The 52,994-nt window shown below is 73.7% G+C and carries 67 protein-coding genes (1 of these 67 running past the window's edge); 36 read left to right on the top strand and 31 right to left on the bottom strand.

All coding sequences use genetic code 11. The annotated features are described in order from the left end of the window. The 7 genes from ABD363_RS17520 to ABD363_RS17490 form a co-directional block, all read right to left on the bottom strand. Positions 1-129, bottom strand: partial view of an urease accessory protein UreD gene (locus ABD363_RS17520; RefSeq protein ID WP_344604502.1) — the start only. It extends 651 nt beyond the left edge of the window; 129 of the gene's 780 nt are visible here — the first part of the coding sequence; it begins with the start codon at positions 127-129; its stop codon lies beyond the left edge, outside the window. Continuing rightward, positions 126-803, bottom strand: coding sequence for an urease accessory protein UreG (gene ureG / locus ABD363_RS17515; RefSeq protein ID WP_344604500.1), 678 nt, complete (start codon positions 801-803; stop codon positions 126-128). Before ureG ends, ABD363_RS17520 begins: the two co-directional genes overlap by 4 nt. Before the next feature lie 193 nt (positions 804-996). Then, a complete protein-coding gene (locus tag ABD363_RS17510; RefSeq protein WP_344604498.1) occupies positions 997-1,671 on the bottom strand; it encodes an urease accessory protein UreF in 675 nt (224 codons plus the stop codon). An 11-nt stretch (positions 1,672-1,682) separates the two neighbouring features. Further along, positions 1,683-3,404: an urease subunit alpha gene (locus tag ABD363_RS17505; protein ID WP_344604496.1), complete on the bottom strand. Its 1,722-nt coding sequence runs from the start codon at positions 3,402-3,404 to the stop codon at positions 1,683-1,685. Beyond that, positions 3,397-3,708 (bottom strand): urease subunit beta, encoded by a 312-nt coding sequence (locus tag ABD363_RS17500; RefSeq protein WP_344604494.1) that lies wholly within the window; start codon positions 3,706-3,708, stop codon positions 3,397-3,399. The genes ABD363_RS17505 and ABD363_RS17500 overlap by 8 nt, the downstream gene beginning before the upstream one ends. A 9-nt stretch (positions 3,709-3,717) precedes the next feature. Next, positions 3,718-4,020, bottom strand: a complete 303-nt coding sequence (locus ABD363_RS17495) for an urease subunit gamma (protein WP_344604492.1) — start codon at positions 4,018-4,020, stop codon at positions 3,718-3,720. A 300-nt stretch (positions 4,021-4,320) separates the two neighbouring features. Next, positions 4,321-4,599: a type II toxin-antitoxin system Phd/YefM family antitoxin gene (locus ABD363_RS17490; protein WP_344604490.1), complete on the bottom strand. Its 279-nt coding sequence runs from the start codon at positions 4,597-4,599 to the stop codon at positions 4,321-4,323. 115 nt (positions 4,600-4,714) lie between these two features. Between ABD363_RS17490 and ABD363_RS17485 the strand changes: the two genes are divergently transcribed. The 4 genes from ABD363_RS17485 to ABD363_RS17470 all read left to right on the top strand — a co-directional run bounded on the left by ABD363_RS17485 (position 4,715) and on the right by ABD363_RS17470 (position 7,363). Next, on the top strand, positions 4,715-5,350 hold the full coding sequence (locus ABD363_RS17485) for an ATP-dependent Clp protease proteolytic subunit (RefSeq protein ID WP_344604488.1): 636 nt from the start codon (positions 4,715-4,717) through the stop codon (positions 5,348-5,350). A 7-nt stretch (positions 5,351-5,357) separates the two neighbouring features. Continuing rightward, the gene (locus ABD363_RS17480) at positions 5,358-5,666 is read left to right on the top strand and encodes a hypothetical protein (protein WP_344604486.1); all 309 of its coding nucleotides are present in this window, start codon (positions 5,358-5,360) and stop codon (positions 5,664-5,666) included. A gap of 564 nt (positions 5,667-6,230) precedes the next feature. Then, entirely contained in the window at positions 6,231-6,704 is a 474-nt protein-coding gene (locus ABD363_RS17475; protein WP_344604485.1) for a C40 family peptidase, read from the top strand. 83 nt (positions 6,705-6,787) lie between these two features. Further along, positions 6,788-7,363 (top strand): DUF6328 family protein, encoded by a 576-nt coding sequence (locus tag ABD363_RS17470; protein ID WP_344604484.1) that lies wholly within the window; start codon positions 6,788-6,790, stop codon positions 7,361-7,363. Between the two features lie 129 nt (positions 7,364-7,492). Here ABD363_RS17470 and ABD363_RS17465 read toward each other — a convergent pair whose 3' ends face one another. After that, a complete protein-coding gene (locus ABD363_RS17465) occupies positions 7,493-7,951 on the bottom strand; it encodes an ATP-binding protein (RefSeq protein ID WP_344604482.1) in 459 nt (152 codons plus the stop codon). A gap of 213 nt (positions 7,952-8,164) precedes the next feature. Here ABD363_RS17465 and ABD363_RS17460 point away from each other — a divergent pair, with 213 nt between their 5' ends. Together ABD363_RS17460 and ABD363_RS17455 are read left to right on the top strand one after the other, a co-directional pair. Then, on the top strand, positions 8,165-9,025 hold the full coding sequence (locus tag ABD363_RS17460; protein WP_344604480.1) for a helix-turn-helix domain-containing protein: 861 nt from the start codon (positions 8,165-8,167) through the stop codon (positions 9,023-9,025). Positions 9,026-9,034: 9 nt separating this feature from the next. Further along, positions 9,035-9,265 carry a DUF397 domain-containing protein gene (locus ABD363_RS17455; protein WP_344604478.1) on the top strand — a complete coding sequence of 77 codons (231 nt, stop codon included), beginning with the start codon at positions 9,035-9,037 and terminating at the stop codon, positions 9,263-9,265. Between the two features lie 93 nt (positions 9,266-9,358). Here ABD363_RS17455 and ABD363_RS17450 read toward each other — a convergent pair whose 3' ends face one another. Then, the gene (locus ABD363_RS17450; protein ID WP_344604476.1) at positions 9,359-10,486 is read right to left on the bottom strand and encodes an 8-amino-7-oxononanoate synthase; all 1,128 of its coding nucleotides are present in this window, start codon (positions 10,484-10,486) and stop codon (positions 9,359-9,361) included. Positions 10,487-10,630: 144 nt separating this feature from the next. Here ABD363_RS17450 and bioB point away from each other — a divergent pair, with 144 nt between their 5' ends. The 3 genes from bioB to bioD are packed head-to-tail and all read left to right on the top strand — an operon-like array spanning position 10,631 to position 13,749. Continuing rightward, positions 10,631-11,758, top strand: a complete 1,128-nt coding sequence (gene bioB / locus ABD363_RS17445; protein ID WP_344604474.1) for a biotin synthase BioB — start codon at positions 10,631-10,633, stop codon at positions 11,756-11,758. Beyond that, positions 11,751-13,031 carry an adenosylmethionine--8-amino-7-oxononanoate transaminase gene (locus tag ABD363_RS17440; RefSeq protein WP_344604472.1) on the top strand — a complete coding sequence of 427 codons (1,281 nt, stop codon included), beginning with the start codon at positions 11,751-11,753 and terminating at the stop codon, positions 13,029-13,031. Before bioB ends, ABD363_RS17440 begins: the two co-directional genes overlap by 8 nt. Before the next feature lies 1 nt (position 13,032). Further along, positions 13,033-13,749 (top strand): dethiobiotin synthase, encoded by a 717-nt coding sequence (bioD, locus tag ABD363_RS17435; protein WP_344604470.1) that lies wholly within the window; start codon positions 13,033-13,035, stop codon positions 13,747-13,749. Positions 13,750-14,056: 307 nt separating this feature from the next. Here bioD and ABD363_RS17430 read toward each other — a convergent pair whose 3' ends face one another. Further along, positions 14,057-14,431 (bottom strand): fic family toxin-antitoxin system, toxin component, encoded by a 375-nt coding sequence (locus ABD363_RS17430; RefSeq protein ID WP_344604468.1) that lies wholly within the window; start codon positions 14,429-14,431, stop codon positions 14,057-14,059. Positions 14,432-14,435: 4 nt separating this feature from the next. Further along, a complete protein-coding gene (locus tag ABD363_RS17425; RefSeq protein ID WP_344604466.1) occupies positions 14,436-14,654 on the bottom strand; it encodes a toxin-antitoxin system HicB family antitoxin in 219 nt (72 codons plus the stop codon). Positions 14,655-14,857: 203 nt separating this feature from the next. Here ABD363_RS17425 and ABD363_RS17420 point away from each other — a divergent pair, with 203 nt between their 5' ends. The 7 genes from ABD363_RS17420 (at position 14,858) to ABD363_RS17390 (ending at position 23,102) form a co-directional block, all read left to right on the top strand. Then, entirely contained in the window at positions 14,858-15,676 is an 819-nt protein-coding gene (locus ABD363_RS17420) for an ABC transporter ATP-binding protein (RefSeq protein WP_344604464.1), read from the top strand. 4 nt (positions 15,677-15,680) lie between these two features. After that, entirely contained in the window at positions 15,681-18,248 is a 2,568-nt protein-coding gene (locus ABD363_RS17415; protein ID WP_344604462.1) for an ABC transporter permease, read from the top strand. A gap of 46 nt (positions 18,249-18,294) precedes the next feature. Continuing rightward, complete coding sequence (locus ABD363_RS17410) at positions 18,295-19,185, top strand: LLM class F420-dependent oxidoreductase (protein ID WP_344604460.1); 891 nt, start codon at positions 18,295-18,297, stop codon at positions 19,183-19,185. A gap of 56 nt (positions 19,186-19,241) precedes the next feature. After that, positions 19,242-19,676, top strand: a complete 435-nt coding sequence (locus ABD363_RS17405) for a GNAT family N-acetyltransferase (RefSeq protein WP_344604458.1) — start codon at positions 19,242-19,244, stop codon at positions 19,674-19,676. 167 nt (positions 19,677-19,843) lie between these two features. Continuing rightward, on the top strand, positions 19,844-21,184 hold the full coding sequence (locus ABD363_RS17400) for a hemolysin family protein (protein ID WP_344604456.1): 1,341 nt from the start codon (positions 19,844-19,846) through the stop codon (positions 21,182-21,184). Then, positions 21,181-22,194 (top strand): hemolysin family protein, encoded by a 1,014-nt coding sequence (locus ABD363_RS17395; protein ID WP_344604454.1) that lies wholly within the window; start codon positions 21,181-21,183, stop codon positions 22,192-22,194. Before ABD363_RS17400 ends, ABD363_RS17395 begins: the two co-directional genes overlap by 4 nt. A gap of 125 nt (positions 22,195-22,319) precedes the next feature. Beyond that, entirely contained in the window at positions 22,320-23,102 is a 783-nt protein-coding gene (locus tag ABD363_RS17390; RefSeq protein ID WP_344604452.1) for an SGNH/GDSL hydrolase family protein, read from the top strand. A 160-nt stretch (positions 23,103-23,262) separates the two neighbouring features. Here the strand turns inward: ABD363_RS17390 and ABD363_RS17385 are convergent, their stop codons facing one another. Further along, positions 23,263-24,450 (bottom strand): tyrosine-type recombinase/integrase, encoded by a 1,188-nt coding sequence (locus ABD363_RS17385; protein ID WP_344604450.1) that lies wholly within the window; start codon positions 24,448-24,450, stop codon positions 23,263-23,265. Then, positions 24,443-24,979, bottom strand: coding sequence for a helix-turn-helix domain-containing protein (locus tag ABD363_RS17380; RefSeq protein ID WP_344604448.1), 537 nt, complete (start codon positions 24,977-24,979; stop codon positions 24,443-24,445). The genes ABD363_RS17385 and ABD363_RS17380 overlap by 8 nt, the downstream gene beginning before the upstream one ends. 130 nt (positions 24,980-25,109) lie before the next feature. Here ABD363_RS17380 and ABD363_RS17375 point away from each other — a divergent pair, with 130 nt between their 5' ends. The 11 genes from ABD363_RS17375 (at position 25,110) to ABD363_RS17325 (ending at position 30,929) form a co-directional block, all read left to right on the top strand. Beyond that, positions 25,110-25,319, top strand: a complete 210-nt coding sequence (locus ABD363_RS17375; RefSeq protein WP_344604446.1) for a DNA-binding protein — start codon at positions 25,110-25,112, stop codon at positions 25,317-25,319. After that, the gene (locus ABD363_RS17370) at positions 25,316-25,540 is read left to right on the top strand and encodes a helix-turn-helix transcriptional regulator (protein WP_344604444.1); all 225 of its coding nucleotides are present in this window, start codon (positions 25,316-25,318) and stop codon (positions 25,538-25,540) included. Before ABD363_RS17375 ends, ABD363_RS17370 begins: the two co-directional genes overlap by 4 nt. Continuing rightward, positions 25,537-26,079, top strand: a complete 543-nt coding sequence (locus ABD363_RS17365; RefSeq protein WP_344604442.1) for a hypothetical protein — start codon at positions 25,537-25,539, stop codon at positions 26,077-26,079. Before ABD363_RS17370 ends, ABD363_RS17365 begins: the two co-directional genes overlap by 4 nt. After that, positions 26,076-27,677, top strand: a complete 1,602-nt coding sequence (locus ABD363_RS17360; RefSeq protein ID WP_344604440.1) for a DNA primase family protein — start codon at positions 26,076-26,078, stop codon at positions 27,675-27,677. Before ABD363_RS17365 ends, ABD363_RS17360 begins: the two co-directional genes overlap by 4 nt. Continuing rightward, positions 27,674-27,829: a hypothetical protein gene (locus ABD363_RS17355; RefSeq protein WP_344604438.1), complete on the top strand. Its 156-nt coding sequence runs from the start codon at positions 27,674-27,676 to the stop codon at positions 27,827-27,829. Before ABD363_RS17360 ends, ABD363_RS17355 begins: the two co-directional genes overlap by 4 nt. Before the next feature lie 94 nt (positions 27,830-27,923). Beyond that, entirely contained in the window at positions 27,924-28,301 is a 378-nt protein-coding gene (locus ABD363_RS17350) for a hypothetical protein (protein WP_344604436.1), read from the top strand. A gap of 66 nt (positions 28,302-28,367) precedes the next feature. Continuing rightward, positions 28,368-28,541, top strand: a complete 174-nt coding sequence (locus ABD363_RS17345) for a hypothetical protein (RefSeq protein WP_344604434.1) — start codon at positions 28,368-28,370, stop codon at positions 28,539-28,541. 45 nt (positions 28,542-28,586) lie between these two features. Continuing rightward, positions 28,587-28,934 carry an HNH endonuclease gene (locus tag ABD363_RS17340; RefSeq protein ID WP_344604432.1) on the top strand — a complete coding sequence of 116 codons (348 nt, stop codon included), beginning with the start codon at positions 28,587-28,589 and terminating at the stop codon, positions 28,932-28,934. Between the two features lie 97 nt (positions 28,935-29,031). Continuing rightward, positions 29,032-29,169 carry a hypothetical protein gene (locus tag ABD363_RS17335; RefSeq protein WP_344604429.1) on the top strand — a complete coding sequence of 46 codons (138 nt, stop codon included), beginning with the start codon at positions 29,032-29,034 and terminating at the stop codon, positions 29,167-29,169. Continuing rightward, positions 29,166-29,432, top strand: coding sequence for a hypothetical protein (locus ABD363_RS17330; RefSeq protein ID WP_344604427.1), 267 nt, complete (start codon positions 29,166-29,168; stop codon positions 29,430-29,432). Before ABD363_RS17335 ends, ABD363_RS17330 begins: the two co-directional genes overlap by 4 nt. A gap of 261 nt (positions 29,433-29,693) precedes the next feature. Then, a complete protein-coding gene (locus ABD363_RS17325; protein ID WP_344604425.1) occupies positions 29,694-30,929 on the top strand; it encodes a phage major capsid protein in 1,236 nt (411 codons plus the stop codon). 56 nt (positions 30,930-30,985) lie between these two features. On the opposite strand, the gene ABD363_RS17320 is transcribed toward ABD363_RS17325, so the two are convergent. Both ABD363_RS17320 and ABD363_RS17315 read right to left on the bottom strand, forming a co-directional pair. Beyond that, complete coding sequence (locus tag ABD363_RS17320; protein WP_344604423.1) at positions 30,986-31,183, bottom strand: hypothetical protein; 198 nt, start codon at positions 31,181-31,183, stop codon at positions 30,986-30,988. Beyond that, positions 31,180-31,368, bottom strand: coding sequence for a hypothetical protein (locus ABD363_RS17315; RefSeq protein WP_344604421.1), 189 nt, complete (start codon positions 31,366-31,368; stop codon positions 31,180-31,182). Before ABD363_RS17315 ends, ABD363_RS17320 begins: the two co-directional genes overlap by 4 nt. Positions 31,369-31,522: 154 nt before the next feature. Between ABD363_RS17315 and ABD363_RS17310 the strand changes: the two genes are divergently transcribed. Then, positions 31,523-31,765 carry a GntR family transcriptional regulator gene (locus tag ABD363_RS17310; protein WP_344604419.1) on the top strand — a complete coding sequence of 81 codons (243 nt, stop codon included), beginning with the start codon at positions 31,523-31,525 and terminating at the stop codon, positions 31,763-31,765. A 47-nt stretch (positions 31,766-31,812) separates the two neighbouring features. On the opposite strand, the gene ABD363_RS17305 is transcribed toward ABD363_RS17310, so the two are convergent. The 11 genes from ABD363_RS17305 to ABD363_RS17255 form a co-directional block, all read right to left on the bottom strand. Further along, the gene (locus ABD363_RS17305) at positions 31,813-32,040 is read right to left on the bottom strand and encodes a hypothetical protein (RefSeq protein ID WP_344604417.1); all 228 of its coding nucleotides are present in this window, start codon (positions 32,038-32,040) and stop codon (positions 31,813-31,815) included. 149 nt (positions 32,041-32,189) lie between these two features. Then, complete coding sequence (locus ABD363_RS17300) at positions 32,190-34,280, bottom strand: cell division protein FtsK (protein WP_344604415.1); 2,091 nt, start codon at positions 34,278-34,280, stop codon at positions 32,190-32,192. 88 nt (positions 34,281-34,368) lie between these two features. Next, complete coding sequence (locus tag ABD363_RS17295; protein WP_344604413.1) at positions 34,369-34,545, bottom strand: DUF6257 family protein; 177 nt, start codon at positions 34,543-34,545, stop codon at positions 34,369-34,371. After that, positions 34,538-34,744, bottom strand: coding sequence for a hypothetical protein (locus ABD363_RS17290; protein ID WP_344604411.1), 207 nt, complete (start codon positions 34,742-34,744; stop codon positions 34,538-34,540). The genes ABD363_RS17295 and ABD363_RS17290 overlap by 8 nt, the downstream gene beginning before the upstream one ends. An 83-nt stretch (positions 34,745-34,827) precedes the next feature. Beyond that, entirely contained in the window at positions 34,828-35,133 is a 306-nt protein-coding gene (locus ABD363_RS17285) for a hypothetical protein (RefSeq protein WP_344604409.1), read from the bottom strand. After that, positions 35,130-35,291 carry a hypothetical protein gene (locus ABD363_RS17280; protein ID WP_344604407.1) on the bottom strand — a complete coding sequence of 54 codons (162 nt, stop codon included), beginning with the start codon at positions 35,289-35,291 and terminating at the stop codon, positions 35,130-35,132. Before ABD363_RS17280 ends, ABD363_RS17285 begins: the two co-directional genes overlap by 4 nt. Further along, positions 35,288-36,574 carry a hypothetical protein gene (locus ABD363_RS17275; RefSeq protein WP_344604406.1) on the bottom strand — a complete coding sequence of 429 codons (1,287 nt, stop codon included), beginning with the start codon at positions 36,572-36,574 and terminating at the stop codon, positions 35,288-35,290. The genes ABD363_RS17280 and ABD363_RS17275 overlap by 4 nt, the downstream gene beginning before the upstream one ends. Beyond that, positions 36,571-36,891 (bottom strand): hypothetical protein, encoded by a 321-nt coding sequence (locus tag ABD363_RS17270; RefSeq protein ID WP_344604404.1) that lies wholly within the window; start codon positions 36,889-36,891, stop codon positions 36,571-36,573. The genes ABD363_RS17275 and ABD363_RS17270 overlap by 4 nt, the downstream gene beginning before the upstream one ends. Positions 36,892-37,081: 190 nt before the next feature. After that, positions 37,082-37,213 carry a hypothetical protein gene (locus tag ABD363_RS17265; RefSeq protein ID WP_344604402.1) on the bottom strand — a complete coding sequence of 44 codons (132 nt, stop codon included), beginning with the start codon at positions 37,211-37,213 and terminating at the stop codon, positions 37,082-37,084. Positions 37,214-37,215: 2 nt separating this feature from the next. Continuing rightward, on the bottom strand, positions 37,216-37,368 hold the full coding sequence (locus ABD363_RS17260; RefSeq protein WP_344604400.1) for a hypothetical protein: 153 nt from the start codon (positions 37,366-37,368) through the stop codon (positions 37,216-37,218). Then, positions 37,368-37,790, bottom strand: coding sequence for a hypothetical protein (locus tag ABD363_RS17255; RefSeq protein WP_344604398.1), 423 nt, complete (start codon positions 37,788-37,790; stop codon positions 37,368-37,370). The genes ABD363_RS17260 and ABD363_RS17255 overlap by 1 nt, the downstream gene beginning before the upstream one ends. 313 nt (positions 37,791-38,103) lie before the next feature. Here ABD363_RS17255 and purB point away from each other — a divergent pair, with 313 nt between their 5' ends. The 3 genes from purB to ABD363_RS17240 all read left to right on the top strand — a co-directional run bounded on the left by purB (position 38,104) and on the right by ABD363_RS17240 (position 41,549). Continuing rightward, positions 38,104-39,546, top strand: a complete 1,443-nt coding sequence (gene purB / locus ABD363_RS17250; protein ID WP_344604396.1) for an adenylosuccinate lyase — start codon at positions 38,104-38,106, stop codon at positions 39,544-39,546. A 13-nt stretch (positions 39,547-39,559) separates the two neighbouring features. Next, positions 39,560-40,114 (top strand): G/U mismatch-specific DNA glycosylase, encoded by a 555-nt coding sequence (mug, locus tag ABD363_RS17245; RefSeq protein ID WP_344604394.1) that lies wholly within the window; start codon positions 39,560-39,562, stop codon positions 40,112-40,114. A gap of 265 nt (positions 40,115-40,379) precedes the next feature. Beyond that, complete coding sequence (locus tag ABD363_RS17240; RefSeq protein WP_344604392.1) at positions 40,380-41,549, top strand: ROK family transcriptional regulator; 1,170 nt, start codon at positions 40,380-40,382, stop codon at positions 41,547-41,549. A gap of 33 nt (positions 41,550-41,582) precedes the next feature. On the opposite strand, the gene ABD363_RS17235 is transcribed toward ABD363_RS17240, so the two are convergent. Both ABD363_RS17235 and ABD363_RS17230 read right to left on the bottom strand, forming a co-directional pair. Continuing rightward, positions 41,583-42,344 (bottom strand): GntR family transcriptional regulator, encoded by a 762-nt coding sequence (locus ABD363_RS17235; protein WP_344604390.1) that lies wholly within the window; start codon positions 42,342-42,344, stop codon positions 41,583-41,585. 265 nt (positions 42,345-42,609) lie between these two features. Further along, positions 42,610-43,494: an RNA polymerase sigma-70 factor gene (locus tag ABD363_RS17230; protein ID WP_344604388.1), complete on the bottom strand. Its 885-nt coding sequence runs from the start codon at positions 43,492-43,494 to the stop codon at positions 42,610-42,612. A gap of 278 nt (positions 43,495-43,772) precedes the next feature. Here ABD363_RS17230 and ABD363_RS17225 point away from each other — a divergent pair, with 278 nt between their 5' ends. From ABD363_RS17225 to ABD363_RS17215, 3 genes are all read left to right on the top strand, one after another. Next, positions 43,773-45,359, top strand: coding sequence for an alkaline phosphatase D family protein (locus ABD363_RS17225; RefSeq protein WP_344604386.1), 1,587 nt, complete (start codon positions 43,773-43,775; stop codon positions 45,357-45,359). Positions 45,360-45,430: 71 nt separating this feature from the next. Continuing rightward, on the top strand, positions 45,431-45,976 hold the full coding sequence (locus ABD363_RS17220) for an aldo-keto reductase family protein (RefSeq protein ID WP_344604384.1): 546 nt from the start codon (positions 45,431-45,433) through the stop codon (positions 45,974-45,976). Between the two features lie 438 nt (positions 45,977-46,414). Beyond that, positions 46,415-47,851, top strand: a complete 1,437-nt coding sequence (locus ABD363_RS17215; protein WP_344604382.1) for a GNAT family N-acetyltransferase — start codon at positions 46,415-46,417, stop codon at positions 47,849-47,851. A 75-nt stretch (positions 47,852-47,926) separates the two neighbouring features. Here ABD363_RS17215 and ABD363_RS17210 read toward each other — a convergent pair whose 3' ends face one another. Beyond that, on the bottom strand, positions 47,927-49,114 hold the full coding sequence (locus ABD363_RS17210) for a trans-sulfuration enzyme family protein (protein ID WP_344604380.1): 1,188 nt from the start codon (positions 49,112-49,114) through the stop codon (positions 47,927-47,929). A gap of 61 nt (positions 49,115-49,175) precedes the next feature. On the opposite strand from ABD363_RS17210, the gene ABD363_RS17205 reads away from it, so the two are divergent. Together ABD363_RS17205 and ABD363_RS17200 are read left to right on the top strand one after the other, a co-directional pair. Continuing rightward, entirely contained in the window at positions 49,176-49,667 is a 492-nt protein-coding gene (locus ABD363_RS17205; RefSeq protein WP_344604378.1) for an Lrp/AsnC family transcriptional regulator, read from the top strand. Between the two features lie 32 nt (positions 49,668-49,699). Continuing rightward, positions 49,700-51,388, top strand: coding sequence for a DUF885 domain-containing protein (locus tag ABD363_RS17200; protein WP_344604376.1), 1,689 nt, complete (start codon positions 49,700-49,702; stop codon positions 51,386-51,388). On the opposite strand, the gene ABD363_RS17195 is transcribed toward ABD363_RS17200, so the two are convergent. Both ABD363_RS17195 and ABD363_RS17190 read right to left on the bottom strand, forming a co-directional pair. After that, on the bottom strand, positions 51,389-52,234 hold the full coding sequence (locus ABD363_RS17195) for an SDR family oxidoreductase (RefSeq protein WP_344604374.1): 846 nt from the start codon (positions 52,232-52,234) through the stop codon (positions 51,389-51,391). It abuts the gene before it with no gap. A 75-nt stretch (positions 52,235-52,309) separates the two neighbouring features. Continuing rightward, a partial coding sequence (locus tag ABD363_RS17190; protein WP_344604372.1) for an SbcC/MukB-like Walker B domain-containing protein occupies positions 52,310-52,994 on the bottom strand: 685 nt, incomplete at its 5' end.

Genomic DNA, 52,994 nt, shown 5'->3' with positions numbered 1-52,994 from the left:
GGCGCCGCTGCCCCGGGTCCGCCGCAGCGCCAGCGGCCCGTCGCTCTCCAGCACGGGCAGGGCGGTGCCGCCCCGGCCGTCGGGCACCGCGCGGATCCGCGCGGTGGCCCGTACCCGGGTCCCGGTCATGCGGCCCACGCGGCAAGCCGCGCCCGCACCCAGTCGGCGACGTCCCGCACACCGGTTTCGCCCCTGAGCGACTGGAACACGACCGGCAGCCCGCCCCGCTGCGCCTTGGCGTCGGCGGCCATCCGCCCTAGGTCGGAGCCGACGTGCGGCGCGAGGTCGGTCTTGTTGACGACGAGCAGGTCGGCCGTGGTGACACCGGGTCCGCCCTTGCGCGGGATGTCGTCGCCGCCGGCGACGTCGATCACGAAGATCTGCGCGTCGACGAGCCCCTTGGAGAAGGTGGCGGTGAGGTTGTCCCCGCCGGACTCGACGAGGATCAGGTCCAGCGGTCCGGTCTCGTCCTCCAGGTCCTCCACCGCCTCCAGGTTGGCGGAGATGTCGTCCCGGATCGCGGTGTGCGGGCAGGCCCCCGTCTCCACGGCGGTGATCCGCTCGGGCGGCAGCACGGCCTCGCGCAGCAGGAACTCGGCGTCCTCGCGCGTGTAGATGTCGTTGGTGACGACGGCGAGCGACAACTCGTCGCGCAGCGCCCGGCAGAGCGCGGCGACGGTGGCGGTCTTCCCGGATCCGACGGGCCCGCCGAGCCCGATCCGCAGCGCCCGGCGGCCGCCGTCGGGGCGGCGGGCGTCGGCGCTGACGGCGGCGGGGCCGTCGGGGGAGTGGTCGAGGTGCATGAGGAGGCTCCTTCACAGCCAGCCCACGGGCCCTTCCGGCCCGTCCGGCGTTCGCGGTCACGGCCGTTCGGTCCGTGAGGGGAACAGGGGGCGAAGCCCCCGGCGGGATGCGGGGCGAGACCCCGCACGGGGATGCGGGGGCGGGGCCCCGGGGCGGGTGGGGGCGGGGGCGGGAACGGCGGGGCGGGGCCCGCTACGACGCGAACAGCCGCACCGGCCATCCCGCGTGCGCCTCCGCCCCGATCTCCAGCAGCGGCGCGGATCCCGCGGGCAGCGCGTCGGTCCCCTCGCCGGCCACCCGCCGCGCCGCCGCCACCGCCCGGTCGGCCACGCGGTCCGTCTCCGGCGCCAGCCGGGCCAGCACCGCGGTGGCGTCGAAGGGGTCCAGGCTCAGCAACCGCACCGTCGCCGCCGCCGGCCCGCTCACGCTCTCGTACGCCGCGCAGTGCGCCGCGTCCACGGCCTCCAGCCCGGCCGCCCGGGCCGCGAGCCCGAGCACCACCGGCTGGTGCGCCCCCTTGGGGAACGCCCGCGCCAGGGCGTCCAGTTCCGGTGACGGCCAGGTCGCGCGAGCGGCCCGCGTCAGCTGCCGCCCCAGTCGGCGCGCGGCGACGCGCAACGCGGGCGACGGTGTCCGCGCGTCCGCGGCGGCGTCCAGCTCCGCCGGGTCGGCCCCCAGCGCGGCCGCCGCGGCCAGCCCGGCCGCGACCAGCCCGGCCGTGTGCAACCGGCCCCGGCAGAAGTCCTCCAGACTCGCCGCCCCGGTGACGCGCCCGGCCCGGACGGCGGCCTCGGCCCCGCCGGAGTGCGCGTGGCCCCCGGCCGGGAAGCGGCCGTCGGCCAGGACCAGAAGTGCCGTGCGTGTCATCCGGCCGCTCCTCAGAAGAGGAAGTACCGCTGGGCCATGGGCAGTTCGGCGGCCGGGACCGCCTCGACGAGCTCCCCGTCGATGTGCACGGCGAAGCTGTCGGGGTCGATCCGCACGTCGGGCCGCGCGTCGTTCTCCCGCATGTCGGCCTTCGTCACGCCCCGGGTCGACTCGATGGCCACGAACCGCTTGCCCAGGCCCAGCCGCTCCGGCAGCCCGTCCTCGACGGCGAGCGGCGCCACGAAGTTGACCGAGTTCGCGGCCGGCGCCCGGCCGACCGCCCCGTACATCGGCCGGGGCAGGACCGGCTGCGGCGTCGGGATGGACGCGTTGGCATCGCCCATCTGCGCGTACGCGATCTGCCCGCCCTTGAGGACGAGGTGCGGCTTGACGCCGAAGAACGCCGGCTCCCACAGCACCAGGTCGGCGAGTTTGCCGGTCTCGACGGAGCCGATCTCCCGGGCGAGGCCCTGCGCGAGGGCGGGGTTGATCGTGTACTTGGCGACGTAGCGCCGCACCCGGCGGTTGTCCGCCCGCCCGTCGCCCGGCAGCGCTCCCCGGCGCCGCTTCATCGCGTGGGCCGTCTGCCAGGTCCGCAGCACGACCTCGCCCACCCGGCCCATGGCCTGGGAGTCGGACGAGATGATGGAGATGGCGCCCAGGTCGTGGAGGACGTCCTCCGCGCCGATCGTCGAGGGCCGGATCCGGGACTCCGCGAACGCCAGGTCCTCGGGCACGGCCGGGTTGAGGTGGTGGCACACCATCAGCATGTCGAGGTGCTCCTCGGCGGTGTTGACGGTGAACGGCCGGGTCGGGTTGGTGGAGCTGGGCAGCACGTGCGGCTCGGAGACCACGGTCATGATGTCCGGCGCGTGCCCGCCGCCCGCGCCCTCGGTGTGGTACGCGTGGATGCCCCGCCCGGCGATCGCGGCCAGCGTGTCACCGACGAACCCGGCCTCGTTCAGCGTGTCCGTGTGGATCGCGACCTGGATGCCGGTCTGTTCGGCGACGGTCAGCGAGGCGTCGATGACGGCCGGGGTGGAGCCCCAGTCCTCGTGCAGTTTCAGGCCGAGCGCGCCGCCCCGGATCTGCGACAGCATCGCCTCGTGGGAGACGGTGTTGCCCTTGCCGAGGAAGCCGACGTTGAGCGGGTAGGCCTCCATCGCCGCCAGCATCCGGGCCAGGTGCCAGGGGCCGGGCGTCACGGTGGTCGCCTTGGAACCCTCGGCCGGTCCGGTGCCGCCGCCGACCAGGGTGGTGATGCCGGCGGCGAGTGCCTCGTCGGCGATCTGCGGGCAGATGAAGTGGACGTGCGCGTCGATGGCGCCGGCCGTCAGGATCCGCCCGTTGCCCGCGATGATCTCCGTCTCCGGTCCGATGACCAGGTCCGGATGGACCCCGTCCATGGTGTCGGGGTTGCCCGCCTTGCCGATGCCGGTGATCCGGCCGTCGCGGATGCCGATGTCGGCCTTGACGACGCCCCAGTGGTCGACGATCACCGCACCGGTGACCACCGTGTCCGGGGTGCCGTCCGCGCGCGTCGCCCGGGACTGGCCCATGGACTCGCGGATCACCTTGCCGCCGCCGAACACGGCCTCGTCCCCGGCGCGCCCGGGCCCGCCGGAACGATCCTCCTCGATCTCGATCAGCAGGTCGGTGTCGGCGAGCCGGATGCGGTCGCCGGTGGTCGGGCCGAACAGGTCGGCGTAGACGGCACGCGGGATCTCAGGCATCGAGGGCACCTCCGGTCTCCCCGCGCAGCCCCGGCACCACGCGGGCGCCGGCGAGCGGGACGAGTTCGACGTCGACGGGGATCCCGGGCTCGAAGCGCACGGCGGTGCCGGCGGCCACGTTCAGCCGCTTGCCGCGCGCGGCGGCGCGGTCGAACTCCAGACCGGGGTTGGCCTCGGCGAAGTGGTAGTGGGAGCCGACCTGGACGGGCCGGTCGGCCGCGTTCAGGACGGTCAGCCGGGTGACCTCGCGGCCCTCGTTGCAGGCGATCGGCCCGTCGGCGAACAGGATCTCTCCGGGGATCACCGCGCCCCCTCAGACGATCGGCTCGTGGACGGTGACGAGCTTGGTGCCGTCCGGGAAGGTCGCCTCGACCTGCACGTCGTGGATCATCTCCGGGACGCCCTCCAGCACGTCGTCCCGGGTGAGCAGCGTGCGCCCGGAGGCCATGAGCTCGGCGACGGTGCGGCCGTCCCGCGCGCCTTCGAGGAGGTGCGACGTGATGAGCGCGACCGCCTCCGGGTGATTCAGTCTCAGACCGCGGGCCCGGCGCTTCTCGGCCACGTCGGCAGCCACATGGATGAGCAGCCGCTCCTGCTCGTGCGGGGTCAGTCGCACGTCCCACCTCACCGTCTCGCTCCGGACCGTGCGGGGTCCGGTCGCCGCAGCCCCGGGGCAAAGTCCCTGGTGGCGTGAGGGGGCAGGCTAGTCGGGGCGGGTTTCGGGCACGTTAACCGCGCGGTGGCCCGCCCGTTCCCCGGTCCGGTGCGGACTCCCCCGCCGGCGCCCGCGGGCCGTCCCGCGGCACGCCGACCGGGCGGGGCCGAGGACGGGCCGCCGGGCCGCGGGGTCCGGCGGGACGACGGCGCCCCCGCCGCGGCGGACGGGGCGCGCGGTCCTCTCCCGCCGGGCGGCCCGCTACGAGGCCGTGGGCCCCCGGTGTTCCGCCGCGACGCCGAACCGCCGGCGTTCGCGGGGGGCGGACGCGACCTCGCGGACGGTGGAGACCGCGCCGACCGCCTCCTCCTCGGTGAGCTCCCGGAGCTGTTCGAGCCGCTCCAGGTCGGCGGCGGAGACCAGGGCGACGAGGGGCTTGCCGTGCCGGGTCACGACGACGCGCTCGCCGCCGTAGACCACGCGGTTGATCAGATCGGCGAGCTCAGCCCTGGCTTGCGTCACCGGAATCTCGTAGGCCATGCCCCATCATAACGCTACGTACGTCCTGTACATTTTTTACAGACAGCCCCGGCGGAGACGTCTCCGCCGGGGACACCTGTGCCGGAGACGGCTCCGCCACGAGGAGGGATCGGCCATGATCCGACCGTCCGCCCGTCACGTCCTGCCCGAGTCCACCGAGCGCACCGGCTTCGGGACCAGGACGCTGGACCCGTACGCGAAGCTGCTGGAGGAACGGATCGTCTTCCTGGGGACGCGGATCGACGACACCGCGGCCAACGACGCGACAGCCCGGTTCATGCTCCTGGAGCACCAGGCCCCGGACCGGGACATCTCCCTCTGTCTGAACTCCCCCGGCGGCTCGTTCGGCGCAACGTCGGCCCTCTACGACACGATGCGGTACGTCGGCTGCGACGTGGCGACGGTCCGCCCGGGGCAGGCCGGCCCCGTCGCGGCGGTGCTGCCGGCCGCCGGCACGCCGGGCAAGCGGTCCGTCCTGCCGGGCGCGCGGCTGGTGCTCCGCCGACCCGCGCTGCCGGAGCCGGCCGAGGGACGGGTGAGCGACCTGGCCGTCCGGGCCGAGGAATTGGCGCGCGTCCGGGCCCGCCCGGAGGAGATGCTCGCCGCCCATACCGGACGCACCCCGGAGCAGGTCGGCGCCGACATCGAGCGGGACATGGCCCTGGACGCGCAAGGCACCCTGGAGTACGGGCCGGTGGACCGTGTCGTCCCCGGCCGCAGGGCCGCGCACGCCGCGCCCGGCGGGAGGTGAGGCGCCGATGCTGCCGCCGGAACCGCCACCGCTGCCCGCGCTCACCGGCGCCGAGGCCGAGTTGATCGACCGTTACCTCGACGTGGTCGATCTGCTCGGCCGGATCAACCCGGCGCGCCACGGCGACACCTACCGCGGACTGCGCGCCGCCCAGGCGCTGGTCGGCAAGGCCACCGCACTGCGTGACGCGCTCGCGCTGATGCACCACCGCGGCGAGCACGAACTGCACGCCCGCACGCTGGCGCGGGCGCTTCGGGTGCTGGACGGCGAGCGCCGCACGGCGCGCGTCACCCTGCCGCCGCGCTCCGACAGTTGAGGCACGCCGCGCCCGGTCCGGGCCGCCCGCCCGGCGGCGGAGCGTCCCGGACCGCCGTGGAAACCGGCTGAACGGCTTACCTCCTATCGGCGTACGCAGCCCTGCTGTTTCGGGGCCTTCGAGGTTGCGCAACAGCCGCGTCCCGAGGGTGGAATGGGGGGTTTCTTCGCTGGTCCGAGGGGGTGCGGGCGGTCTTGACAGAGACTCGGACGCACACCTGTCCACCCGAACGGGCGAGTGGTGAGTAACAACACAAATCCCCGGTTCCATTGGGATTTTCGGACATCCATGCGCCAAGATCCCTGTCTGACGACAAGCCCCCGCCACCGCGGCGGGGCGGTCCGGGCGGACGCCGAGTCCTGCCGCCGTCCGGACGACCGGTCGACAGGAGTGGATCGGCAGGAGTGGAGGACCCAAGCACGACGGGTCGCCGGAACGGCCGTCCCCGCACGGGAGACGCCGGGCCGAGCAGCCCTTGGGGTGAAGCCGCGTCAGCGGCCGGGCAACTTCGCCAGCCCGAATCCGACAGGTCATCCTTCACAGGCGGCTGACGAAGGGTTGCGCATGACTGCGCTCAATCGTGTCCCGTCGCTCATGGCCCGGGCCGGTACGGCCTCGGCCCTGACCATCGCCGCCGTGGGCGGCTCGATCGCGGTCCCGGGGGTCGCCTCCGAAGCGGCGGCGGCGAGTCCGGCGACGAAGGCGCTCCAGGTGGCGGCTTCCAAGAAGGGCTCCCCGTACAAGTGGGGCGCCACCGGGCCGTCCCGGTTCGACTGCTCCGGGCTGACGCTGTACTCGTTCAAGAAGGCCGGCAAGAAGCTGCCGCGCACGGCGGCCCAGCAGTACAACAAGACCCGCCACATCTCCGCCAAGAGCCGCAAGGCCGGGGACCTGGTGTTCTTCCACTCGGGCTCGAACGTCTACCACGTCGGCATCTACGCCGGCAGCGGCAAGATCTGGCACGCCCCGAAGACCGGGGACGTGGTGCGCCTGCAGAAGATCTGGACCAAGAGCGTCTGGTACGGCCGGGTGAGCTGACCCTTCCGGCGGGGCGGCGGCGCGTCGGGGCGCCGCCGCCCCCTCGGGGCGTGACGCGGGTCCACGTGGTTACCCGTGGCGCCATGGCCGACCACCGTCCCTGCACCGCACGCAACGAGACGCCGCTGGAACGCGCGGACCGCAACTTCGGTGAACTGCTCCAGGAGCTGCGTGTCACCCAGACCGGCGTGCAGATCCTGTTCGCCTTCCTGCTGTCGCTGGCCTTCACCGAGCGCTTCGAGGACCTCGACTCCGTCCAGCGTGCCGTGTACGTCGCCACGCTGCTGCTCGCGGTCCTCTCGGCCGCGCTCTTCACGGCACCAGCCGCCCTGCACCGCTCGCTCTTCCAGAAGGGCGCCAAGCCCCGTGTCGTGCAGGTGTCCGCACGGCTCGCCACGGTCGGCCTGGGCGTGCTGGTGTTCGCGTTCACCGGGTCGGTGACGCTCGTGGTGGACGTGACGACGAGCCGGACCGGCGGGCTGGCCGCCGGTGCGGCGACCCTCCTGGTGTGCCTCGGCCTGTGGGGGCTGCTGCCCCTGCTGGTCCGGCGCGGGGGCCCGGACGGGCGCCGGGGGCCTGCCGACACCCGGCCGGCTCCCCGGGACCGTGCAGCGGTGCCGCCCCGGGTGCCGCCGGCGCGGCACCCGGGGCGGTCCTGACCACGATCCGCCGTTCGCCGTCGGGGCGCCGGACCGGGTGCGGGAGCTGGTCCCGGTGACCGCCCCGGCGCCCCGGCCGGCGGCGCCTGCCGGTCCCCTGGCGGAGTGCGCCGGGCGGTCGCGTGACCGCTACGGCTCCTGCCGGCCCGCGGTCGGGAGGGGCTCGGCCGGAACCTGCCACGGCAGTTCGACGGAGACCGTCTTGCCGCCCTCGCGGGTCGGCCGGACGGTCAGCCGGCCGCCGTGCTCCGCCGTCAGCCAGCGGACGATCACCATTCCGCGGCCGTTGTCCTGCTGGACGGCGGCGGGCAGTCGTTTCGGGAAGCGCGGGTGAGCGTCGGTGACCTCGATGCGCAGCCGGCCGTCCGGATCGAGGGCGAGGGCCACGGTGAAGGTGGGCGACCGGCCGAGGGTGTGCTGAACGGCGTTGGTGGCGAGTTCGGAGACGATGAGGCGGACGGTGTCGGCCATGTCCGCGTCCGCCGGCAGACCCCACTCCAGGAGCGTGCCGGCCACATGGGCGCGGGCCGCGGAGACCGAGGCGGGCTCGCTCGGCAGAGTGACGGATGCTTCCAGATGGTCTGCCATGGCGGCGTCGTCCCTTTCCCCCGGGACCGCGGTCCGACACGACAGCGGATGGTTCGAGTACGGTCCCGGACTGGTGCCTCGCCGTCAGAGTGCCATCACCGGGCCGGTGAGGACGGCGATCCATCGAGATATGCATATATCTGTCGCCCGATACGGTGAAGTCTGCGGCGCGGGACCGGACGGGGGCGGCGCGGAGGGGGTAAGGAGGAGCCCATGCAGCACGGTCCCGCGGTGCGCCGCCGGAAACTGGGTGCCGAATTGCGTGCGCTGCGCGCCGCGGCGGGGCTCACCAGTGGTGAGGCGGCTCGCCTGGTGGGGTGGCACCAGTCGAAGGTGAGCCGGATCGAGACCGGCACGAGCGGGGTGAAGCCGGCCGATGTGCGCCTGCTCCTGGACGCCTACGCAGTGCGGGACGCCCAGTTGCGGGACCTGCTGCTGGTCCTGGCCGGCTCCGACGCCGGGGGCGGCCGGCACCACTGGTGGCACGCGTACCGGGGGGTGCTGCCGCCGACCTACCGGGACTTCATCAGCCTGGAGTCCCAGGCCACGGCGATGCGCACGCTGGAGACCACCGTCGTGCCCGGATTGCTGCAGACGTCGGAGTACGCCCGGGCGGTGACGCGGGCCGCGGTGGACGGGCTGTCGGAGGACCGGCTCGACACGCTGGTGGAGGTGCGGCTGGCCCGGCAGGACGTGCTGCGCGCGGATCCGCCGCTCAGGCTCAGCGCCGTCCTCGACGAGGCGGTGCTGCGCCGGGAGGTCGGCGGGCCCGGCGTGATGACCCGTCAGCTGACCCGGCTGGTGGAGGCGGCGCGCCTGCCCCAAGTGCGGTTGCAGGTGCTGCCGTTCGGGGCCGGGGCGCACATCGGCGTCACCGGCTCTTTCGTTATCTTCTCATTTTCGAGCACTTCTGATCTGGACGTGGTTGTTCTTGACCATTTGACGAGTAGTCTCTATCTCGAGCGGAAAGAAGACCTGGAGGCCTACACCGAGGCCTTCGACGCCCTTCGGATCCACGCCCTTTCCCCCGAGGACTCGTTGGATTACATCGCCGGGATAGCTGCCGGCGCGTAAGGAGGCACCATGTCCGCACTGCCTCGCACCATCACCCTCCCCTCCGAACTGCACGGCGTGCGGTGGCTGCGCAGCAGCTACAGCACGGGAGCGAACAACTGCGTCGAGACGGCCCGGCCCGGGGCCGGCCCGCTCGCCGGACTGCTCGCCGTGCGCGACTCCAAGAACCCGGCCGGGCCCGCACTGCTCTTCTCCCCCGACAGCTGGGCGGACTTCACGGCCGGAGTACATCGCATCTGATCAACGACGGAAGTTGATCGATTGAGACCGATCAATCTCGGTCAAAATCAATCACATTCCGCATCGTGCGAGACACGACCGTGTCACGCCGACTCATGGTCGCGTTTCGCCGATCACCTGCACAGCGCGTTCGATCTGCTCCCCGGAGAGGTCCGCGCGGGCGGTCAGCCTGAGCCGTGAGACGCCGTCGGGCACGGAAGGAGGACGGAAGCAGCCCACGGACAGGCCCGCCGCACGGCAGTCGGCCGCCCACCGCACGGCCCCCTCCGGGGAAGGCGCGCGCACGGAGACCACCGCGGCGTCCGGACGCACCGCTGCCAGACCCGCCGCGGTCAGGCGAGCGTGCAGCGCGCTCGCCACCGCGCGCACCCGCGCCGCGCGCTCCGGCTCGCGGCGCAGGATCCGAAGGGCGGCCAGCGCCGCGCCCGCCGCCGCGGGGGCGAGGCCCGTGTCGAAGATGAACGTCCGGGCCGCGTTGACCATGTGGTCGATCACCCGGGCGGGGCCGAGCACGGCCCCGCCCTGGCTGCCGAGCGACTTGGACAACGTGACCGTGACGACGACGTCGTCGGCGCCCGCGGGCCCCGCCGCGTGCGGGGCGCCGCGGCCGCCGTCGCCGAGGACGCCCAGGCCGTGGGCGTCGTCCACGACCAGTCCCGCGCCGTGCCGGCGGCACGCCCCGGCGAGCGCGGCGAGCGGGGCCGCGTCGCCGTCCACCGAGAACACCGTGTCGGACACGGCGATCGCGGGCCCGTCGTGCGCGCCGAGGGCCTTGCGCACCGCGTCCGGATCGGCGTGCGCGACGACCTGTGTGGTGCCGCGGGCCAGCCGGCAGCCGTCGATCAGCGAGGCGTGGTTGCCCGCGTCGGAGACGATCAGCGAGCCGTGCGGCGCGAGCGCGGTGACCGCCGCGAGGTTGGCCGCGTATCCCGAGGAGAAGACGAGGGCCGCCTCGAAGCCGCAGAATCCGGCCAGTTCGCGCTCCAGCTCCTGGTGCAGTTCGGTGCTGCCGGTGACCAGCCGGGAGCCGGTGGCGCCGCCGCCCCAGGTCCGCGCGGCCCGGGCCGCGGCCTCGGCGACCTCGGGATGGCGGGCGAGGCCCAGGTAGTCGTTGCCGGCCAGATCGAGCAGCGGCGAGTCGGCGGGACGGGGACGCAGGGTCCGCACGAGCCCGGCGCGGCGGCGCAGTTCCGCCTGTTCGTCGATCCAGCCGAACGCCATCGGTCCTCCGTCTTTGTAGGCAGTGCACAGACACTAGCGGCAGCGCCCGCGGCCCAGAATGTGGCAACGCCCACACGTCGAAGGGACAGCGTTGTGCAAAGTCTCCTTGGCCCGGGGCCGCTCCTTACGACAGGATCGGCTCCCATGGACCTGCTGAACACGCTGGTGGACAAGGGGCTTCGGCGCGAGACGCCGACCCGCGAGGAGGCGCTGGCCGTCCTCGCCACGTCCGACGACGACCTGCTCGACGTGGTGGCCGCGGCCGGAAAGGTACGCCGGCACTGGTTCGGCCGGCGGGTGAAACTCAACTATCTCGTCAACCTGAAGTCCGGGCTGTGTCCCGAGGACTGTTCCTACTGCTCCCAGCGGCTCGGTTCCGAGGCCGGCATCCTCAAGTACACCTGGCTCAGGCCCGAGGAGGCCTCCGAGGCCGCCGCCGCGGGCGTGGCCGGGGGCGCCAAGCGGGTCTGCCTGGTGGCCAGCGGACGCGGCCCCACCGACCGCGACGTGGACCGGGTCTCACAGACCATCAGGACCATCAAGGAGCGGAACGAGGACGTCGAGGTGTGCGCCTGCCTCGGGCTGCTCTCCGACGGCCAGGCCGAGCGGCTGCGCGCGGCGGGCGCCGACGCCTACAACCACAACCTCAACACCTCCGAGGCGACGTACGCCGGCATCACCACCACCCACACCTACGCCGACCGCGTGGACACCGTGCGCAAGGCGCACGCGGCGGGCCTGTCCGCCTGCTCCGGGCTGATCGCGGGCATGGGCGAGAGCGACGAGGACCTGGTCGACGTGGTCTTCGCGCTGCGCGAGCTGGACCCGGACTCGGTTCCGGTGAACTTCCTGATCCCGTTCGAGGGCACCCCGCTGGCGAAGGAGTGGAACCTCACCCCGCAGCGCTGCCTGCGCATCCTGGCGATGGTCCGGTTCGTCTGCCCGGACGTGGAGGTGCGCATCGCGGGCGGCCGCGAGGTCCATCTGCGGACGATGCAGCCGCTCGCCCTGCACCTGGCCAACTCGATCTTCCTCGGCGACTACCTCACCAGTGAGGGCCAGGCGGGCAAGGCCGACCTGGAGATGATCGCGGACGCCGGGTTCGAGGTGGAGGGCGCCGACCAGGTGACACTGCCGGAGCACCGGACGGGCGGCTGCTCCCCGCGGGGCGGCGGTCCGTGCGGCTCCGCGCCCCGGGCCGGCGAACCCCGTACGGATCTGGTCGCCGTGCGCCGCCGGGGCGCCGGGACGGACCTCGCGCCCAATGCCTGAGCCGTCCGTGACCGAGCTGCTGGAGCTCGACCGGCGGCATGTCTGGCACCCGTACGGCCCCATGCCCGGCCGGCAGGAACCGCTCGTCGTGGAGTCGGCGAGCGGGGTGCGGCTGCGGCTGGCGGACGGCTCGGGCGAGCTGGTGGACGGCATGTCGTCCTGGTGGTCGGCCATCCACGGCTACAACCACCCGGTGCTGAACGAGGCCGCCCGCGAGCAGCTGGGGCGGATGAGCCACGTGATGTTCGGCGGGCTCACCCACGAACCCGCCGTCCGCCTCGCGAAGCTCCTGGTCGACCTGTCGCCCGACGGCCTGGAGCACGTGTTCCTCGCCGACTCCGGCTCGGTGGCGGTCGAGGTCGCCGTCAAGATGTGCCTGCAGTACTGGCGTTCGCTGGGCCGGCCCGCCAAGCGGCGGCTGCTGACCTGGCGCGGCGGCTACCACGGCGACACCTGGCAGCCGATGTCGGTGTGCGACCCCGAGGGCGGGATGCACCGGCTGTGGAGCGGCGTCCTGCCCCGCCAGGTGTTCGCCGACCCCCCGCCGGCGCGGTACGAGGAGGCGTACGCCGGCCGTCTGCGCGAGCTGGTCGAGCGGCACGCCGGGGAACTGGCCGCGGTGATCGTCGAGCCGGTGGTGCAGGGCGCGGGCGGGATGCGGTTCCACTCCCCCGCCTATCTGCGGGTGCTGCGGGAGGCGTGCGACACGTACGACGTGCTGCTGGTGTTCGACGAGATCGCGACCGGTTTCGGGCGCACGGGCGCGCTGTTCGCGGCGGAGCACGCGGCGGTGGCACCGGACGTGATGTGCGTGGGCAAGGCGCTCACCGGCGGCTATCTGACGATGGCGGCGACGCTGTGCACCGCGCGGGTGGCCGACGGCATCTCCCGGGGCGAGGTGCCGGTGCTCGCGCACGGCCCGACCTTCATGGGCAATCCGCTGGCGGCGGCCGTCGCCTGCGCCTCGATCGGGCTGCTGCTCGGCCAGGACTGGGCGGCGGAGGTCAAGCGCATCGAGGCGGGCCTGCGGGACGGGCTGGCCCCCGCCGGTGAGCTGCCCGGTGTGGCGGACGTGCGGGTGCTCGGCGCCATCGGGGTGGTGCAGCTCGACCACCCCGTGGACATGGCGGCGGCCACCCGGGCGGCGATGCGCGAGGGCGTGTGGCTGCGGCCGTTCCGCGATCTGATCTACACCATGCCGCCCTATGTCACGGGCGACGAGGACGTGGCGCGGATCGCGCGCGCGGTGTGCGCGGCCGCGCGGGAGGGATGACATGCCGATCCTGGTGATCACGGGCACGGGCACGGAGGTCGGCAAGACCGTCGCCACCGCCGCCGTCGCCGCGACGGCGCTGGCGGCCGGCCGGTCGGTGGCCGTGCTGAAGGCCGCGCAGACCGGTGTCGGCCCGGACGAGCCGGGGGACGCCCGGGAGGTCGCGCGGCTCGCCGGGGCGGTGACGGCGGCCGAGGTCGCCCGCTATCCCGACCCGCTGGCTCCGGCGACGGCCGCGCGCCGGGCCGGTCGCGCGCCGGTGCACCCCCGGGACGTGGCCGAGGCCGCCGCCAAGCTGGCCACCGAGCACGACCTGGTGCTGGTGGAGGGGGCGGGCGGACTGCTCGTACGGTTCGACGCGGCGGGCGGGACGCTCGCCGACGTCGCCGGGCTGCTGGGGGCTCCGGTGCTGATCGTGGCGTCGGCGGGCCTGGGCACGCTGAACACGACCGAGCTGACCGCTCGCGAGCTGCGCTCCCGCGGCCTTGAGTCGCCGGGCGTGGTGATCGGCAGCTGGCCCGGCGCCCCCGATCTCGCCGCGCGCTGCAATCTGGCCGACCTGCCGGACGTGGCCGGGGCGCCCCTGCTCGGCGCCCTGCCCGCCGGGGCGGCGGCGCTGGCCCCCGCCGCGTTCCGGGCGGCGGCACCGCACTGGCTGGCGCCCCGGCTCGACGGCACGTGGGACGCGGAGGTGTTCCGGATGCGGCACGCGCCCTGAGCGGGCCGCCCCGCGCTTCCCCGCCCGGACGTACGGCGTCCGCCCGGCCGCCGGAGGCGTCGTCCCCGGCGCGCACCCGCGGCCGGGCCGGTACGGGGCGGGAGCGGGGAACCGCGGCGAGGTCCGCCTGCTCCCGGGGCGGGCCGTCCGGCGCGTTCCGGCGGTTCCGCCCCGGCCGGCCGCGGCACCGCGCGGCGGACCCGGTCCGCTTTCGAGGCGGTCCCCTGACCGTCGGGCGCCCGCGCCGCACCGTGCTCGAGGGGCCCGGCGCCGCGCGGGAGCCGCACCGGCGGCGGCCGGTGCCCGGTCACCGGCACCAGCGGCGCAGTTCCTCGGCGATGTCGTGCACCGACGCCTCGCCGCTCTTGACCAGCCGGGCCAGGTCGCGGACCTGCTCGGGGGAGGTGACGACCCGCAGGCCGCTGGCGACGAGGTAGGCGTAGGCGACGGCGGAGGCGAACAGGACGTTGGAGCGCTCCAGCGCGGGGACGTGCACGAGGAGCTGGAGCAGCGCGGCGGCGCGCGCGTGCGGGCTGTCGTAGACGGGGACGTCGAGGATCTCGGCCCGGTGGCGGGCGACGGCGGCGACGAGGGCGCCCCAGTCGGTGACCCGGGGGTCCCCCGGCGTCCGCTGCTCGGCGAGCATCAGCAGCCAGGCGAGGTCGATGCGCAGGTCGTCCAACGGTTCAGCGGCGCGTCTCGCCGGCTTCCTCGGCGAACACCTGCTCGTACCGCTTCATGAAGTCGGCGGCGGCCTCCACGAACGTGTGGCCCGCCTCGCCGGTGTCCTGTCTGACCAGCTCCTCGATGTAGCGGTTGACGCTCATGCCGCGGGCCGAGGCACGCTCCCGGGCGGCTCGGGCGGTGCCCTCGTCCACCCGCACGTTCAGCTGGGTCTTCGCCATACCTCGACGCTAGCGCCGGACCGCTAGCGCGGCAAGGGACGGCCCGGGCGGAAGGCGCTCCCCGTCACCGGCGCCGGGGGCGGGGGCACCCGCATTGGATCCCGGGACGGATACCGGGTGTGGGCCGGATCACATTAGGCTCGGCCGGGACGAGGCAGTCCCCCTCCCGAGCACGTCCTCCCTCCCCGAGCAAGGAGGCCCCCTTGTCCGCATCTGCTGCGCAGCACGCGCCGGGCCTCGCGCGGGCCGGCGGGATCGCGGCCCGCGCCCGCGGTCTGACCAAGGCGTACGGTTCGGGCGAGACGGCCGTGCTCGCCCTCGACTCGGTGGACGTGGACATCGTGCGCGGCCGGTTCACCGCGGTGATGGGACCGTCGGGTTCCGGGAAGTCCACCCTGATGCACTGCCTGGCGGGGCTCGACACGGTCTCGGCCGGACGGGTGTGGCTCGGTGACACCGAGATCACGGGGCTGCGGGAGCGCGAGCTGACCCGGCTGCGCCGGGACCGGATCGGCTTCATGTTCCAGTCGTTCAACCTCGTCCCGACGCTGAACGCGCTGGAGAACATCACCCTGCCGATGGACATCGCGGGCCGGAAGCCCGACGGGGAGTGGCTCGACCAGGTCATCGACGCGCTGGGCCTGAGGGACCGGCTCGCACACCGGCCGTCCCAGCTGTCCGGCGGGCAGCAGCAGCGGGTGGCGTGCGCGCGGGCGCTGACCTCCCGGCCCGAGCTGATCTTCGCGGACGAGCCGACCGGCAACCTGGACTCGCGGACCGGGCTGGAGGTGCTCGGCTTCCTGCGGCAGGCCGTCGACGCGCTGGGACAGACGGTCGTCATGGTCACCCACGACCCGGGGGCCGCCGCCCACTCCGACCTGGTGCTCTTCCTGGCGGACGGGCGGATCGTCGACGAGATGGCGCGGCCGACGGCAAAGGCGGTGCTGGAGCGGATGAAGCGGTTCGACGTGATCCGCGGCCCGTCCGGCGAGGGCCGGGACCCGGCCGCGGGCGGGGGGTGACGTCGTGCTCAGGGCGACGCTCAGGAGCTTCCTCGCGCACAAGGGACGGCTGCTGCTGTCCGCGCTGGCCGTCGTCCTGTCCGTGGCGTTCGTCATGGGCAGCCTGATCTTCTCCGACACGCTCGACCGCACCTTCGACCGGCTGTTCGCCTCGACCGCGGCCGACGTCACCGTCAGCCCGCGCGAGGGGCTCGACGAGGCGGTGCCCTCCGGCCGGACGGCCACCCTGCCCGCCGCGCTCGCCGGCCGCGTGGCCGAGGTCGACGGGGTCGCCGCCGCCCGCGTCGAGGCGGAGGCCGAGCGCATCACCGTCGTCGACGAGGAGAACGAGCCGGTGAGCCCGACCACCGGCGCCCCCACGACCGGCGCCAACTGGGACCCGACCGCGCGCGGCCCCGTGAAGCTCACCTCGGGTCACGCGCCCGAGGGCCCGGCGCAGGCGCTGCTCGACGCGCAGACCGCCGGCCGCAGCGGCGTGCGCATCGGCGACACCCTCACCGTCGTCGCCGCGCCGGGCTCGTTCGAGGTGAAGGTCGTCGGCATCGCCACGTTCACCACCGCCAGCCCCGGCACCGCCCTGCTGTTCCTCGACACCCCGACCGCGCAGACCAGGCTGCTGGGCGACGCGCGGGCGGCCACCCGCATCTCCGTCGACGCCGCGGACGGCGTGAGCGACGCCGAACTCGAACGGCGCGTCGCCCGGGCCCTGGGCGCGGACCGGTACGAGTACCGGACCGCCGCCGAGCAGGCCGAGTCGGACGTGGAGCAGCTGGGCGGGGTCCTCGACGTCGTCAAGTACGTGATGCTCGGCTTCGCCGGGGTCGCCGTCCTCGCCGGCGTCTTCCTGATCGTCAACACCTTCTCGATGCTGATCGCGCAGCGCACCCGCGAGCTGGGGCTGCTGCGCGCGCTGGGCGCCGACCGGCGCCAGATCCGCCGCTCGGTCCTCGCCGAGGCGCTGCTGCTCGGCGTGGCCGGCGCCACGCTGGGCCTGGGCACCGGCGTCGGGCTGGCGGCCGGACTGATCGGGCTGGTGAACGCGCTCGGCATGAGCATCGGCTCCGCCGAGATGGTCGTCGGCTGGACCGCGCCGGTCGCCGCGTACGCCGTCGGCATCGGTGTGACCCTCGTCGCCGCGTATCCGCCGGCCCGCCGCGCGGCGGCCGTCTCCCCGATGGCCGCCCTCAGCGACACCGAGGCCGCCGGGACGGGGCGGCCGCTGCGGGTGCGGGGGGCGGCCGGCGCCGCCGTCGGGGCGGCGGGCGTCGCCGTGCTCGCGGGGTGCGCCGCCGCGCCCCGGACCGCGCCGGCGGTGTCCCTGCTGGGCCTCGGCGTCGTGCTGACGCTGATCGCGACCGTGGTCGCGGGCCCGCTGCTGGTCCGCCCGGTGATCCGGGTGCTCGGCGCGGCCTTCCCGGCGCTGTTCGGGGCCGTCGGCCGGATGAGCCGGCGCAACGCCCTGCGCAATCCGCGCCGCACCGGCGCCACCGCCGCCGCCCTCATGGTCGGGATCGCCCTGGTCGGCGGGATGTCGGTGGCGGGCGCCTCGCTGACCGAGTCCTTCGACGAGCAGATCGACAGGACGCTGGGCGCCGACTTCGTCGTGCAGAACGGCACCTTCGTGCCGTTCCCGCGGGAGGTCACCGAGCGGGTGCGCGACACGCCGGGCGCCGGGCTCGTCGTACGGGGCCGGTTCGCGCCGGTCGCGGTGCGGCTGCCGGACGGCGACCGGGTGGAGACGACCGCGGCGGGCTACGACCCGCGGCTCGACGAGGTCGCCAGCATCACGTACGCGCGGGGCGACACGGCCGCCGCGCTCGCGCCCGGCGGGATGGCGATGGAGGCGGACTTCGCCCGCGAGCACGGCGTCCGCCTCGGCGACGCCGTCCCCGTGGAGTTCCAGGGCGGACGCGCCGCGCGGCTGACGGTGGGCGCGCTCACCGGCCGGGAGACCGCCGAGGGGTTCGGCCCGCGGGGCGGGATCTACTTCGGCCTCGGCACGCTGGAGCGGTACGCGCCGGGCGGCCAGGAGTCCGCGCTGTACGTCAACGCCGCCCCCGGCACGAGCGACAACGAGCTGCGGGCCGGTCTGGAGCGGGCGCTCGCCCCGTACCCGCAGGTGCAGGTGCGCGACCTGGCCGACTACAAGGAGCTGGTGCACGACCAGATCGCCGTGCTGCTCCGCCTCGTGTACGCCCTGCTCGGGCTGGCGATCGTCATCGCGGTGCTCGGCGTGGTCAACACGCTCGCCCTGTCGGTGGTGGAGCGCACCCGGGAGATCGGGCTGCTGCGGGCGATCGGCCTCGCCCGGCGCCAGCTGCGGCGGATGATCCGGCTGGAGTCGGTGGTGATCGCGGTGTTCGGGGCTGTCCTGGGGCTCGCGCTGGGCCTGCTGTGGGGCGTGTGCGCCCAGCAGGTGCTGGCGCTGCAGGGCATGACCGCGTTCGCCGTCCCCTGGGGCACGGTCGTCGCGGTGGTCGCCGGCTCGGTGGTGGTGGGCGTGGTGGCGGCGCTGCTGCCCGCGTCGCGTGCGTCCCGCATGAATGTGCTGGCGGCCGTCGCGCACGAGTGATTGACTCCCTTCCCGGTCTCGAGTCCCCTGCCGTGGAGGAGAGTTCATGCCGCGCCCGTTCCGCTTCGGTGTCAACCTGACCGTCCCCGCCCCGGCCCGCGAGTGGCGCGCCAAGTGCCGCCGCGCCGAGGAACTGGGCTACGACGTGATCCTGGTCCCCGACCATCTCGGCATGGTCGCGCCGTTCCCGGCGCTGGTCGCGGCGGCCGAGGCGACCGAGCGGCCGCGCCTGGGCACGTTCGTGCTCAACGCGGGGTTCTGGAACCCCGCGCTGCTCGCCCGCGAGGTGGCGACCACGGACGCCCTGACCGGCGGGCGCCTGGAGCTCGGGCTCGGCACCGGTTACGTGCCGGCGGAGCACGAGACGGCCGGGCTGCCCTTCGGCTCGCCGCGCGAGCGGGTGGACCGGCTGCGGCACACGGTCGAGGAGCTGGACCGGCTGCTGGCCTCCGAGGAGCACCTGCCGCGGCCGGCGCAGCGGCCCCGGGTGCCGCTGCTGATCGGCGGCAACGGCGACCGGATGCTCCGCCTGACCGCCGAGCACGCCGACATCGCGGCGTTCACCGGCGCCCGGTCCGTGCCGGGCAGCGCGTCGGGGCAGCTGGCCCCGATCACGGCCGAGGAGCTCGACGAGCGGGTGGCGCGCTACCGGCGGCTGGCCGCGGGCCGCGCGGAGCCGGCGGAGCTGAACCTGCTGCTCCAGATCGTGGTCGTCACCGAGGACCGGGAGGCCGCCGTCCGGCCGTTCCTGGAGCTGGTGCCGCACCTGACCCTGGAGCAGGTGCTGGACCTGCCCATCGTCCTGGTCGGCACCCGGGAGCAGATCACCGCGCAGCTCCTGGAGCTGCGCGAGCGCTACGGCTTCAGCTATCTGACCGTCCTGGAGCCCTGCATGGAGGTCTTCGCGCCCGTCATCGAGGCCCTGCGCGGCGCCTGACCGTCCGGATGCCGGAATTCCGCGCCCCGCCGGCCCGCGCGTGATGGGATCACCGCATGATCGATCTGCGGATACGGGCCGCCGGCCCCCAGGACGTGGACACCGTGCTGGCCTTCTGGAGGACGGCCGCCGAGGGCACCAGCATCAGCGACGACACCGACGGCGTCGAACGCCTGGTCGCGCGCGACCCGGAGGCGCTCGTCCTGGCCGAGCGGGGCGGTGAGCTGGTCGGCACGGTGATCGCGGGCTTCGACGGCTGGCGCTGCCATCTGTACCGGCTGGCGGTGCACCCCGGCCACCGCCGGCAGGGCATCGCCTCGGCGCTGCTCGCCGCCGCGGAGGAGCGGTTCGTACGGCTCGGCGGGCGCCGCGGGGACGCGATGGTGCTGCGGCGCAACGAGACCGCGCACCACGCGTGGCGCGCCGCCGGGTACGCGCCCGAGGAGCAGTGGCGGCGCTGGGTGAAGCCGCTCGGCGGGCCCGGCGAGTAGGCCGCGCGACCGCCCGGCGGCACTTCTTTGCCCATCCTTTACGCTCGGCGGGCCACTCGGTCCTCCATGAAAGGTTGTGAGCGTCCGCCCGGGGGCGAGCCGCCCCGGAGCGGACACCGCGCGTTCCTCCCCGTCACGACCGACCATGGGACGGAGGTGACGACGCGATGACCGAAGTACTCCTCCTGCTGGTGGCGATCCTGCTCTCCCTCGCCTGCGGCGCCTTCGTCGCGGCGGAGTTCTCGCTGACCACCGTCGAGCGGAGCGCGCTGGAGCGTGCCGCGGAGCGCGGTGAGCGCGGCGCCCCGGGCGCCCTGAAGGCCGTACGGAACCTGACCTTCCAGCTCTCCGGGGCCCAGCTCGGCATCACGGTCACCAACCTGGTGGTCGGCATGCTGGCCGAGCCGTCGATCGCCGCGCTGATCTCGGGCCCGTTGCGGGACGCCGGCGTCTCGCGTTCCGTGGCCGGCTCGCTCGCGCTGGTGCTCGGCACGGCCCTGTCGACGGTGTTCCTGATGGTCGTCGGCGAGCTGGTGCCCAAGAACTGGGCGATCTCCTCGCCGCTGGCCGTGGCCAGACGGGTCGGCACCCCGCAGCGCTGGTTCAGCGCCGCCTTCCGGCCCTTCATCACCCACCTCAACAACACCGCGAACCGCGTGGTGCGCCGCCTGGGCGTGGAGCCCGCCGAGGAACTGGCCTCCGCGCGCGGCCCGCAGGAGCTGGCGGCCCTGGCCCGGCACTCGGCCCGGCAGGGCGCGCTGGAGCCGGACACCGCCGAGCTGTTCGTACGGACCCTGAACCTCGCCGACCTGACCGCGGAGAACGTGATGACCCCGCGCGTCCAGGTGGTCGCCCTGGACGCCCAGGCGACCTGCGAGGACGTGGCGAACGCGACCCGGGCGACCGGACTGTCGCGGTTCCCCGTCTACCGCGGCAGCCTGGACTCCGTCGTCGGGACCGCGCACGTCAAGGACGTCCTGGCGGTGCCCGCCGACCAGCGGCGCCTGGTGCCCGTCTCCCAGCTGATGCGCGAGCCGCTCCTGGTCCCGGAGACGCTCACCGTCGACCGGCTCCTGGACCGCCTGTCCGGCAAGCACACCATGGCCGTGGTGATCGACGAGTACGGCGGCACCGCGGGCGTGGCCACCCTGGAGGACATCGTCGAGGAGGTCGTCGGCGAGGTCCGCGACGAGCACGACCCGCACGAGACGCCCGACCTGGCCCCGGCCGGCACGGACGAGGACGGCCACGCCCTGTACTCGGCCGACGGTTCGGCGCGCCTGGACCAGCTCGCGCAGGTCGGGCTGCGGGCGCCGGAGGGGCCGTACGAGACGCTGGCCGGCCTGGTCGCGACCGCGCTCGGCCGCATACCCGCCGTCGGCGACGGCGTCGACGTCGCCGGCTGGCGGATGGACGTGGTGGACGCCACCGGCCGCCGGGCGGCCCGCGTGCTGCTGCGCGCGCCGCTCGGCGACGAGCGGACCGAGCGGCAGGAGGCCGGGAAGTGACCGTCGTACAGTTGCTGATCGGTCTGGCGACGCTGGTCGTCAACGCCTTCTTCGTCGGCGCCGAGTTCGCGCTGATCTCCGTCCGCCGCAGCCAGATCGAGTCCTACGCCGAGCGGGACGACCGGCGCGCCAGGAGCGTGCTGTGGGGGCTGGAGCACGTGTCCGCGCTGATGGCGGCGGCGCAGCTCGGCATCACGCTGTGCACCCTGGTCCTCGGCGTGGTCGCGGAGCCGGCCATCGCGCACCTGCTGGAGCCGGCGTTCCACGCGGTGGGCGTGCCCAGCGGCGCGGGACACGCGGTGTCCTTCGTGATCGCGCTGGCCCTGGCGACGTATCTGCACATGCTGCTGGGCGAGATGGTGCCGAAGAACATCGCGCTCGCCGAGCCGGTGCGCAGCGCGCTGCTGCTCGGCCCGCCCCTGGTGGCGCTGTCCCGGGCGCTGCGTCCGGTGATCTTCACGGTGAACGCCTTCGCCAACGCGCTGCTGAGGCTGTTGAGGGTCGAGGCGCGGGACGAGGTCTCGGCGACCTTCACGGACCGGGAGCTGGCCGAGATCGTGCAGGACGCCAGCCAGGCCGGTCTCATCGACGACCGCGCCCAGGAGCGGCTGCACGACGCGCTGGCACTGGGCCGCCGGCCGGTGCGCGACGTGGTGCTGCCGCTGGAACGCGTCGTCTACGCGCACGTGGGCGTCACCCCGGAGGAACTGGAGCGGCTGTCGGCCCGGTCCGGGTTCTCCCGCTTCCCGGTCGTGGACGAGGGGCGCCGGATCGTCGGCTACCTGCACGTGAAGGACGCCCTGGACGCCTCCCCGCGGGTCCTGCCGTTCCGGCTGCGGGACATGCGGCCCATCGCACGGGTGCGGGAGACCACCCCGCTGGACGACGTCCTCACCGCGATGCGGGGCAGCCGGACGCACCTGGCGGCCGTGCTGGGCGCCGACGGGCGCCTGGCGGGCCTGGTGACGATGGAGGACGTGCTGCGGGAGCTGTTCGGGCAGCGGGCCTGACACGGTGCGGCCGGCCGCTCCCCCGGCGGCGGGCGGGTGCGCCCGGGCCGGGGGCGGGGCTGCGGACCGGTGTGTCCGGGCCGACCGACCGGCGGGTATGTGCACGGGATACCATCTTCGTCGCCATGCAGACGAACCCCACGTACACCAGCCTGGTCGCGGTCGGCGACTCCTTCACCGAGGGCATGTCGGACCTGCTGCCCGACGGCACCTACCGCGGCTGGGCCGACCTCCTCGCCGCGCGGATGGCCGCCCGCACCCCCGGCTTCCGGTACGCCAACCTCGCGGTGCGCGGCAAGCTCATCGGGCAGATCGTCGACGAGCAGGTGGACGCGGCGGCGGCCATGGGGGCCGATGTGATCACGCTGGTGGGCGGGCTCAACGACACGCTGCGCCCCCAGTGCGACATGGCGCGGGTGCGCGGTCTGCTGGAGGAGGCCGTCGAGAAGCTGGCGCCCTCCTGCAAGCAGCTGGTGCTGATGCGCAGCCCCGGCCGCCGGGGCCCGGTCCTGGAGCGGTTCCGGCCGCGCATGGAGGCGCTGTTCGCCTGCGTCGACGACCTCGCCGCACGGCACGGCGCCCTGGTCGTCGACCTGTACGGGGCGCCCGCGCTGGCCGACCCGCGGATGTGGGACGTGGACCGGCTGCACCTGACCGCCGAGGGGCACCGCCGGGTCGCGGAGGCCGTGTGGCAGGCGCTGGGCTACGCACCCGAGGACCCCGACTGGCACGCTCCGATGCCCGCCTCGGCGCCGCCGGGATGGGTCACGCGGCGGATCGCGGACGTCCGGTTCGCCCGGCACCACCTGCTGCCGTGGATCGGCCGCCGGCTGACGGGCCGGTCGTCCGGGGACGGGCGTCCGCCGAAGCGGCCGGAGCTGCTGCCGTACGAGGGACCGGCGGCGTGACCCCGGCCCGCGCCGCTCTCGTAGGTTCCGACGAACCACCCCACGGCTCCGGCCTGCACGAATCGCCAGTAGAATCCGTACCCTGTTCTGCGCCCAACAGTGTTCCCGCTGGTCAGAGCCGGTAAAAGACGATCCGCGAGAGATCATCTCTCACAATTTCTCACTGAGCGGCCTCGGGAGTGCCCCCGTGGAAGGCGTCCCACGCCGCCGCGGCGGCCCGCATGTCCTCGGGCGCGACATGGACGTACTTACGCTTCGTGAACGAGGCGTTCGCGTGGCCCGCCCAGGCGGCCAGCACGACGTCCGGGACGCCGTTCACGGCCAGATAGGTCAGACAGGAGTGCCGGGCGTCGTACAGGCGCACCTGCCGCAGCCCCAGCCGGCGCATCGCCCGGTAGGCGTGCTCCCGCAGCTGGCGCGTATTCAGGGCCATGCCCAGCTCGTTGACGACGACGTACCCGGTATCGGTGTACGCCTCGCCCGCGGCCAGCTTCTCCCGAGCCTGCTGCGCCCTGAACTTCTTCAACGCCTCCCACGGCCACTGAGGCAGCGGCAGCACCCGCTCACCCGACGACGTCTTCGTGTCCTTCTCCAGAACCTTGACGTTGCCGACCATCGTGCGGGTGTTGGTGATCTCCAGCGTGCCCCGCTGCAGGTCGATGTCCGTCCATCGCTGCCCGCACACCTCGGCCGGCCGCAGTCCCATCAGGGACAGCAGCAGCGGCGCGTACAGCCGGTCGCCCTCGATCCCGCGGATGAACGTCTGCACCTCCTCGACCGTCCACGGCTTCGGCCGCTCCCGCTCCCGCTTGTCGAGCTTCTTGTCGGCGAGCGCGACCCGCACGTACCGGGCCGGGCTGGACGGGATGAGCCGGCGGACGACCGCACGCCCGAGCGCTTCCCGCAGCCTGGTCAGGATGCCCTCGACCGTGGACACCGCCAGGCGTGTACCAGGCTCACCGCCCTTCCGCCGCCCGCCGGCCACCAGGGAGTCGATGAACTCCTGCACCTGGTCCTCGGTGAGTTCCTGCAGGCGGACGTGCCCCAGCCGGTCGTAGACGTGCACCAGGGCGAGGCGGTACGTGCGGATCGTCGTCTCCTCGACGTCCCGCCGCTTGTACTCCAGCCACTGGTCAAGCCACTCGGCAAGCGTGATCTTGTTGGGGGCGATCAGGGTTCCCGCCGCCCGCTGATACAGGATCCGGTCGCGTTCCTCGCGGCACTCCCGCGCCGTATCCCGGGTGACCGTGATCTGGATGCGCTTGCCGTTCTCGTCGCGGCCGGCATCGACCATCAGCCGGTAGCGGACCTTCCCGCTGGAAAGGACAATCCGCTTCGGCTCAGCCATCGCTCTCCCTGCCCCGCCGCACGCCGAACGCCGCCGAGGACACCCTGTCGTCCCCTTCGGCCGACAGCAGACCGACCGGACGCGAGTTGAGCAGGAAGTCCATCACCAGACGGTCCGCTTCTTCGGCATCGACATCGACCGGGTAGCGCAGCGGCTCCATGCACCAGGCCCACCGCCATGCATCGGCGGCGCCCACCTCGCCGGCGCCCGTGACTTCCGTGGTGGCCTGCGTCGGCAGGCCATTCACGTCCTTCGGCCCCCGCGTGTTCGCCGGCAGCAGCAGCGTGACCGGAGAGACGCCCAGCACGACAGCGAGGGCAGTCAACTCGTCGGCCGTGACTACCCGCTCGCCCTTCTCCATGCGCGTGATACCCGAAGCCGGAATGGATCGGCCGGCGCGCTCCAAAGCTGCGGACAGTTGCCTGGTGGTCATCTCACGGCGCTTGCGAAGGCGCGCGATGTTCGCCGCCACGGTCTGCCCAGTGGGCCCTACCTCGATAGCGCGTCGCCCGCGCTGCTGCTCTGCCATAGGCGACAGCGTAAGGAACGCCGTCGACCTTGTTGTGCACCCGGTGTCCGATGTTAGAGTCTCCATAGGTGCATTCTAGGAACACCTGATGCAGATAAGCAACGCATGGTTCGGAAAGGAGGACCGTACTGTGACCGAAGAGTTCCTGTCGCCCAAGCAGGTAGCGGCCGAATACCCCATGCTCGGCACCCCGTCTGCCCTCGCTGAGCGACGGTGGCGCGGCGAAGGGCCCGCATACATCAAGACCGGCAAGGGACGCGCAGGCCGCATTTTCTACCGGCGCAGCGCCATCGAGAAGTTCCTGACCGAGTGCACGGTCACCCCCAGGAGGGCCGCATGACCAAGCCCCAGCCGACGCTCGCGGAAGTCCGGAAGTGGCCTGCAACTGTCAGCGTCGCCGACGCCGCCCGCGCCATCGGATGCAGCCGCAGCCACCTGTACGAGCGCGTCAAGAGCGGAGACAGCCCGGTCAAGACAATCCAGCTCGGCACCCGCTACGTCGTGATCACTGCCGATCTCGTGCGCCTGCTCTCCGGGGAGATCGGGGGCGCCGCGGCATGACCACGAACGCAGAAACGCCCCGGGTCGTGTCCGGGGCGTTTCCAGAAGACTCCGCGGCGGGCGGTAAGTCCGCTGCCATCGTAGAGCAGTCCCAGCGTCGACGCGAGGCGGCCGGGTGCGGCCGGCCGGACGACGCGCAGAACCCGGGCCCCGAGCCGCAGCCCGCGACCATCGACCAGGACGCCTTCGTCGAGCTGTGGGCCACCGCCAAGACGCTGTTCTTCGCCCGCGACTTCCCCAAGTACGCCTCCCCCGAGTGGCGGGCCCTCCACCCCGACGACCCCCGGCGCCTGGCGGGCGCCCTCGAAGCCGCCGAGATGTGGCGCAAGTACGGCGACGAGCAGGAGCTGTGCGAGTGGCTGAAGCGGCTCTCCAGCAGCCCCGAAGCCGTCCTGCGGGCACGCGCCCTCGCCGAGCTCGACGCACTCGCCAAACCCAAGCCACCGCACCAGCTGCGCGCCGCCCCCGGCTGGCCCCCCGTCCGCATCCCCGGCCAGCCCGGGAAGTACCTCGACTGCACCAGGAAGGAGGCGGCGTGACGGACGAGCGCGAGATGCCGCCGCCCACCAACCCGATGGCCGTTGCCCGCGAGCTGGCCCCCGCCTGGCACCACCCGGAAACCGGTCTGCTCACCCGCCGCTACTGGCGCGGTACATGGATGCGCTGGGAGGGCTCCTACTGGCGCGAGATGGACGACCAAGAAGTGCGGGCCGCCCTCTACAAGAAGCTGGAGCACGCCGAGTACGTCGCCGGCGTCGACAAGCACGGCCAGCCGATCATCAAGCCGTGGTCGCCGACCAAACGGAAGATCTCCGACTTGATGGAGGCGATCTCAGCCGTCACCCACCTGCGGCCCTCCCTCGACGCCCCTCAGTGGATCACCCGAGACGGGCTGAGTCGGGACTCAGGCACTTCCAACGCGCACGGAGACGAAAGCCCGATCGTGGCGTGCACGAACGGCCTGCTGCGCGTCGCCGACCGTGAGCTGCTGCCCCTCACCCCCGGATTCTTCAACCTCGTGTCGGTGCCGTTCGACTACGACCCGGAAGCCACTGCCCCCACCTGGGAAAAATTCCTCGCCGGCGTCTGGCCCGACAGTCCCGAGTCCATCGCCGCCCTGCAGGAGTGGTTCGGCTACGTCCTGTCGGGCCGCACGGACCAGCAGAAAATCCTGCTGATCGTCGGCCCCACCCGGTCCGGAAAGGGCACCATCGCCCGCATCCTCACGAACCTGGTCGGCAAAGGGAACATGGCAGGCCCGACACTCGCCGGGCTGGCCACGAACTTCGGCCTGGCGCCGCTGCTGGGCAAGTCCCTGGCCGTCATCTCCGACGCGCGGCTGGCCGGGAAGGACGGGCACCAGGTCGTCGAGCGGCTGCTGACCATCTCCGGTGAGGACACCATCGACGTCGACCGGAAGTTCCGGGAGGCGTGGACGGGCAAGATGCCGACCCGGCTCATGATCCTGTCCAACGAGCTGCCGAACTTCGGCGACGCCTCGGGAGTCATCGCCCGCCGCTTCATCGTCCTGAACATGACCGTGAGCTGGCTCGGCAAGGAAGACACCGCCCTTACGGAGAAGCTGGCCGCGGAGATGCCCGGCATTCTCAACTGGGCGCTGGACGGGCTGGCCCGGCTGGAGCGGCAGGGCCACATCACCGAGCCGCCCGGATCGGCCGAAGCGGTCACCACCATGCAAGACACGGCCTCCCCGACGTCGGCGTTCGTCCGCGAGTGCTGCGACAAGGGCCCCACATGCGAAGTCACCGTCGATGAACTGTGGGAGGCCTGGAAGGAGTGGGCCGACGACCAGGGAGTGCGGAACGGCACCAAGGCCATGTTCGGCCGCAACCTCCAGTCCGTAGTCCCCCAGGTGAAGCGGACGCGCCCCCGAGACGACTCCGGAAAGCAGATCCCGACCTACTCCGGAATCACGCTGAAAAGTACAGCCCGCAATGACAAGAGTCCCGACTCAACCCGTCTCAGTGGCTACGGGAGCGGCCTGAGTCGGGCTGAGACGGGACTCAGCCCACTGCAGCCCCAACACTCACAGCACCCCAAGTGCACGGGCTGCGGCTTCCCCTTCGAACCGCTCACCCCCGACCAGACCATGCACCCCGGATGTGATGCCGCATGACCTCCCACGTCGATGAGCAGATACAGGCCCGGATCACCGCGGCGAAGAACAAGCGGCAGCAGCGGGCCGAACTCGACGAGAACCGCGCCCACGGCCTCACCGCCCGGCACCTCGCCAAGATGGCCCGCTGGGAAACCGAGGACCCCGAGTGACCCGGGCCCGCGTCCGCTGCGCCGCCTGCGACCGGCCCCTGACCGGCAGGCGCGGCCGGCCGTGCCCCAACCTCGACACCCCGGAGGCGACCTCATGACGACCCGCACGCTCACCCACGACGACCAAAACCTCATCACCGACGACATCCGCGACCACGGCTACGCCATCTTCCAGACCCGCGTCGAGCGGATCCCCCGGCTCGTCAAGGGCCTCCCCTGCCAGGAGGTCGAAGGCTGCACCAGGCCCGCGACCCTCGCCACCCTCGCCGTCGACGCGGTCACCGAAAACGAAGACGGGCTCGGCCTGCAGCTCGTCAAGGACCCCGACGGCAACCCGGTGTGCATCGTCATCTGCGACGAGCACCGCCACCAGGCCAGCCACGACCTGTACTACACGCTGACCGGACGCCTCCGGCCCGACGGAATCCGCGCCTACGACGCCCCCGGCCGCCACATGGCCTGGAACTGCTGACCCGCACACGAACGGCCGGCCCGCGGGAACCGGGCCGGCCACCCCACCCACCGGAAGGAACCGAGCATGACCCCCGACGAGATCCGCCAGCAGCTCAACACCAAGGCCGCCCGTATCCACGCCCTCAACGACCTCGCCCCGCACGCCAAGCAGACCCTGCTCGCCCGCGCCTACGTCGAAGCCCGCGACGCCCTGCAGCGCATGCAGGCGTCCGGGCCCGGCCAGCCGCCCGCAGCGTGAGGAGACACCATGCCGACCGCACCACCCAGCAGATGCACTGAGCCCATGTGCAGGGAGCTGGCCACCAACCGCGGGCGCTGCGACGAGCACCAGCCGCGAGCCTGGGCCAACCGCGCCACCATGCGCGAGCGCTACGGCATCAGCAGCGGCAGCTGGCGAGCCCTGAAGCGGCGCGTCGCACGACGAGACAACGGCTGCTGCTACGTCTGCGGCGGACCACCCGACGAAGGCGAGACGCTGCAGCTCGACCACATCGTGCCCGTCGCCGAAGGCGGCAGCATCACCGACCTGGACAACCTCGGCCTCATCCACGCCGAGCCCTGCCACGCCGAGAAGTCCAAGGCCGAAGCCCTGCGCGGCAACCAGCGGCGCTGGGCCCGGGCCAGGGGGTAAAGGGACTTTCAATCGCTAGACGGTGCGCTCAGGGCGCCGCCGCGGTCAGTGAAAAAGATGTCTGCACAGAATCTGACATAGGGGGTCAGGAGGGATCATGGATGAGGAAGAGCAGCGGCAGGACGAGCAGCCGGCGGGCGGCCCGGTGGTGACGGTGCCGACGCTGGAGGGCCCGGTGTCGGCGCCGGCTGAGGCTGCGTCGCACTGGGACGTGCGGATCTGGGGGCGGTCGTGAGGGTGCGCACGCTGGACGGCTCGGAGGCCGCGGGCACGGTTCTGGTCCTGGAGGTGCTGGAGCACGCCGAGACGGCCCCTGGGGGCCCTTGGACGGCCGATCTGGGCATGGCCGCGGTGGTGGACGGCTCCGGGGCCGTGTGGTTCGTCGGCGACGGCGACGTGTCGCGGCTGGTGCCGCTGCCGTGCCGGTGCGGGCACGTCGAGCTGACGACGTACAGGAAGGGTGCGGAGGTCTCCCGCACGATCACCACCAACAGCTAGACTGATCGCAGGTTGATCAACGGCCCGTTTCGGCCCGCGAGATTCCATCCGTGAGCGTGACGCTTGCGAGAGGCCAGCAGCGGCCGGCGCTCCCCCGCCCGCCTGACTGTCCGCCTCTCGCCGGTAGTCCCCCGGATGTCTCGCCCGCTGGCGCCCGCGGTTGTGCGCCTCCGGCATCCACTGTCGAGCCCGCGTCGCTCCGGCCGCCTCTGCATAAGGCCACCGTCGAGCCGCCCGTTCCAGTGCGCCGGGAAGACACCCATGACTTCCCGAGAGGGCATCCCCATGCAGAAGAGCGTCGAGAAGCTGGCCGACGAGCTGAAGGCCACGGTCAAGCGCGCGCAGGACATCGCGGCCAAGGCGGAATCAGAGGGGCGGGATTTCACCGCGGACGAAGCGTCCGAGGTGGACGAGCTGCTGAAGGCCGGCAAGGGCCTGAAGGCCGAGCTGGAGAAGGCGAAGGCGTCGGAGACGATGCGGAACGCGCTCGCCGAGCTCGGGGAGGGCGTCGCCCCGGGTAGCGGCGGCTCGAAGGCGGCCGTGCACCCGCGGGTGAAGGCGTCGGGCGGCACGGACTGGGCCGACACGATGCTGAAGCAGGTGGCCGGCCCGCACGGCTACAAGGGCATCTTGGCGTCCGGCACCGTGGCCGTGTCGGTTCCGCTGAACCCGGAGCCGGTCCGTATGGACGTGCCGGTGCTGTCCATCCGCCAGCTGATGCCGAACGTGCAGAACACGACGGGCCGGTTCGCGTACATGCGGCAGGAGCTGCGGCAGAACAACGCGGCCGTGGTCGCGCACGGAGCGCTGAAGCCGGAGTCGAAGTACCAGCTGAAGCGCTACGACGACCGGGTGCGGACGATCGCGCACCTGTCGGAGCCGATCGCCAAGCAGGATCTGGACGACGTGTCGCTGCTGCGGACGTTCATCGACCAGGAGATGCGCCTGGGCCTGGACCTGGCGCTGGAGAACGAGATCCTGAACGGCGACGGCACGGGCGAGCGCTTCACCGGCATCGGCAACGTGTCCGGGTCGCAGATGCAGCCGTTCGACACGAACGTCCTCGTCACGACCCGTAAGGCGGTGACGAAGCTGGAGCGGTACGGCTACCTGGCGAACGCGGCGTTCGTCATGACCCCGGAGGACTGGGAGTCGATCGAGCTGCTGGCGGACGCCAACGGCCAGTTCTACTACGGCGGCCCGCAGGCCGCGGTGAACGCGTCCGCCCGGCGTCTGTGGTCGGCTCCGGTGGTCGTCTCCGACGCCGCCACCCCCGGTACCGCCTACCTGGCGGACTTCTCCCAGATGCAGCTGCAGGTGCGTCAGGAGGGCGTCCTGGACTGGTCGGAGAACGTGTACCGGCCGGATGCGCTGGGAGCGGGCGTGGGGGCCTCCGACTTCCAGACGAACATGGTCACCTTCCGGTTCGAGGGCCGTTTCGGGCTGGAGATCCTCCGCCCGTCGGCGATCGTCGAAGTCGACCTGACCGCGGCCTGATCCCAGAACGCACGAAGGCCCCCGTCCTCGATGACCGAGGCGGGGGCCGTGGCGTGTCAGGCGGAGGGCCGTTTGCCGCAGGGCGGCGCGCATTCGTAGACCTCGCTGTCGAGGACGTGGGCGCCGGACTGGCCGCGGGAGATGCCGGCGGAGGCGGCGCCACGCCACAGCGTCTTGCCGCACCAGACGCACGCCCACCCGGTGTACTGGGCGCGGGTGAGTTGGTCGACGGGCGGCGGCTCCGGTGCGGTCACGGCCGGTCCGCGAGCGGTACGAGGTCGTAGGCCTGGCGGCACGACGAGCACGCGAGGTGATGGCCGCGTTCGTCGATGCGGATGAGGCGCACGCCCCAGGCGTGGCCCTGGTGCCAGGCGCACCAGCCGTAGCCGGTCGGCCCGGGGGGGTCCGCGGGGCTGCTCTGCTGCGTAGGCTCTGCCATGTCGATGCTCCCCAGTAGCGTCGTCCACGCCCCCGGACCGGTCGCACGGTCGCGGGGGTTTCCTGCGTCTGCGCAGGCTATGCCTGCTTGTCAGGTGTTGTCAGGTGACGTCACCCGACGGGAAGCATCGTCGTATGGCTTCTACGGTCGATATATGACCTTGGACCTGGACGGGCCCGATCCTCTGTACGAGCAGATCGCGCAGATTCTCGCGGCCCGGATCGCCGCCGGCGACTACCCGCCGCGGCGCCGGATCCCGTCCGAGGCCGGGATCGTGGAGGAGTTCGGGGTGTCGCGGCCGACGGCGCGGGCGGCCGTGCAGCTGCTTGTCGAGCGGGGCCTGGTCCGCACGGTGCGCGGCAAGGGCTCCTACGTGGTCGACGACCCCCAGACATGAAAGCGGCCCCCGCCCCGGGGTCCCGGGGACGGGGGCCATCGTCATGTTCAGCGGGTGCCGGCCCGGTGGGTGCGGCGCCAGGCGTTGTGGGCGCGGCGGCCGGCGCGCAGCCGCAGCAGCCGGCCGCGGCAGCGCGGGCACGTCCTCGGCTTGCCGAAGCGCTGGACGGTGCCGGTGCCGGTGCACCTGCGGCAGGCGGCGAACGGCTTCACGGCGCACAACACTGCGTAGCCGCCGAGGCAGAGCAGCAGCGCGGCCGTCATAGCGAGTCCCATGGGGTGTCTTCCCTTCGGTTCCGGGGGTTCCCGGGGGTGGCAGGCGGCCTCTGCTAGGCGCTAGGTGCCTGTTCAGGGGCCGGATCGGGCGCTAGCGGGGCCGCTAGACCTAGCAGGGGCGGGTGCTAGGTCTAGCGGCCGTTTCGGGGTCAGGAGGCGAGCCGGTCGGCTTCACGGCGGGTGACGGCGGCGACGACGTCGGCCCGCTTGATGCCGCGCCGGTTGGCGCCTTCACCTTCGTCGGTGGTGCCCCACACCTGGCCCGAGTTGATGCCCCACGGCTTCACCGCGGCGGTGACGTTCTCGCCCTTCCAGTCGGCGTAGACGTCGGGGCGGAGCTCGGCGAGGCGGTCGGCGATCCGCTCGCACCAGACGGCCTTTTCGTCGGCGCCCATCACGGCCAGGACGTCGCCGAGGACGTCCATGCCGACCGTCTTCGCCGGCCCTTCTCCGATGGCGTGCCCGGTGATGTTGCCGTATTCCTCGCGCATCTTCCGGGCCCGCGCGGCGACCTGTTCGGCCTTGGGCGCGTCGACGAACGCGGAGGCGACGATGCGCGGGTCGTCGCCCTCACCGCCCATCCAGCAGATGCCCAGGTCGCGGCGGGAGAACATGGTGGCGCGGATGCCCGACTTGTACATGCCGGTGCCCAGCACCAGGTCGTTGGCGGTGTGGTTCATGACCTTCAGGCAGAACCGCAGGACCGCGTTGGCGGAGATGCCGGTGGGCAGGGACTTCGCGTCGGGGCGCTGGGTGGCGTACATGCCGACGATGCCCAGCGCCGGGCCGCGCTTGGTGATGTCCGTGCAGATGGACTCCAGCTCGGCGCCGTGCTTGTCGTGCTCGAACAGCACCTGGCACTCGTCGATACCGATGACGATGGGGTGCAGGCCCAGGGACTTGTCGCTGGCCAGGGCCGGGGTCACCTTCGACTCGGGGCAGCGGGAACGCGGCAGGGACCGGATCACCTTCGCCCGCCGGCGCAGTTCCTCTTTGACCTCCCGCAGCGCGTGCAGGATGTACTCGATGTCGTCGTCTTCCTCCCCGGACCGGTAGCGGTGGGCGACCGGCTCCAGCGGGCCGAGGTCGCCGGTGCCCTTCAGGTCGAACGCCAGGATCCACGACCGCGGGTCCAGGGCGGCGATCAGCAGCAGCAGCCGCAGCAGGAACGTCTTGCCCATGCGGGGGATGGACCCGATGACGACGGAGGCGAACATCAAGGTCACCTCCACCCACCGCATCCGCTGGTCGTTGCCGAACACGACGGGCTTGAACAGGTCGACCTGCCCGTCTTTGAGCAGCGGCCAGGCCGGCTTGCTGGTCTCGTTCATGGGCCGGTCGCCGACCCACAGCACCAGGCGCCCCTCGTGCTCGTCGGGGTCGCCGGACGGCCACACGCAGCCGACCTTGCGGCGCAGCCCGGAGGCCAGGGCTTCCCGCTTCTCCATGATGTCGTCGGGAGTGACGCCGTAGGGCAGATCCAGGTCGGCGCGGTAGCCGGGCCCGTCGCGGACGATCTCGCTGGTGAAGCGCATTCCGTCCATGTCGCCGCCGCGCTTGATGGCCGCCGAGATCCGCGGATTGCCGATGGAGTCCAGGCCGCGCAGCACGATCGTGCCGGTGAGCTTTTGCAGCTCGGTCCGCATCACCGCCGGGCCGATCACCGGGGCGTCGGGCTGCTGGCCGAAGTAGCCGCAGGTGAGCACGGCGCCGGCGGCGAACACCCACAGGAACGCGGGCGCCATGACGTACAGCCACAGGGCGAAGCCGGTCCCGAACACCGCGGCGACGGCGACGACCAGGCCGCGCAGCCGGACCCGGTTGCCGCGCAGCCGGGCCAGGTGCAGGTACTCGTCGACGTCCTCGGTGCGCACGGCGTGGTCGCGCAGCGGGGCGGCCTCCCGGTCCCACACCCACCGGTTGGCGGAGGCGATGAAGCGGCAGGCGCCGCGCGGGGACATCGCGGCCAGCTGCAGCCCGTACCAGGGCAGGCGCAGGCCGTGGTAGGCGGCGGCGTACCCGAGGCGGCCGGCGGCGTGCTGGGCGGCCGCGGTGAACTCGGCGCGGTCGCGCAGCCACGGGGGCATGATCGGCTTCCGCTTCTCGTCGACGACCCCGGGGCCGGGCAGGTTCGGGTTGTCGACGGGTACGGGCGTACTCGGTGTACCCGGCTGCTCGGGTACGGCGGGTACGGGTGTACCCGGGGCCTCGGTGGCGGCGGGGACGGTGGTGTCCGTCATGCTGGTTCCTCCGGTCGTTCTGATGGGCGGTCCGGGGCACGGGGCGGCCGGCGGTTCCTAGGCCGGGTACGGCCGCCCCGTGGCGTACCTACTTGCTGTGCTTGCGGCGGCGGGCCGTCTCCTCGATGCGCTCGATACGGCGCTGCAGGTCGCTGATGTCGACGTCCATGCTGGCCAGGCCGCGTTTGGCCATGCGGGCGGTCAGGGCGACGATCCGGGCTTTCTCGGCGGCGGTGAAGTCGCCGAAGGTGATGTCGTCAGCCACGGGTCGTCTCCATCTCAGGCAGAGCCGCGGTGGCGGCGAGGTAGGTGCGGGCGACGTCGGCGAGCGCGGCGGAAGCCGCGGCGAGCGCCTCGGCCTTGCCCCGCTGGTCGCCATAGGCGGCGCTCTCCGCGTGCCCGGCGAGCGTCTTCGCCCTCCCAGCGGCGTCCAGCGCCAGCGTCAGAGCCTCTTCACGGGTCATAAGTGGTCCTCTCGGGTGCGGGCCGGGACTGTCCCAGCTCCCCTCGACCGGGCCCGTGCGAGACGGGCCCGGCGGGCAGCCGGTCAGCGGCCCTTCTGCTGGAAGTCGCGCCACATCGAGCGCAGGACCAGGGCGAGGATTCCGACGGACACCGCGCCGATCGCCACCGCGACCGCGAACAGCGAGGCGACCAGGCCGACGGAGACGACGACCCCGCCGACGACGACCCACTTCCGCGCGTCGAACTCCGGCCGCGGCGCCGGGACCGGCTGCTGCTGCTGGTTGAGCAGCTGCTGCGCCTGCAGGACGGCCGCGATCAGCTTCAGCTGCTCGGCGTTGTCCGCGGCCTCGACCGCCTCCCGGGCGGCCTTCTCCAGGGCGTCGCTCATCGCGCCGGCCTCCTTGTCGAACGGGCCCGCAGTCCGGCCGCCAGACCGAGGGCGAACGCGGCGGGTACGGGCTTGACCAGCAGCTCAGCAACCGGCGTCAGCAGGGACGGGTACAGCAGGTACAGGGCGAGTACGGCGCCCAGCAGAACCCACTTCACGACGCCACCCCCGTCCCGGCGAGCGTCGGCAGCGCCTCGCGGAAGCCGTCCTGCAGCTGCTTGGCCCGGGTCTGCCCGACCCGCAACCGGGCCTTGATCTCGCGGATGGAGGGGACGTCACCGGCCAGCAGCTCGTCCTTGAACTGCTCCGCGGCCCAGCCCAGGCCCAGCTCGGTCAGCGGGTCCTCCTGCGCCGGGTTGCTCTCCGCGGCGGGTACGGGCTCGGTCGGCTCCTCGGGCACGTACTCGGCGTGTACCTCGGCCCGGGTACGGGGCGTCTCGGCGGCGAGCACCGCGGGCTGCTCGGACGGCACCCACTGCTGCGTCATGTGGTCGAGCCGGTACGTCTGCGGCTCGGGCCGGGCCACGATCGGCAGCAGCCGTACCCCGGCGGGTACAGCCTGGGGAGGCTCCGGGTACGCCTCGGGTACGTACTCCAGCTCCTTCGGCTCGTCGTACTCGGGAGCCGGTTCCGGCTCGGGCTGCCACGGGGAGGGCAGGTCGATCGTGGCGAGTGCGGAGGCGTGGCGGCGGGCGGCGAGCAGCTCCAGCAGCTTCGTGCGCTGCTCTTCGGACGCGCCGGCCTGGGCCTTGCCGACGGCGACGGACAGGCGGCGGGCGACCCGGGCGCGGCCGCGGGCGTCGGGGGCCATGTCGGCGAGCTTGGCGGCCAGGGCGACGGCCTTCACGGTCCACCGGTCGCGGGTGATCTGCTCCGCGGACCGGTCGCGGGTGGCCAGGCCAAGGCGGGACAGCAGCCGCTCGCGTACCTCACGGGCGAGTACAGCGGGCAGGGAGACGGACTCGGCGTCCGGCTTGGCGTGCCGCAGCTCGATACCCATGGCCAGGTGCCACAGGACCGCGGCGAGTACGGGGCCGACGACCGCGCGGACGGTGCCGCCGACAATGCCGCTCTCCGAGTACGCCGGGATTACCTGTACTCCGGTGATCACCCACACGAGTACACCGGGTGTACCCGGGGCGCCCTGGGTACGCAGGTTCTGCCGCGCCATCAGGGCCGTCGCCAGCAGCGCCAGCTCGGCGGCGGCGAACATCGCGGCCCGCTCCGGGGTCGACGTCATGCCCAGCTCGTGCTCGGCGAACCGCCAGCTGGTGTCCGCGCTGTACGCGGTGCAGGCGGCTGCGGCCAGGGCGGCGACCGCCACCGCGGCCGGGGTGCGGCGCAGGGGCCGCAGCAGGACCGCGGCCACGGCCAGGACGGCGACGCCGGCGGCGACGGCCGCCCACGGATGGGCCTGCGCCCACGCGGTGAGGGTGCTCATGCGCCCACCCCCGGGCGGGGCAGGGCGCGGCACTTCTCCGCGTGGGCCTGGGCGTAGTCCTGGAGCCGACGGACGACGCTGCGGTAGCCGTCGTGGCCCCACGGGTCCTCGTCGGCGTCGAACCAGAACTCGGTGCCGTAGCGGGTCCAGTCGCACAGCTCGCCGGTGCAAGCGGTGCTCAGGGTGTGGCCAAAGCCGGTGCGCCACGGGGCCGTTTTGTCGAGGACGTCGGCGGTGGCGCCGCCGACGGTGAGGTAGCGGGCGATGACGCCGGCGGGCCACTCGGCGGACTGGGTGGTCTGGGCGTTGTTCAGCATGAGTCGTCGACTCCTTCAGCGACACGCACCACACGGTGCGCGGCCAGGCAGACGCCCTCACGGTCGCCGCGGTCGACGGCGTCGACCAGGGCGGCCATCAGGGCAGGGACAGGGGGAAGGGGCCGGGCCGACCGGCCCGCCGCGCGCAAGGCGGCGGACTCGGTCGGCCGGCGCACCGGCCAGCGGGCGGTCATGCGGTTTCGCCGCGGGCGGCGGCGAGGCGGGCGGCTTCAGCGCGGGCGGCCTCGGCGGCCTCGGCGGCCTGGCGGGCGGCTTCGATGCGCTGCTGCGCCAGAGCGTCGGCGGCTTCCTGCTCCGTCACCGTCACCACCCCCTCACGCGCATCGCGCGGCGGCGGTCGGCGGCCTTACGGGGCAGCGGCGGCAGGTCGGGGGTCTTCTCGACCCGCGTCAGGTCCACCGACTCGACGGGCAGCTGGTAGCGGGAGCGGTCGACGTTGCTGTTACGGCGCGGCATCAGGCGACACCCCCCTGGCGGACGCGGCGCAGCGCCTCGTCCATGTCCGGGTCGGAGTCGCCGTCGTCGGCGGCCGTGTGGGAGGTGACGATCGGCGCCGGCATCGGCGGCACGTCCACGCCGAACGCCTGCGCCAGCAGGTAGCGGGCGACGGTGTCGTGCTCCAGCTCCGACCGGCCGCGCGGCATCGTGAGCAGCAGCTCACCGGTCTTCCGCTGGACGACCGCGCCGAAGAAGTCGGCGTCCGTGATCCCGGAGTCGATGAGGGTCACGCCCAGCTCGTTGACGAGCACGGGCAGGGGGGTGTCCATCAGGCGGTCGATGGACGGCTTGGCCACGGCCCGCGACTTCTCGGCGGCCGTCGGCTGGGAGGGAATGCCCGGCAGGGCAGAGACGTGCTGACTGATGGCATGATTCGCCATAGCGGTTCTCCTGGTGATGTCAGGAAGTTCCGTCAGGCCCCTTCACGGTGCGGGAACACCGGGTTGGGGCCGCCCCCGTTTCTGGGGGCCTATGCCCCTATCTAACAGCACCTGTTCCTACTTAGCAACACCTTCCGGAGCGAATCCGGAGCGTTACCAGCACGGGGCGGACAGCGTGCGCGTCTCACGCACGTCTCACATCCGTCTCACGGACGACAGCACGCCGACCCCCACACATGGCCTCTGACCTGTGGGTTCCTACATCGCATGGACGGGACGGAGCCTGTATGGACGGGTAGTAAACTCCGTACCCGTGACTTCCGCTCCCGCCAAGCCCCGCATCCCGAACGTCCTCGCCGGACGCTACGCCTCCGCCGAGCTCGCCACGCTCTGGTCGCCCGAGCAGAAGGTGAGGCTGGAGCGGCAGCTCTGGCTCGCCGTGCTGCGGGCCCAGAAGGATCTGGGCATCGAGGTGCCGGACACGGCGATCGCCGACTACGAGCGGGTGCTCGACCAGGTCGACCTGGCCTCGATCGCCGAGCGCGAGAAGGTCACGCGGCACGACGTGAAGGCGCGGATCGAGGAGTTCAACGACCTCGCCGGGCACGAGCACGTGCACAAGGGCATGACCTCCCGCGACCTGACGGAGAACGTCGAGCAGCTGCAGATCCGGCTCTCCCTGGAGCTGATGCGCGACCGCGCGGTGGCCGTGCTGGCGCGCCTGGGCAGGCTGGCCGGCGAGTACGGCGAGCTGGTCATGGCCGGCCGCTCGCACAACGTGGCCGCGCAGGCCACCACCCTCGGCAAGCGGTTCGCGACCGCCGCCGACGAGCTGCTCGTCGCCTACGGCCGCCTGGAGGAACTGCTGGCCCGGTATCCGCTGCGCGGCATCAAGGGCCCGGTCGGCACCGCGCAGGACATGCTGGACCTGCTGGGCGGGGACACCGCGAAGCTGGCCGAGCTGGAGCGGCGGATCGCCGCGCACCTCGGCTTCTCGCAGGCGTTCACCTCGGTCGGCCAGGTCTATCCGCGCTCGCTGGACTACGAGGTCGTCACCGCGCTGGTGCAGCTGGCGGCGGCGCCGTCGTCGCTGGCGAAGACGATCCGGCTGATGGCCGGGCACGAGCTGGTCACCGAGGGCTTCAAGCCGGGCCAGGTCGGCTCCTCCGCGATGCCGCACAAGATGAACACCCGTTCCTGCGAGCGCGTCAACGGCCTGATGGTGATCCTGCGCGGCTACGCCTCGATGACCGGGGAGCTGGCGGGCGACCAGTGGAACGAGGGCGACGTGTCCTGCTCGGTGGTGCGCCGGGTCGCGCTGCCGGACGCGTTCTTCGCGCTGGACGGCCTGCTGGAGACGTTCCTGACGGTGCTCGACGAGTTCGGCGCGTTCCCGGCGGTCGTGGCCCGTGAGCTGGACCGCTACCTGCCGTTCCTCGCCACCACCAAGGTGCTGATGGGCGCGGTGCGCGCGGGCGTCGGCCGGGAGGTCGCGCACGAGGCCATCAAGGAGAACGCGGTCGCCACCGCGCTCGCGATGCGCGAGCGCGGCGCCGAGCGCAACGACCTGCTCGACAAGCTCGCCGCGGACGAGCGGCTGCCGCTGGACCGTGCCGGGCTGGAGGCGCTGATGGCCGACAAGCTGTCCTTCACGGGTGGAGCCGCCGACCAGGTCGGCGTCGTCGTCGGCCGCATCGAGGAGATCGTCAAGCAGCATCCGGAAGCCGCGGGCTACACGCCCGGGGCGATCCTCTGACCCGCCGCGCCCCGTGCCCCGCTTCACGGCCGAGGAATTGGAGGCCGCCCGCGACCGCCTGGTGCCGGACGTCGTCGCGGACGGCCTGCGCGTGCTGTTCTGCGGCATCAACCCCGGTCTGATGACGGCCGCGACGGGCCATCACTTCGCCCGTCCCGGCAACCGCTTCTGGCCGGTGCTGCACCGGTCCGGGTTCACGCCCAGGCTGCTGAAGCCGTCGGAGCAGCAGGAGTTGCTGACCTACGGGCTGGGCATCACGAACGTCGTCGCGCGGCCCACCGCGCGGGCGGACGAGCTGACCGCACAGGAGTACCGGGAGGGCGGCCGCCTGCTGGCGCTGAAGGTGGCGCGGCTGCGGCCGCGCTGGCTGGCCGTGGTGGGGGTCACGGCGTACCGGGCGGCGTTCGACGACCGCAAGGCCCGGGTGGGTCCGCAGCAGCGGACGATCGGGGACACGCGCGTGTGGGTGCTGCCCAACCCGAGCGGGCTGAACGCGCACTGGACCACGGAGACGATGGCGCAGGAGTTCGCGCGGCTGCGGGCCGCCGCGGAGGCCGTGCGGGACTGAGGGCTCACGGCGGGTCCGTCCGCGTGCCGGCGGCCCGGAGCCGGACCTCGCCCGTCTCCTCCCGGCCGGCGGCGGCCGCAGCGGTCCGGGGCGTCCGCGGGAAACCGCCTGACCCTTCCGGAGCCTGACGGGACGTCAGGCGGTTCGTCCGGACCGTCCGGACTGTCCGGACCGCCCGGCGGCCTCGTGACGGACCGGCACTCGCCGGGGACCGGCGTGCCGAGTACGATCCGGCCAACACGCGCACGAGCGGGGAGGGCGGACGGTGGCACGGCTGACCGGCGGGGATCCCTCGCTGCTGCGGAGGATCAACTCCGCGGTGGTGCTGCACGCGCTGCGCGCCGCCGGCTGCGGGACGCTGACGGAGATCACCCGGGTGACGGGGCTGTCCCGGCCGACCGTCGAGGGCGTCGTCGAGGGACTCATGGAAGCCGGGCTCGTCGTCGAGAAGGCGGCCGAGGAGGGCGCGGCGCGGCGTCAGGGGCGGCCGGCGCGGCGGTTCCGGTTCCGGGCCGAGGCGGGGCACCTGCTGGGCCTGGAGATCGGCGCGCGCCGGATCGCCGTGCTCCTCGCCGACCTGGACGGCCGGGTGATCGGCGCCCAGACCAAGGACGTCGACGAGACGGCCTGCGCCGAGGAGCGCCTGGAACGGTCGCGCGGCGCGGTCGCCGAGTTGCTGCGCCGGGCCGGGGTCGCGCGCGGGTGCCTGCGGGCCGTGGGGGTCGCCACGCCGGGGATCGTCGAGGCGGACGGCACGGTCCGGCTGAGCACCGCGCTGCCCGGGTGGACGGGGCTGCGGCTGGGCGAGCGGCTGAACCGGTCCTTCAAGTGCCCGGTGCTGGTCGAGAACGACGCCAACGCGGCGGCGGTCGCCGAGCACTGGAAGGGGGCCGCCGCCGAGTCCGACGACGTGGTGTTCGTCCTGGCCGGGCTGAGCCCCGGCGCCGGTTCGCTGATCGGCGGGCGGCTGCACCGGGGGTTCGGCGGGGCCGCCGGGGAGATCGGGGCGCTGCACCTGCTGGGCCGGGAGGCCGCCCCGGAGACCCTGCTGTCCACCACGGACGAGCCGCTGCACCCGCTCGACGAGCAGGCCGTCGCCCAGGTCTTCGCGCAGGCCCGGGAGGGCGACCGGCGGGCGCTCGCGGCCGTCGACCGCTTCATCCGGCGGCTGGTCCACGACGTGGCGGCGCTGGTCCTCGCCCTCGACCCGGAGCTGGTCGTGATCGGCGGCTGGGCGACCGGGCTGGACGGCCTGCTGGAGCCGTTGCGGCGCGAGCTGGCCCGCTACTGTCTGCGCCCGCCGAGGGTGGCGCTGTCCCGGCTGGGCGAGGCCGCCGTCGCGACGGGCGCCCTGCGGCTCGCCCTCGATCACGTGGAGGAACAGCTCTTCGCGGTGGAGGGCACGGTGACGGCACGGCACCGCACGCTCCGGTGAGACCCGGTGCGTGCCGCCCGTCCCGGCGGCCGGTCAGGAGGCCCGGCTGTGCGGCCCGTGGTGGATCTCCACGCCGCCCGAGTCGCCGAAGGTCAGCCGGCAGGTGTCCGCGCGGTACGTGGCGACGGAGAGCGCCGCGACGCGGCCGTCCGCGATGTACCGGGTGGTGACGACGAGGACGGGCGCGCCGGGGAGCCGGTCCAGTTCCCTGGCGTCGTCGGCGCGCGCCGAGCCCAGTTCCACGGCACTCTCCCGTCCCTCCAGCTCCAGGCGCTGCAGTTCGCGCAGGACGGCACGCGCGCGCGCCGGCCCGGACGGCGTGTCGATGGCGGAGAGGTCGGGCACCGACGCGGAGGGGACGTACAGCAGTTCCGCCGCCACCGGCCGGCCGTGTGTCGTCCGGGAGCGGCGCACGGTGTGCACGGGCTCGTCGCGGCCGGTCCCCAGGGCGTCGGCGACGGCGGCCGGCACAGCCGTCCGCGCGCAGTCGACGGGCTGCCAGGCGTCGCCGGGCGCTCCCGGCCAGACGTGCTGCTCGGTGCCGACGGCCACGCCGACGCGCGGCGGCGCGACCGTCGTGCCGACGCCGCGGCGGCGCTGCAGCCGGCCTTCCAGTTCGAGCTGTTCCAGGGCCTGGCGGAGCGTGGCGCGGGCGACGCCGAAACGGGCGGCGAGGTCGCGTTCGTTGGGCAGGATCTCGCCCACGGAGAACTCCGAGTCCAGCGCTTCGCTGAGCACGGTCTTGAGGTGCCAGTACTTCGGTTCCGGCACCGTTTCCAGCTGCGTGGTCCCCACCCTGTCCTCCGCGTGTTCGCTGTGGCCCGGCGGCGTTTCGGCGCCCTTGTTTATTAAAGGTTGTTGCACTTGTCTGCGACCATAGGACGGCCCTCCCCCTTGGTCAAGACCAATCCTCGGCCCCCGCGCGCCGCGCGGGGGCGCCGTCATGAAGGGTTCACGAGGCGTTCGCACCGGGTCGTCCGCGTGGCACGGCGGCGAAGCCCCCGGCGCGGGCGGGGACTTGGCCGGGGCGGCCGGTCCGGCGGGCGCCGCCCGGCGGGCCCTAGAGTCCGGCCAGGGACCGGAGCTTGTCGGGGTTGCGGATGATGTACACCGCCTGGATGCGTCCGTCCGCGACGTCCAGCTGGAAGACGGCGTCGGGCTCGTCCCCGGACAGGGCCAGCGCGGCGGGGCCGCCGTTGAGCTCCAGGAGGCGCACGGACAGCTCCGCGACGCCCTTGCGGACGGCTCCGACGAGGAAGCGGCCCACCTTGTCGGCGCTCTCCAGCACCCGCAGCGGCGCCTTGGCCTTCCCGCCGCTGTCGCCCACCAGCCGGACGTCCGGGGCGAGCAGCTCCATCAGCTCCTCCAGGTCGCCCCCGGCCGCCGCCGCGAGGAACCGCTCGGTGAGGGCACGGCGCTGGACCGGGTCGACCTCGTAGCGGGGCCGCCGTTCGTCGACGTGCCTGCGGGCGCGTCCGGCGAGCTGGCGCACCGCCGTCTCCGTGCGGTCGAGCATGGCGGCGATGGCGGCGTACGGGTAGCCGAAGGCCTCCCGGAGGACGAACACCGCCCGCTCCAGCGGGGACAGCGACTCCAGGACGACGAGGACCGCGAGGGAGACGGAGTCGGCGAGCACGGCCCGCTCGGCGGCGTCCGGGACGGTGTTCCCGAAGTCGGTGACGTACGGCTCGGGCAGCCACGGGCCGACGTACGTCTCGCCCCGCGCCTTGATCTGGCGCAGCCGGTCGATGGCGAGGCGGGTGGTGACGCGCACCAGGTAGCCGCGCGGCTCGCGCACCTCGCCGCGGTCGGCGCCGGACCAGCGCAGCCAGGCCTCCTGGACCACGTCCTCCGCGTCGGCCACGCGCCCCAGCATGCGGTAGGCGACGCCCAGGAGGACGGAGCGGTGCTCCTCGAAGACTTCGGTGGCGGTGTCGGTGGTCACGGCCCCATCCCAGCGGACGGGTCCGGCCGTGTCCAGGCGAGGGCACGGGCCGGGCGCGGCCGGGACCGACGCCGGCGGGCCGCTGCCGCGACGCCCGCGCGGGGGACGGGGCGGGAGACGGGGCGGGGAAAGGAGCGGCCGGCAGGGGGGACGCCCGGGGACGGGCCCGTCCGCCCCTGCCGCGCCCCGTTGTTCACCCGCGGTTTGCGTGCGCGCCGCGGCGCACCGGTAGGTGTGGCACCGCACACTGGCCGAATCCCGTCCCTGGAGGCGCAGCCATGTCAGACCGTCCGCTCCCCGGCCGTCGCAGCGTCCTGCGCGGCTCGCTCGCCGCCTCGGCGGCCCTGACCCTGCCCACCGCCCTCGGCGCGGCACCGGCGTTCGCCCGGTCCGGGCGGCCCGTGGCGGGCTGGGGGGTGCAGACGGGTGACGTGACCTGCGACTCCGGTCTGGTGTGGGTGCGCTCCGACCGTCCGGCCCGGATGATCGTCGAGACGTCCGCGACCGAGTCGTTCCGCAACCCGCGCCGCCTGTACGGTCCGCTGCTCGGCGCGGACACGGACTTCACCGGCACGACCCGGCTGCGCGGGCTGCCGCCGGGCGAGCAGATCCACTACCGCGTGCTGCTCGCGGACCCCGACGACCCGCGCCGCACCGGTGAGCCGGTCACCGGCACGTTCCGCACGGTGCCGGCCCGGCGGCGCGACGGGGTGCGCTTCCTGTGGTCGGGCGACCTGGCGGGGCAGGGCTGGGGCATCAACCCGGACCTCGGCGGCTACCGCATCTTCGACGCGATGGCCCGGCTGGACCCGGACTTCTTCCTCTTCAGCGGCGACACCGTCTACGCCGACGGCCCGCTCGCGCCGACCGCCGCGCTGCCCGACGGCGGCACCTGGCGGAACATCATGACGGAGGAGAAGGCCGAGGTCGCCCAGACCCTGGCCGAGTACCGCGGCAACTTCCGCTACAACCTGCTCGACGAGAACCTCAGGCGGTTCAACGCCCAGGTCCCGGCCATCGTGCAGTGGGACGACCACGAGGTCCGCAACAACTGGTACCCGGGCCAGGTCGTCGCGGACACCGACACCCGCTACACCGAGAAGAGCGTCGACGTCCTGGCCGCCCGGGCCCGGCGCGCGTTCAGCGAGTACTACCCGGTCTCCACGCTGCGTCCGGGCGCGCGTGAGGGCCGCGTGTACCGGGTACTGCGGCAGGGTCCGCTGCTGGACGTGTTCGTGCTGGACATGCGGACGTACCGCAACGCGAATTCGGCCGGCGACCAGACCGTCGACCCGCAGGGCATCCTCGGCCGGGAGCAGCTGGAGTGGCTCAAGCGGGAGCTGTCGCGGTCGCGTGCGGTGTGGAAGGTGATCGCCGCCGACATGCCGATCGGCCTGGTCGTGCCCGACGCCACCGAGGGCAGGCCGAACTTCGAGGCCGTCGCGCAGGGCGACCCGGGCAGGCCGCTCGGGCGCGAGCTGCAGATCGCCGAGCTGCTGCGGTACGTCAAGCACCGGCGGATCACCGGCACCGTGTGGCTGACGGCCGACGTGCACCACACCTCGGCCCAGCACTACCAGCCGTCCCGGGCCGCGTTCGGCGACTTCGAGCCGTTCTGGGAGTTCGTCTCCGGGCCGCTCAACGCCGGCGCCTTCCCGGCCAGCGCGCTCGACGACACCTTCGGTCCGGAGCGGGTGTTCGTGAAGGCGCCGACCGTCTCGAACGTCTCGCCGGCCGGCGGCTACCAGTTCTTCGGCGAGGTCGACATCGACGGCGACAGCGGGGAGATGACGGTGCGGCTGCGCGAGCAGGACGGCACCGTGCTGTTCACGAAGGTGCTGCAGCCGGGCCGGGTCGGCCAGTGACTCCCCCGCCGCCGCTTCCGCCCCGTCCGGGTGCTGCGGGAGCGGCGGCCGACGGGGAGAAGCCGTACGCGGTGCCGGACGGCTTCTCCCCGCACGAGCACGCCGAAGTCCGCACCCGGGTCGCCGGCCGCGACGTCGGGCTGGTCCTCCCGCCGGCCCACGGGTCCTGGCTGAACCGGATCGCGTCCGGGTCCGCAGCCCCGCGCCGCTCCGCCCCGGACGGCACCGGCCACCGCGCCCACGACGAGCGGAACGCCGCCGGCGCCGCCTGCGTCCGCCGGGGGAACGGTCGCGCGGGGCCGAGGACCCGCTTCGCACCCGGATCGCCGTCCGGCGTCGAACGCGAAGTGCTGCCGGTCGCGCAGCGCCATGGGGTGGGCACGCTGGCGTCGGGCCCGCTCGGGCGACGGCTCACGGGACGCGTCCGCACGGGCGAGCGGAACGAACTGCGCCGCGCCGGCTTCTTCCAGCACCTCAACGACGGGCACCGCCTCGACGCCGTCGAGCGGTTCGTCCCGCTCGCCGAGGAAGCGGGCTTGCCGCTGACCCGCCTCGCCAGGGCGTCCGCGACCGCCCACCCCGGCGTGACCAGCGCGCTCGTCGGCCGCGCACGATGAGCCACCTCGACGACCTGTTCGCCGGCGTCGCCGTGGCGCTCACCGACGACATCCTCGACCGCCTGCCCCGTCCGGTCCGCCCATCCGACGGGCGGCACGTCGATTGCGCGGCCGGCGATGCGAGACGAGCCACCAGCCCGAAGGGCGCCGCACGCCGGTGCCGTCCCCGGGGCGCGGCACGCCCGTGTCCGTGCGGGCCGTGGTCCGTCGACGCCCTCTCGCGCCGGAGTCCGCGGCGGGCGGACCGCGCCCGGGGCCGACGCCCGCCGCGCCCTGCGGGCGGTGTGGCGGAAAAGGGGCGGCCCTTCCGTCCCCCTTCCGCCACGCCACACCAACCGAAAAGACGACAAAAGGCACAGATGCAGCTTTACTTCTAGGTCACAGAGCGTTCGTGATCACGCAACACCATTCCTTCACAGTGGCTGTATGAATCGAAAAATGTCTGGTGTGACCCGCATGAAGCACGGCCGGCCCGTACACCACTGGCGGCGGGACGTGGTCGAGCTCGCCGCCCTGTTCACGGCGGTCGCGGTCGCGGACACGGCGGCGAACCTGGTGGGACACGGCCCCGACGGCCCGGAGCTGCTGGTGGTCTCGGCGGTCGTGCTGATCGCCACGGCGGCCTTCCACACCTGGTGGGCACGGCGCCACGGCCATGCGCCGCCGGCGGACGATACCGGTGCCCGGCCGCCGTCCGGCGGGCGGCGGGCCGGGCCGTCCGCCCCGGGCGACGGGGCGGACGGAGCCGCGGACGGGGAGTGCGCGCTGTGGCGGATGCGGACGACGGTGAAGGACCAGCCGGGGTCGCTGGCCGCGCTGTGCACGGCCCTCGCCGGACGACGGGTCGACATCCTCAGCCTGCAGACGCATCCGCTGGCCGCGGGCACGGTGGACGAGTTCCTGCTGCGGGCCCCGGCCGGGCTCGCCGGGTCCGAGCTCACCCGGACCGTGTCGCTGGCGGGCGGCGCCGACACCTGGATCGAGCGGGCCGACGCCCACGACCTGGTGGACGCGCCGACCCGGGTCCTCGGACTCGCCGCCCGCACCGCCCTGGACCCGGCGGAACTGCCGCTGGCGCTGCGGCAGTTGCTGGGCCGGTGCACGATCCGGTCGCTGCCCGCCGCACCGGCCGGCGTCGGCCGGGAAGCGCGGGCCGTGCCGGCGGACGGGGTCCTGGAGGACACCGTGATGCGTCTGCGCGCGCCGGAGGGCGGGGTGATCACCGTGGAGCGGCCGTACCTGCCGTTCACGCCCACCGAGTTCGCCCGGGTGCGGGCGCTGGTGGAGCTGGACGCCCGGCTCGGTCCGCGGGTCCCGCGCGACCGGGACGTGCTGACGCTGCCCGAGGGCGGCGCCATCACCGTGCGCCGGGCCGGCCCGGACGACGTGGAGGCCGCCAGGGCGATGCACGAGCGGTGCTCGACGCGGACGCTGGCGATGCGCTACCACGGCCCGGTCGGCGACGCGGACCGTTACCTGGACCACCTGCTCAGCCCGCGGTTCGGCCGCACCCTCGCGGTACAGACCGCGTCGGGCCGCGTCGTCGGGCTCGGCCACCTGCTGTGGGACGGGGACGAGACGGAGGTCGCGCTGCTCGTGGAGGACGCCTGGCAGCGTCGCGGCATCGGCGGCGAACTGTTGCGCCGGCTGGTGGCGATGGCCACCGAGGCGGGCTGCGAGAGCGTGTACGCCGTGACGCAGGCGTCCAACACCGGCATGGTCGCCGCGATGCGGGGCCTCGGGCTGCCCCTCGACTACCAGATCGAGGAGGGCACCCTGGTCGTCACGGCCCGGCTGCGGGAGGCCCCGGCCGACTCGCCGCTGCCGTACGACGAGGCGCGGGAGCCGTACGGGGAGCGGGTCGCGCGGGACTGAGACGCGGTTGCGCGGTGCCCCGCCAGGGGGAACGGCCCGGCGTCCGCCGGGCCGTTCGGCGTACCGGCCGCCCCCTCACCGCCTCGTCGGCGCCGGCCGCTCCCCCAGCGCCCGGTCCAGGTCGGCCCACAGGTCCTCGACGTCCTCCAGGCCGGCCGACAGGCGCAGCAGCCGGTCGCTCACCCCGGCGCCGCGGCGGTCGTCGGCGTCGACGACGCGGTGGCTGATCGACGCCGGGTGCTGGATGAGGGTGTCGACGCTGCCGAGGCTCACGGCCGGGGTGATCAGCCGGACGCCGCCGACGACCGCGTGCGGGTCGCCGCGCACCTCGAAGGAGACCATCGCGCCGCCGATGCGCGGGTAGTGGACGCGGGCCACGCGCGGGTCGCCGGCGAGCCGGCGGGCGAGTTCGGCGGCGTTCGCGGAGGCGGCCCGCACCCGTACCGGGAGGGTGGCGAGTCCGCGCAGCAGCAGATAGCCGGCCAGCGGGTGCAGCACGCCGCCCGTGGCGAACCGCACCCGCCGCAGCCGCCCCGCGAACTCCTCGTCGCAGGCCACCACGCCCGCCATCACGTCCCCGTGCCCGCCGAGGTACTTGGTGGCGCTGTGCAGCACCAGCCGCGCGCCCTGCCCGGCGGGGCGCTGCAGCACCGGCGTGGCGAAGGTGTTGTCCACCAGCAGCGGCACGGACCCGCATCCGTGGGCGACCGCCCGCAGGTCGAGTTCGGCGAGCGTGGGGTTGGCCGGGGACTCGACCAGCACCAGCCCGGTGTCCGGGCGCAGCGCGTCCGCGATGCCCGCCGGGTCGGTCCAGGTGACCTCCGAGCCGAGCAGCCCGGCGGTCAGCAGGTGGTCGCTGCAGCCGTACAGCGGCCGCACGGCCACGACGTGGCGCAGGCCCGCCGCGGCCCGGACCAGCAGGACGGCGGTCAGCGCGGCCATGCCGCTGGCGAACGCGACCGCGGCCTCGGTGCCCTCCAGGCGGGCCAGCGCGGTCTCGAACCGGGCGACGGTGGGGTTGCCCAGCCGTCCGTAGACGGGCGGGCCCTGCAACGCGGCGCCCGTGGTGGCGAAGGCGTCGAGGCGGGCGGCCTCGCCGCGGCTGTCGTACGAGGGGTAGGTGGTGGACAGGTCGATCGGCGGGGCGTGCAGCCCGTGCCGGGCGAGGTCGTCCCGCCCGGCGTGCACGGCCTCGGTGGCCAGAGCCCTGGGCGCGGTGGCGCGTGCGCCGTCGGGCGACGCGTGCGTGATCGCTGGGTCCATGGACGCCAAGGGTGAACACCGGCCGGGCCGGTGGGCGGGAATCCCGTGCTACGTTCGGCGCATGACCGAGTCCGTCGTACTGGATCCGGTGGATCTGCGGCTGCTGCGGCTGCTGCAGAACGACGCCCGGACCACGTACCGCGACCTCGCCGCGCGAGTCGGGGTGGCGCCGTCGACCTGCCTGGACCGGGTGACCCGGCTGCGCCGCTCGGGCGTGATCCTCGGCCACCGGCTCGAAGTGGATCCCGCCAAGCTGGGACGAGGGCTGCAGGCGCTGCTGTCCGTGCAGGTCAGGCCGCACCGGCGGGAGTTGGTGGGGCCGTTCGTGGAGCGGATCCGGGCGCTTCCGGAGTCGCGGACCGTCTTCCACCTGACCGGGCCGGACGACTACCTCGTCCACGTCGCGGTCGCCGACATGGCGGATCTGCAGCGGCTGGTCCTGGACGAGTTCACGGCCCGGCGCGAAGTGGCGCGGGTGGAGACCCGGCTGATCTTCCAGCAGTGGGAGTGCGGGCCGCTGCTGCCGCCTTCGCCCTCGGCTCAATCCGGATGACGCGCGGCGGACCTCGTACGAGGATGGTCCGCATGTCACAGACCAACAGCTCGCTGCCCCGCGAGGTCGCCGACGCGTACGTCGACGACCTCATCGCCCTCGACCCGGTCACCGGCACGTACCTCGGCGTCCCGGAGAGCTCCGGCCGCCTGCCCGACTTCTCGCCCGCGGGCCGGGAGGCGCTGGCGCAGCTGGCGCGGACCACGCTCGCGCGGCTCGACGAGGCGGAGCGCCGGCCCGGCGCGGACAGCGACGTCGAGCGCCGGTGCGCGCGCCTGCTGCGCGAGCGGCTCACCGCGGAGCTGGCCGTGCACGAGGCCGAGGAGGGCCTGCGCTCGGTCGGCAACATGGGCACGGCCGCGCACGCGGTGCGCGAGGTGTTCACCGTGACGCCGACGCGGACGCAGGAGGACTGGGCGGCGATCGCCGAGCGGCTGCGCGCGGTGCCGGCCGCGCTGGCGGGCTACCGGGAGTCCCTCGCCCTGGGCCTGGAGCGCAAGCTGTACGCGGGCCCGCGGCCGACCGCCACGTTCGTCGGGCAGCTCGGCGAGTGGGCGGACACCGGCCAGGGGCGCGGCTGGTTCGAGGACTTCGCCGCCGCCGGGCCCAACGCGCTGCGCGCGGAGCTGGACGAGGCGGCCCGGGGCGCGACCGCGGCCGTGGCGGAGCTGCGGGACTGGATGCGCGACGTGTACGCGCCGGCGATCGAGGGCGCCCCGGACACGGTGGGCCGGGAGCGCTACGCCCGCTGGTCGCGCTACTACAACGGCACGGACCTCGACCTGGACGAGGCGTACGCCTACGGCTGGTCCGAGTACCACCGCATCCTGGCCGAGATGCGGCAGGAGGCCGAGAAGATCCTGCCCGGCGCCGCCACCCCGTGGGTGGCGCTGGCCCACCTCGACGAGCACGGCCGGCACATCGAGGGCGTGGACGAGGTCCGCGACTGGCTGCAGGGCCTGATGGACCAGGCGATCGAGGCGCTCGACGGCACCCACTTCGACCTGGCCGAGCGGGTGCGCAGGGTGGAGTCGTGCATCGCCCCGCCGGGCAGCGCGGCGGCGCCCTACTACACGCCCCCGTCGGAGGACTTCTCGCGCCCGGGCCGCACCTGGCTGCCGACGATGGGCCAGACCCGGTTCCCGGTGTACGACCTGGTGTCGACCTGGTACCACGAGGGCGTCCCGGGCCACCACCTCCAGCTCGCGCAGTGGGTGCACGTGGCGCGGGACCTGTCCCGCTACCAGGCGTCCGTCGGCATGGTCAGCGCCAACGCCGAGGGCTGGGCGCTGTACGCGGAGCGCCTGATGGACGAACTGGGCTTCCTCACCGACCCGGAACAGCGGCTCGGCTACCTCGACGCGCAGATGATGCGGGCCGCCCGCGTGATCGTCGACATCGGCATGCACCTGGGGCTGCCGATCCCGGCGGACTCGCCCTTCCACCCGGGCGAGCGCTGGACCCCGCAGCTGGCGCAGGAGTTCTTCGGGGCGCACAGCAGCCGTCCGGCGGACTTCGTGGAGAGCGAGCTGACCCGCTATCTGACGATCCCCGGGCAGGCGATCGGCTACAAGCTCGGCGAGCGGGCCTGGCTGCTGGGCCGGGAGAACGCGCGCAGGCGGCGCGGCAGTTCCTTCGACCTGAAGGCCTGGCACATGGCCGCCCTCTCGCAGGGCTCGCTGGGCCTGGACGACCTGGTGGACGAGCTGTCCCGGCTGTGATCAGCGCCGGAAGCCCCCTTCGGAGCCGATGACCTGACCGGTGACCCACTCCGCCTCGTCCGTGGCGAGCCACGCGATGAGGCGGGCGGGGTCGTCGGGCATGCCCCACCGCCCGGCGGGGAACATCGCGGCGATCGCGTCGTACGCCTCGCCGGTCAGCCAGCCGGTGTCGACCGGGCCGGGGTTGACCGTGTTGACGGTGACCGCGTGCTCGGCGAGCGCCGTCGCCAGCGAGCGGGTGATCGAGGCGAGCGCGCCCTTCTGCAACGCGTAGGCGATCTCGCCGGGCATGCCGCCCGCGATGTCCTGGCCGGAGGTCATCATCACCACGCGCCCGCCCGGGGTGCGCGGCGGCAGTGCGGCGCGCTGCCGGGCGTAGGCCTGGACCAGCAGCAGCACCGAGCGGGTGTCGACCGCCCAGTGGGCGTCCAGCGTCGCGGCGTCGATCGCGTCGAGCGGGCCGTCGGAGCCGTTGAGGGCGTGGTTGGCGACCAGGATGTCGAGCCGGCCGCCGAGCGCCTCGGTGGCCCTGGCCAGGAGTCCGGCCGGCGCCGCCGGGTCCGCGAGGTCGCCGGGCTCCTCGACCACCCGGGCGTCCGGGTCGCCGAGCGCCGCGCGCACGGAGGCGACCACGTCCTCGATCCGGTCGGCGCCCCACGGCATGGCGGCGTCGTGCGGCACGTGGTGGTGCAGGCAGACGCTCGCGCCGTACGCGGCGAGCCGCCGGGCCACGGCGTGGCCGATGCCGCCGCGTCTGCTCGCCCCGGTGACCAGGGCGGTCCGGCCGCGCAGCGGCAGGGGGTCGCGGCGCAGTTCCTCGGGTGCGGGATTCGGGAGTCGGGACACGAACGACCATGATGGGCGGCGGGCGGGCGCGGCGCACGTCATTATCGGCGGCCCGGCGTCCCCCGGCCGCCGGGCTCACCCGACGCCCCGCAGCCGCAGCGTCGACCCCGAGCGTCCCTTCACCACCTCCACCTGTGCGTGGATCCGCCGCCGCAGGTCGGCGACGTGGCTGACGATGCCCACGCTGCGGTCCCGTTCGCGCAGGGAGTCGAGCACGTCGAGGACCTCGTCGAGGGTCTGGTCGTCGAGGCTGCCGAACCCCTCGTCGATGAAGAGGGTGTCCAGCCGGACCCCGCCGGCCTCGTCGGTGACGACGTCCGCGAGGCCGAGGGCGAGGGCGAGGGAGGCGAAGAACGTCTCACCGCCCGACAGCGTCGCCGTGTCGCGCTCCCGCCCGGTCCAGGCGTCGACGACGTGCAGGCCGAGGCCGCTGCGGCCGCGTCCGGTGCGGTCGTCGGAGTGGACGAGGGTGTACCGGCCGGACGACATGCGCTGCAGCCGTACGGTCGCGGCGGCGGCCACCTGCTCCAGCCGGGCGGCGAGCACGTACGCCTCCAGGCGCATCCTGCGCTCGTTCTCCGCCGAGGTGCCCGCGGTGAGGCCGGCCAGGCGGGCCACGCGGTCGTACTCCTCGCGCAGCGGCGCCAGCCGCCGTACGCCGGCGGCGGCGCGGGCGGAGAGGCGGTCCAGCCCGGCGCAGCGGCGGGCGGCCGCGGGGCGCGCGGAGGCGGCCTCGCGCAGCCGCCGGGCCGCGGCGGCC

The sequence above is a fragment of the Streptomyces glaucus genome, assembly GCF_039533365.1.
GTDB classification, from domain to species: domain Bacteria; phylum Actinomycetota; class Actinomycetes; order Streptomycetales; family Streptomycetaceae; genus Streptomyces; species Streptomyces glaucus.
This window is presented reverse-complemented; position numbering and strand designations above follow the sequence as displayed.

Bases quoted from the DNA above. Each gene is read 5' to 3' on its own strand.
- ureG (WP_344604500.1), bottom strand. From the start codon at position 803: ATGCACCTCGACCACTCCCCCGACGGCCCCGCCGCCGTCAGCGCCGAC.
- ABD363_RS17510 (WP_344604498.1), bottom strand. From the start codon at position 1,671: ATGACACGCACGGCACTTCTGGTCCTGGCCGACGGCCGCTTCCCGGCC.
- ABD363_RS17505 (WP_344604496.1), bottom strand. From the start codon at position 3,404: ATGCCTGAGATCCCGCGTGCCGTCTACGCCGACCTGTTCGGCCCGACC.
- ABD363_RS17490 (WP_344604490.1), bottom strand. From the start codon at position 4,599: ATGGCCTACGAGATTCCGGTGACGCAAGCCAGGGCTGAGCTCGCCGAT.
- ABD363_RS17485 (WP_344604488.1), top strand. From the start codon at position 4,715: ATGATCCGACCGTCCGCCCGTCACGTCCTGCCCGAGTCCACCGAGCGC.
- ABD363_RS17480 (WP_344604486.1), top strand. From the start codon at position 5,358: ATGCTGCCGCCGGAACCGCCACCGCTGCCCGCGCTCACCGGCGCCGAG.
- ABD363_RS17475 (WP_344604485.1), top strand. From the start codon at position 6,231: ATGACTGCGCTCAATCGTGTCCCGTCGCTCATGGCCCGGGCCGGTACG.
- ABD363_RS17470 (WP_344604484.1), top strand. From the start codon at position 6,788: ATGGCCGACCACCGTCCCTGCACCGCACGCAACGAGACGCCGCTGGAA.
- ABD363_RS17465 (WP_344604482.1), bottom strand. From the start codon at position 7,951: ATGGCAGACCATCTGGAAGCATCCGTCACTCTGCCGAGCGAGCCCGCC.
- ABD363_RS17460 (WP_344604480.1), top strand. From the start codon at position 8,165: ATGCAGCACGGTCCCGCGGTGCGCCGCCGGAAACTGGGTGCCGAATTG.
- ABD363_RS17455 (WP_344604478.1), top strand. From the start codon at position 9,035: ATGTCCGCACTGCCTCGCACCATCACCCTCCCCTCCGAACTGCACGGC.
- ABD363_RS17450 (WP_344604476.1), bottom strand. From the start codon at position 10,486: ATGGCGTTCGGCTGGATCGACGAACAGGCGGAACTGCGCCGCCGCGCC.
- bioB (WP_344604474.1), top strand. From the start codon at position 10,631: ATGGACCTGCTGAACACGCTGGTGGACAAGGGGCTTCGGCGCGAGACG.
- ABD363_RS17440 (WP_344604472.1), top strand. From the start codon at position 11,751: ATGCCTGAGCCGTCCGTGACCGAGCTGCTGGAGCTCGACCGGCGGCAT.
- bioD (WP_344604470.1), top strand. From the start codon at position 13,033: ATGCCGATCCTGGTGATCACGGGCACGGGCACGGAGGTCGGCAAGACC.
- ABD363_RS17425 (WP_344604466.1), bottom strand. From the start codon at position 14,654: ATGGCGAAGACCCAGCTGAACGTGCGGGTGGACGAGGGCACCGCCCGA.
- ABD363_RS17410 (WP_344604460.1), top strand. From the start codon at position 18,295: ATGCCGCGCCCGTTCCGCTTCGGTGTCAACCTGACCGTCCCCGCCCCG.
- ABD363_RS17405 (WP_344604458.1), top strand. From the start codon at position 19,242: ATGATCGATCTGCGGATACGGGCCGCCGGCCCCCAGGACGTGGACACC.
- ABD363_RS17400 (WP_344604456.1), top strand. From the start codon at position 19,844: ATGACCGAAGTACTCCTCCTGCTGGTGGCGATCCTGCTCTCCCTCGCC.
- ABD363_RS17390 (WP_344604452.1), top strand. From the start codon at position 22,320: ATGCAGACGAACCCCACGTACACCAGCCTGGTCGCGGTCGGCGACTCC.
- ABD363_RS17385 (WP_344604450.1), bottom strand. From the start codon at position 24,450: ATGGCTGAGCCGAAGCGGATTGTCCTTTCCAGCGGGAAGGTCCGCTAC.
- ABD363_RS17380 (WP_344604448.1), bottom strand. From the start codon at position 24,979: ATGGCAGAGCAGCAGCGCGGGCGACGCGCTATCGAGGTAGGGCCCACT.
- ABD363_RS17370 (WP_344604444.1), top strand. From the start codon at position 25,316: ATGACCAAGCCCCAGCCGACGCTCGCGGAAGTCCGGAAGTGGCCTGCA.
- ABD363_RS17365 (WP_344604442.1), top strand. From the start codon at position 25,537: ATGACCACGAACGCAGAAACGCCCCGGGTCGTGTCCGGGGCGTTTCCA.
- ABD363_RS17355 (WP_344604438.1), top strand. From the start codon at position 27,674: ATGACCTCCCACGTCGATGAGCAGATACAGGCCCGGATCACCGCGGCG.
- ABD363_RS17350 (WP_344604436.1), top strand. From the start codon at position 27,924: ATGACGACCCGCACGCTCACCCACGACGACCAAAACCTCATCACCGAC.
- ABD363_RS17345 (WP_344604434.1), top strand. From the start codon at position 28,368: ATGACCCCCGACGAGATCCGCCAGCAGCTCAACACCAAGGCCGCCCGT.
- ABD363_RS17340 (WP_344604432.1), top strand. From the start codon at position 28,587: ATGTGCAGGGAGCTGGCCACCAACCGCGGGCGCTGCGACGAGCACCAG.
- ABD363_RS17335 (WP_344604429.1), top strand. From the start codon at position 29,032: ATGGATGAGGAAGAGCAGCGGCAGGACGAGCAGCCGGCGGGCGGCCCG.
- ABD363_RS17325 (WP_344604425.1), top strand. From the start codon at position 29,694: ATGACTTCCCGAGAGGGCATCCCCATGCAGAAGAGCGTCGAGAAGCTG.
- ABD363_RS17315 (WP_344604421.1), bottom strand. From the start codon at position 31,368: ATGGCAGAGCCTACGCAGCAGAGCAGCCCCGCGGACCCCCCCGGGCCG.
- ABD363_RS17310 (WP_344604419.1), top strand. From the start codon at position 31,523: ATGACCTTGGACCTGGACGGGCCCGATCCTCTGTACGAGCAGATCGCG.
- ABD363_RS17305 (WP_344604417.1), bottom strand. From the start codon at position 32,040: ATGGGACTCGCTATGACGGCCGCGCTGCTGCTCTGCCTCGGCGGCTAC.
- ABD363_RS17300 (WP_344604415.1), bottom strand. From the start codon at position 34,280: ATGACGGACACCACCGTCCCCGCCGCCACCGAGGCCCCGGGTACACCC.
- ABD363_RS17290 (WP_344604411.1), bottom strand. From the start codon at position 34,744: ATGACCCGTGAAGAGGCTCTGACGCTGGCGCTGGACGCCGCTGGGAGG.
- ABD363_RS17285 (WP_344604409.1), bottom strand. From the start codon at position 35,133: ATGAGCGACGCCCTGGAGAAGGCCGCCCGGGAGGCGGTCGAGGCCGCG.
- ABD363_RS17275 (WP_344604406.1), bottom strand. From the start codon at position 36,574: ATGAGCACCCTCACCGCGTGGGCGCAGGCCCATCCGTGGGCGGCCGTC.
- ABD363_RS17270 (WP_344604404.1), bottom strand. From the start codon at position 36,891: ATGCTGAACAACGCCCAGACCACCCAGTCCGCCGAGTGGCCCGCCGGC.
- ABD363_RS17260 (WP_344604400.1), bottom strand. From the start codon at position 37,368: ATGCCGCGCCGTAACAGCAACGTCGACCGCTCCCGCTACCAGCTGCCC.
- ABD363_RS17255 (WP_344604398.1), bottom strand. From the start codon at position 37,790: ATGGCGAATCATGCCATCAGTCAGCACGTCTCTGCCCTGCCGGGCATT.
- ABD363_RS17225 (WP_344604386.1), top strand. From the start codon at position 43,773: ATGTCAGACCGTCCGCTCCCCGGCCGTCGCAGCGTCCTGCGCGGCTCG.
- ABD363_RS17215 (WP_344604382.1), top strand. From the start codon at position 46,415: ATGTCTGGTGTGACCCGCATGAAGCACGGCCGGCCCGTACACCACTGG.
- ABD363_RS17210 (WP_344604380.1), bottom strand. From the start codon at position 49,114: ATGGACCCAGCGATCACGCACGCGTCGCCCGACGGCGCACGCGCCACC.
- ABD363_RS17205 (WP_344604378.1), top strand. From the start codon at position 49,176: ATGACCGAGTCCGTCGTACTGGATCCGGTGGATCTGCGGCTGCTGCGG.
- ABD363_RS17200 (WP_344604376.1), top strand. From the start codon at position 49,700: ATGTCACAGACCAACAGCTCGCTGCCCCGCGAGGTCGCCGACGCGTAC.